This is a genomic window from Moraxella sp. CTOTU47579, from assembly GCF_032004885.1.
GTDB lineage: Bacteria > Pseudomonadota > Gammaproteobacteria > Pseudomonadales > Moraxellaceae > Faucicola > Faucicola tetraodonis.
In genome coordinates this window covers 1-57,671 of the sequence record NZ_DALZOJ010000009.1, presented here as the reverse complement: position 1 = coordinate 57,671, position 57,671 = coordinate 1, and the positions used below count along the sequence as shown (strand labels likewise).

At 43.9% G+C, this 57,671-nt stretch carries 44 protein-coding genes and 1 pseudogene (1 of these 45 running past the window's edge); 18 read left to right on the top strand and 27 right to left on the bottom strand.

Translation table 11 applies throughout. The features are described from left to right. A protein-coding gene (locus RTP55_RS07940; protein ID WP_312385428.1) for an NAD(P)/FAD-dependent oxidoreductase crosses the window boundary here: on the bottom strand, positions 1 to 428 show its start. It extends 616 nt beyond the left edge of the window; the window shows 428 of its 1,044 coding nt (coding positions 1-428); its start codon is at positions 426 to 428; its stop codon lies beyond the left edge, outside the window. A gap of 157 nt (positions 429 to 585) precedes the next feature. Next, positions 586 to 1,101, bottom strand: coding sequence for a fasciclin domain-containing protein (locus RTP55_RS07935; protein WP_083710815.1), 516 nt, complete (start codon positions 1,099 to 1,101; stop codon positions 586 to 588). Positions 1,102 to 1,364: 263 nt separating this feature from the next. On the opposite strand from RTP55_RS07935, the gene RTP55_RS07930 reads away from it, so the two are divergent. Further along, positions 1,365 to 2,810, top strand: coding sequence for an FAD-dependent monooxygenase (locus tag RTP55_RS07930; RefSeq protein WP_312385424.1), 1,446 nt, complete (start codon positions 1,365 to 1,367; stop codon positions 2,808 to 2,810). A gap of 99 nt (positions 2,811 to 2,909) precedes the next feature. On the opposite strand, the gene RTP55_RS07925 is transcribed toward RTP55_RS07930, so the two are convergent. Next, positions 2,910 to 4,574, bottom strand: coding sequence for a fatty acid--CoA ligase (locus RTP55_RS07925; protein WP_095355397.1), 1,665 nt, complete (start codon positions 4,572 to 4,574; stop codon positions 2,910 to 2,912). A 259-nt stretch (positions 4,575 to 4,833) separates the two neighbouring features. Here RTP55_RS07925 and RTP55_RS07920 point away from each other — a divergent pair, with 259 nt between their 5' ends. The 3 genes from RTP55_RS07920 (at position 4,834) to RTP55_RS07910 (ending at position 7,343) form a co-directional block, all read left to right on the top strand. Then, positions 4,834 to 6,021, top strand: a complete 1,188-nt coding sequence (locus RTP55_RS07920; protein WP_312114321.1) for a cupin domain-containing protein — start codon at positions 4,834 to 4,836, stop codon at positions 6,019 to 6,021. A gap of 12 nt (positions 6,022 to 6,033) precedes the next feature. Then, entirely contained in the window at positions 6,034 to 6,705 is a 672-nt protein-coding gene (locus RTP55_RS07915; RefSeq protein ID WP_312114319.1) for a hypothetical protein, read from the top strand. Positions 6,706 to 6,785: 80 nt separating this feature from the next. Continuing rightward, a complete protein-coding gene (locus RTP55_RS07910; protein WP_007115322.1) occupies positions 6,786 to 7,343 on the top strand; it encodes a hypoxanthine-guanine phosphoribosyltransferase in 558 nt (185 codons plus the stop codon). Between the two features lie 102 nt (positions 7,344 to 7,445). On the opposite strand, the gene recD is transcribed toward RTP55_RS07910, so the two are convergent. The 3 genes from recD to RTP55_RS07895 are packed head-to-tail and all read right to left on the bottom strand — an operon-like array spanning position 7,446 to position 18,555. Continuing rightward, complete coding sequence (recD, locus tag RTP55_RS07905) at positions 7,446 to 9,407, bottom strand: exodeoxyribonuclease V subunit alpha (RefSeq protein ID WP_312385420.1); 1,962 nt, start codon at positions 9,405 to 9,407, stop codon at positions 7,446 to 7,448. Between the two features lie 30 nt (positions 9,408 to 9,437). Next, positions 9,438 to 13,949 carry a UvrD-helicase domain-containing protein gene (locus RTP55_RS07900; protein ID WP_312385419.1) on the bottom strand — a complete coding sequence of 1,504 codons (4,512 nt, stop codon included), beginning with the start codon at positions 13,947 to 13,949 and terminating at the stop codon, positions 9,438 to 9,440. A 25-nt stretch (positions 13,950 to 13,974) separates the two neighbouring features. Next, a complete protein-coding gene (locus RTP55_RS07895) occupies positions 13,975 to 18,555 on the bottom strand; it encodes an exodeoxyribonuclease V subunit gamma (RefSeq protein ID WP_312385417.1) in 4,581 nt (1,526 codons plus the stop codon). Between the two features lie 377 nt (positions 18,556 to 18,932). Between RTP55_RS07895 and RTP55_RS07890 the strand changes: the two genes are divergently transcribed. Continuing rightward, positions 18,933 to 19,130, top strand: a complete 198-nt coding sequence (locus RTP55_RS07890; protein ID WP_312385416.1) for a hypothetical protein — start codon at positions 18,933 to 18,935, stop codon at positions 19,128 to 19,130. Positions 19,131 to 19,178: 48 nt separating this feature from the next. Here RTP55_RS07890 and RTP55_RS07885 read toward each other — a convergent pair whose 3' ends face one another. Together RTP55_RS07885 and RTP55_RS07880 are read right to left on the bottom strand one after the other, a co-directional pair. Beyond that, positions 19,179 to 19,832 (bottom strand): YoaK family protein, encoded by a 654-nt coding sequence (locus tag RTP55_RS07885; protein ID WP_312385415.1) that lies wholly within the window; start codon positions 19,830 to 19,832, stop codon positions 19,179 to 19,181. 186 nt (positions 19,833 to 20,018) lie between these two features. After that, entirely contained in the window at positions 20,019 to 20,822 is an 804-nt protein-coding gene (locus RTP55_RS07880; protein WP_312385413.1) for an enoyl-ACP reductase FabI, read from the bottom strand. 189 nt (positions 20,823 to 21,011) lie between these two features. On the opposite strand from RTP55_RS07880, the gene folE reads away from it, so the two are divergent. Together folE and RTP55_RS07870 are read left to right on the top strand one after the other, a co-directional pair. Next, on the top strand, positions 21,012 to 21,590 hold the full coding sequence (gene folE / locus RTP55_RS07875) for a GTP cyclohydrolase I FolE (RefSeq protein ID WP_065263921.1): 579 nt from the start codon (positions 21,012 to 21,014) through the stop codon (positions 21,588 to 21,590). A 258-nt stretch (positions 21,591 to 21,848) separates the two neighbouring features. Beyond that, complete coding sequence (locus tag RTP55_RS07870) at positions 21,849 to 22,907, top strand: NAD(P)H-dependent flavin oxidoreductase (RefSeq protein ID WP_101963775.1); 1,059 nt, start codon at positions 21,849 to 21,851, stop codon at positions 22,905 to 22,907. A gap of 79 nt (positions 22,908 to 22,986) precedes the next feature. On the opposite strand, the gene ggt is transcribed toward RTP55_RS07870, so the two are convergent. The 5 genes from ggt to RTP55_RS07845 form a co-directional block, all read right to left on the bottom strand. Continuing rightward, complete coding sequence (gene ggt, locus RTP55_RS07865; RefSeq protein ID WP_312385409.1) at positions 22,987 to 24,756, bottom strand: gamma-glutamyltransferase; 1,770 nt, start codon at positions 24,754 to 24,756, stop codon at positions 22,987 to 22,989. A 224-nt stretch (positions 24,757 to 24,980) separates the two neighbouring features. After that, the gene (gene cysG / locus RTP55_RS07860) at positions 24,981 to 26,381 is read right to left on the bottom strand and encodes a siroheme synthase CysG (protein ID WP_312385407.1); all 1,401 of its coding nucleotides are present in this window, start codon (positions 26,379 to 26,381) and stop codon (positions 24,981 to 24,983) included. Positions 26,382 to 26,469: 88 nt separating this feature from the next. Further along, positions 26,470 to 27,105 (bottom strand): phosphoadenosine phosphosulfate reductase domain-containing protein, encoded by a 636-nt coding sequence (locus tag RTP55_RS07855; protein WP_312385406.1) that lies wholly within the window; start codon positions 27,103 to 27,105, stop codon positions 26,470 to 26,472. Positions 27,106 to 27,324: 219 nt separating this feature from the next. Continuing rightward, positions 27,325 to 27,900 carry a DUF934 domain-containing protein gene (locus RTP55_RS07850; protein ID WP_099834026.1) on the bottom strand — a complete coding sequence of 192 codons (576 nt, stop codon included), beginning with the start codon at positions 27,898 to 27,900 and terminating at the stop codon, positions 27,325 to 27,327. A 3-nt stretch (positions 27,901 to 27,903) separates the two neighbouring features. Continuing rightward, positions 27,904 to 29,613, bottom strand: a complete 1,710-nt coding sequence (locus RTP55_RS07845; protein ID WP_312385405.1) for a nitrite/sulfite reductase — start codon at positions 29,611 to 29,613, stop codon at positions 27,904 to 27,906. Between the two features lie 267 nt (positions 29,614 to 29,880). Here RTP55_RS07845 and sat point away from each other — a divergent pair, with 267 nt between their 5' ends. After that, positions 29,881 to 31,137, top strand: coding sequence for a sulfate adenylyltransferase (gene sat, locus RTP55_RS07840; protein WP_312385404.1), 1,257 nt, complete (start codon positions 29,881 to 29,883; stop codon positions 31,135 to 31,137). A 204-nt stretch (positions 31,138 to 31,341) separates the two neighbouring features. Here sat and RTP55_RS07835 read toward each other — a convergent pair. From RTP55_RS07835 to RTP55_RS07820, 4 genes and pseudogenes are all read right to left on the bottom strand, one after another. Next, positions 31,342 to 32,052: pseudogene (locus tag RTP55_RS07835) on the bottom strand (sulfate/molybdate ABC transporter ATP-binding protein); the annotation flags it as partial. A gap of 42 nt (positions 32,053 to 32,094) precedes the next feature. Continuing rightward, a complete protein-coding gene (gene cysW / locus RTP55_RS07830; protein WP_050325393.1) occupies positions 32,095 to 32,949 on the bottom strand; it encodes a sulfate ABC transporter permease subunit CysW in 855 nt (284 codons plus the stop codon). After that, positions 32,946 to 33,857, bottom strand: coding sequence for a sulfate ABC transporter permease subunit CysT (gene cysT / locus RTP55_RS07825; RefSeq protein ID WP_198510400.1), 912 nt, complete (start codon positions 33,855 to 33,857; stop codon positions 32,946 to 32,948). Before cysT ends, cysW begins: the two co-directional genes overlap by 4 nt. 219 nt (positions 33,858 to 34,076) lie before the next feature. After that, on the bottom strand, positions 34,077 to 35,225 hold the full coding sequence (locus tag RTP55_RS07820) for a sulfate ABC transporter substrate-binding protein (RefSeq protein ID WP_409418428.1): 1,149 nt from the start codon (positions 35,223 to 35,225) through the stop codon (positions 34,077 to 34,079). 277 nt (positions 35,226 to 35,502) lie between these two features. On the opposite strand from RTP55_RS07820, the gene xseA reads away from it, so the two are divergent. Both xseA and xseB read left to right on the top strand, forming a co-directional pair. Next, positions 35,503 to 37,020 (top strand): exodeoxyribonuclease VII large subunit, encoded by a 1,518-nt coding sequence (gene xseA, locus RTP55_RS07815; protein ID WP_312385402.1) that lies wholly within the window; start codon positions 35,503 to 35,505, stop codon positions 37,018 to 37,020. Between the two features lie 21 nt (positions 37,021 to 37,041). Then, positions 37,042 to 37,236: an exodeoxyribonuclease VII small subunit gene (gene xseB / locus RTP55_RS07810; RefSeq protein ID WP_076776608.1), complete on the top strand. Its 195-nt coding sequence runs from the start codon at positions 37,042 to 37,044 to the stop codon at positions 37,234 to 37,236. A 66-nt stretch (positions 37,237 to 37,302) separates the two neighbouring features. Here xseB and RTP55_RS07805 read toward each other — a convergent pair whose 3' ends face one another. Beyond that, complete coding sequence (locus tag RTP55_RS07805; protein WP_312385400.1) at positions 37,303 to 39,351, bottom strand: potassium transporter Kup; 2,049 nt, start codon at positions 39,349 to 39,351, stop codon at positions 37,303 to 37,305. 541 nt (positions 39,352 to 39,892) lie between these two features. Between RTP55_RS07805 and RTP55_RS07800 the strand changes: the two genes are divergently transcribed. Then, the gene (locus RTP55_RS07800; protein WP_312385399.1) at positions 39,893 to 40,450 is read left to right on the top strand and encodes a TetR/AcrR family transcriptional regulator; all 558 of its coding nucleotides are present in this window, start codon (positions 39,893 to 39,895) and stop codon (positions 40,448 to 40,450) included. A gap of 73 nt (positions 40,451 to 40,523) precedes the next feature. Here the strand turns inward: RTP55_RS07800 and RTP55_RS07795 are convergent, their stop codons facing one another. After that, positions 40,524 to 41,636 carry a metallophosphoesterase gene (locus tag RTP55_RS07795; RefSeq protein WP_312385398.1) on the bottom strand — a complete coding sequence of 371 codons (1,113 nt, stop codon included), beginning with the start codon at positions 41,634 to 41,636 and terminating at the stop codon, positions 40,524 to 40,526. A gap of 274 nt (positions 41,637 to 41,910) precedes the next feature. Here RTP55_RS07795 and mnmA point away from each other — a divergent pair, with 274 nt between their 5' ends. Beyond that, positions 41,911 to 43,086 carry a tRNA 2-thiouridine(34) synthase MnmA gene (mnmA, locus tag RTP55_RS07790; RefSeq protein WP_312385397.1) on the top strand — a complete coding sequence of 392 codons (1,176 nt, stop codon included), beginning with the start codon at positions 41,911 to 41,913 and terminating at the stop codon, positions 43,084 to 43,086. Positions 43,087 to 43,162: 76 nt separating this feature from the next. Here mnmA and RTP55_RS07785 read toward each other — a convergent pair whose 3' ends face one another. The 3 genes from RTP55_RS07785 to RTP55_RS07775 form a co-directional block, all read right to left on the bottom strand. After that, the gene (locus tag RTP55_RS07785; RefSeq protein WP_007115351.1) at positions 43,163 to 44,041 is read right to left on the bottom strand and encodes a metal ABC transporter permease; all 879 of its coding nucleotides are present in this window, start codon (positions 44,039 to 44,041) and stop codon (positions 43,163 to 43,165) included. A gap of 63 nt (positions 44,042 to 44,104) precedes the next feature. Continuing rightward, on the bottom strand, positions 44,105 to 44,899 hold the full coding sequence (locus RTP55_RS07780) for a metal ABC transporter ATP-binding protein (RefSeq protein ID WP_312385396.1): 795 nt from the start codon (positions 44,897 to 44,899) through the stop codon (positions 44,105 to 44,107). Positions 44,900 to 45,101: 202 nt separating this feature from the next. Continuing rightward, positions 45,102 to 46,265, bottom strand: coding sequence for a metal ABC transporter solute-binding protein, Zn/Mn family (locus tag RTP55_RS07775; protein WP_312385394.1), 1,164 nt, complete (start codon positions 46,263 to 46,265; stop codon positions 45,102 to 45,104). A 261-nt stretch (positions 46,266 to 46,526) separates the two neighbouring features. Here RTP55_RS07775 and RTP55_RS07770 point away from each other — a divergent pair, with 261 nt between their 5' ends. Then, positions 46,527 to 47,297, top strand: a complete 771-nt coding sequence (locus tag RTP55_RS07770) for a MipA/OmpV family protein (RefSeq protein WP_312385393.1) — start codon at positions 46,527 to 46,529, stop codon at positions 47,295 to 47,297. Between the two features lie 79 nt (positions 47,298 to 47,376). Here the strand turns inward: RTP55_RS07770 and RTP55_RS07765 are convergent, their stop codons facing one another. Both RTP55_RS07765 and RTP55_RS07760 read right to left on the bottom strand, forming a co-directional pair. After that, positions 47,377 to 47,646, bottom strand: coding sequence for a hypothetical protein (locus RTP55_RS07765; protein ID WP_096488973.1), 270 nt, complete (start codon positions 47,644 to 47,646; stop codon positions 47,377 to 47,379). A gap of 60 nt (positions 47,647 to 47,706) precedes the next feature. Continuing rightward, on the bottom strand, positions 47,707 to 48,582 hold the full coding sequence (locus RTP55_RS07760) for a DNA/RNA non-specific endonuclease (RefSeq protein ID WP_312385390.1): 876 nt from the start codon (positions 48,580 to 48,582) through the stop codon (positions 47,707 to 47,709). Positions 48,583 to 48,883: 301 nt separating this feature from the next. On the opposite strand from RTP55_RS07760, the gene queC reads away from it, so the two are divergent. The 5 genes from queC (at position 48,884) to rlmKL (ending at position 54,192) form a co-directional block, all read left to right on the top strand. Beyond that, positions 48,884 to 49,594 carry a 7-cyano-7-deazaguanine synthase QueC gene (gene queC / locus RTP55_RS07755; RefSeq protein WP_312385388.1) on the top strand — a complete coding sequence of 237 codons (711 nt, stop codon included), beginning with the start codon at positions 48,884 to 48,886 and terminating at the stop codon, positions 49,592 to 49,594. A gap of 107 nt (positions 49,595 to 49,701) precedes the next feature. Further along, a complete protein-coding gene (locus RTP55_RS07750) occupies positions 49,702 to 50,016 on the top strand; it encodes a hypothetical protein (protein WP_309593694.1) in 315 nt (104 codons plus the stop codon). Positions 50,017 to 50,161: 145 nt separating this feature from the next. Further along, positions 50,162 to 50,662 carry a peroxiredoxin gene (locus RTP55_RS07745; RefSeq protein WP_312385385.1) on the top strand — a complete coding sequence of 167 codons (501 nt, stop codon included), beginning with the start codon at positions 50,162 to 50,164 and terminating at the stop codon, positions 50,660 to 50,662. A 70-nt stretch (positions 50,663 to 50,732) separates the two neighbouring features. Further along, positions 50,733 to 51,863, top strand: coding sequence for a mechanosensitive ion channel family protein (locus RTP55_RS07740; RefSeq protein WP_312385382.1), 1,131 nt, complete (start codon positions 50,733 to 50,735; stop codon positions 51,861 to 51,863). Between the two features lie 82 nt (positions 51,864 to 51,945). Further along, positions 51,946 to 54,192, top strand: a complete 2,247-nt coding sequence (rlmKL, locus tag RTP55_RS07735) for a bifunctional 23S rRNA (guanine(2069)-N(7))-methyltransferase RlmK/23S rRNA (guanine(2445)-N(2))-methyltransferase RlmL (RefSeq protein WP_312385381.1) — start codon at positions 51,946 to 51,948, stop codon at positions 54,190 to 54,192. Between the two features lie 66 nt (positions 54,193 to 54,258). On the opposite strand, the gene RTP55_RS07730 is transcribed toward rlmKL, so the two are convergent. The 3 genes from RTP55_RS07730 to dusB all read right to left on the bottom strand — a co-directional run bounded on the left by RTP55_RS07730 (position 54,259) and on the right by dusB (position 57,100). Further along, complete coding sequence (locus RTP55_RS07730; protein WP_312385379.1) at positions 54,259 to 55,092, bottom strand: META domain-containing protein; 834 nt, start codon at positions 55,090 to 55,092, stop codon at positions 54,259 to 54,261. A gap of 181 nt (positions 55,093 to 55,273) precedes the next feature. Beyond that, a complete protein-coding gene (locus RTP55_RS07725) occupies positions 55,274 to 55,912 on the bottom strand; it encodes a peroxiredoxin (protein ID WP_050325417.1) in 639 nt (212 codons plus the stop codon). Between the two features lie 189 nt (positions 55,913 to 56,101). Then, complete coding sequence (gene dusB, locus RTP55_RS07720) at positions 56,102 to 57,100, bottom strand: tRNA dihydrouridine synthase DusB (RefSeq protein ID WP_312385377.1); 999 nt, start codon at positions 57,098 to 57,100, stop codon at positions 56,102 to 56,104. Positions 57,101 to 57,671: the final 571 nt, after the last annotated feature.

Genomic DNA, 57,671 nt, shown 5'->3' with positions numbered 1-57,671 from the left:
TCAATGATCGAGGCTACTCTGGTATTGCGCTGCACAGTTAAGCCACTGGCGAGATGTTTACCAATGGCATTCATGGCGGGTATACCCACATAGTAGTCAGAATAACAGTCAGAGACTTTGGGCACGGAGTGTGATTTGGTAGATACAGTAGATACAAAGGAATTATCGGGGGTAGCTTGGTCAACTGCCCATACTGCAATCACCCCTTCAGCGAGTAATTGATTGACAAAACTTTGAAAATCGTCGTCACTGGCAGTAAACGCGGCAACACCATGATCAAAATAAAATGGTTCGGCACGGCGCGTTGCCAGTCGCCCACCGATGCCACGGGATTTTTCAAAAATCACTACGTCGTGCCCTGCTTGTTGTAACGCTTTACCACAAGTTAACCCTGCCAATCCTGCACCGATAATGGCAATCCGTTTCATAGTTTTACCCGCTCTATACGATTTTTGAAAGTTAAAAAAATAGCGATGACTCGTATCACCGCTATGCCATCAGACCAATAAATTGTTGGCTACTATAACTAAAGATAACTATGGATCAAGACAACAATTTATGGCCGATAACTTTATCTATGATAACTTATCTTTTTGGCAATATGACACGGTCAATCACATGTACCACACCATTGCTCGCTTTGATATCTGTGGTGACAATGTTGGCAACACGTCCATTGGCGTCTTGTAATTTACCATTTGAAGTCACCATGACGTTTTGACCTTGTAAGGTTTTAACCATACCTGGCTTGACATCTTTTGCCATCACTGTGGCTGGCAGCACATGATAAGTTAACACAGATTGCAGTAACGGTTTGTTTGCAAACAATTGCGCTTTGGTCATACCGAGCTCAGCAAGTAGATTGGCAAACGCAGCATTGGTCGGCGCAAATACGGTGATGTTTTTAGTGGTCGCGACGGTGTCGGCTAAACCTGCGGCTACCACCGCTTCAACTAATATTGAAAAATCTGGATTTGATTTTGCTACATCAACAATGTTAGCTGCGTGCATCGGTGCATGAGCGGTATGGGTTGGCGTCGTGGCACAACCGGCTAATAACGTGGTAGAAATCGCCGCTGCTAGGAAGGCTTGTTTTAACATACTTATTTTCCTTATTTAATTATGATTGTTGGATAAAATACAGGTCAGCTTTTTAAGCTACCTTAACTTTAACTGATAATATTGGAATTTTCAATATATTTTTATACTAAAAAGTATAAAAAATACTACTTATTTTAATATATACTATTAGGTAAAATTTATTAACAACAAAAGCGACAATTGCTGCATAAATGTCACAGTAACTAGATTATTTTCCGCTACAATTTATTTCTTAACTTTGGGCAACGCATAAGGGCAAAATTATGTACGTTAATTCAAGTACGCAATCACCGACTGTAGCAGTGATTGGTGGTGGTTCAGCAGGTTCTACGATTGCTATACGGCTGGCGATGGCGGGCATCCATGTGCATTTGATTGAAAAAAATGCCAGCCTTATCAACGCCCCGCCCATGTGTCATCTGCATGCAGGTGGCAATTTGTACCGCGAAATCAGTGATGAAGATTGCCGCATGTTGATGCGCCAATGTATTGACATTGCCAAGTTGTATCCAGAGAGTATTGATGTGCGCCCCACCCTCATCACGGTGCCAAAACGCGATAAAAACACCGCCACTGACTTACTGCCACGTCTTGATATGTTAACGGCTTACTATCAATCATTGGTTGATGCTGACCCTAGCAACCACGTGTTGGGCAATGTCGAAGATTATTACCGAGTGTATGACAAACAGCAAATTCAACAGCTAATTCAATTAGAAGCTAAAGACATTCCGAGCACCACAGATGAGTGGGTTGTGGCGGCTCTTAAAGTAATGGATTTGGAAAAACTGCAATACCCCATCATTGCAGTGCAAGAATTTGGCTGGAATATTTTTAGACTCTCTGCCAGTGCTTTTTTACAATTGCAGCGCCTACAGCGCGCTCAAGTACATCTAAATGCCCAAGTTGATGATTTAAAACGTCATATGGATGGCTGGCAAGTGTCATTTACCGATGAAAATGGCGAGGTGCAGCGTATCTATGCCGATTTTGTGGTCAATGCTTGCGGTTTTAGAACCGGTATTATTGATGACAAAGCAGGCGTGCATATCAAACGCATGGTAGAATTTAAAGCTTCTTATATCAGTGAATGGCGTGATTATAAGGGGCGTTTGCCTGAGATTATTTTTCATGGTGAGCGTGGCACGCCCAATGGCATGGCGCAGTTTACCCCTTATCCTGACGGGTTTTTTCAGCTACATGGCATGACCGAAAACATCACTTTATTTAATGATGGTTTGACCAAAGCCACCCAAGAAAGCAGCCAACCGCCTATTAATCCACAATATCTAAATTATATTGAAAACGGCTGGGAGCCAAACGCCCTAAAACAACGCACCCAAAACGCCATAGATTATGTCAGTGAATTTGTGCCAAGTTTTCGAACTGCACAAGCGGGAGATAATGCGCTATATGGTGGGCAGCAAGTACCGAGTGATGATATTACCGTGCGCGTCGCAGATTTACAGGTGTTTGCCAAGCTGCGTTATGCGGTGGCAGAAAATGTGAAAGCCAATTCTACCCTAGATGTGGCGGATAAAGTCATGGATGCGCTAGTTGACGCTAATTTGATAGAGAAATCTGCTTGCAAACGTCCTAACTGGCACAAAATTGATGTCAATGAGGTCAATATAGTGGCAAACGATATTGCCAAAGCCCGACATTACCCGTTATCAATGGCAAAGGTCAATCAACGGTTAATGGTTTGATGGATTGCTTGATTATTTGATTGGTTGGGTAATAAAAAAGGTAGAAAAAATTCTACCTTTTTTACTTTCTTTTTTACTTTGTCATGATTAAGTAACAGTCTAAGCAAATAACCCTTGGGCATATTGATCGCGGATGACTTTTTTGTCAATTTTACCCACGCTGGTTTTTGGCAATTCCGTGATGAATTTCACATCCTGCGGAATACCGTATTTTGGCAAATGACCGCGCTCATACGCTTGTTGCGCAATCGCGATGATGTCTTCAGCTTTGGTGTCTTGATAATCGGGTTTGAGCACAATCAACGCCATCGGACGCTCACCCCAGCGCGCATCAGGAATCGCAATCACAGCAATGTCGGCAACGCTTGGGTGTAATGACATGATGGTTTCTACTTCAAGCGAAGATATCCATTCGCCCCCCGATTTGATGACATCTTTTAGTCGGTCGGTGATTTTGACATTGCCTTTTGCGTCCATCCAACCGATGTCTTGGGTGTGCAGATAACCGCCCTCCCACAGCTCGTTGCCTGCGTCCTGATTTTTGTAGTAACTTTGCGTCAACCAAGGTGAACGTACCACGATTTCGCCTGTGGATGTGCCATCGTTTGGCATACGTTTGCCATTGTGCCAGATTTGCAAATCGACCAATGGCACCGGCGAGCCAGACAAGCAGCGATGCTCAATTTGTTGTTCTTCGCTCATGTCTTGGAATGTTTCATCAAAGTTGACAATGCTGATAATAGGACAAGTCTCTGACATGCCATAGCCGGTACAAACTTCGATGCCGCTGGCTACAGCCATTTTGGCAAGCCCTTGATTGAGTTTAGAGCCGCCGATGACCATTTTTAAGCCGTTGAATTTTTCTTGGCGGCTGTTGATTTCACCCAGTAGCATTTGCAAAATCGTTGGTACGCCATGCGTGGTGGTGACATTGTGTTTTTTTACCAAGTCAACCATAGTAGAAGGCACATAGCGACCCGGATAGATTTGCTCCAGTCCTAGCATGGTTGCGACAAAAGGGAAACCCCAAGCATGGACATGGAACATAGGCGTCATTGGCATATAGACATCTGAGTAGCGCAGCCCTTGACCTTCGATATTAAGTGCATTGGCAACGGCAACGACGAGCGTATGCATGACGATTTGACGATGGCTAAAAAATACGCCTTTGGGGTTGCCTGTTGTGCCGCTGGTATAGAAGGTTGTGGCAATGGTGTTTTCATCAAAATCTTCAAACTCGTACTCATCGCTGGCTTGCGCTAGCATGGTTTCGTATTCGCCTTGGGCGTATGGGGCCATTGGCGTGTTGTTATCATCCAACCAAATCACATGCTCGACCGATGGCGCATCTTGGGTATGGCTTTTGATCATCGGTGAAAATTCTGAATTTAGCAGTAGTGCTTTTGGTTTGGCATGATTGATGGTATATAGCACTTTGTCTTCTGACAAACGCACATTGACGGTTTGCAAGATATAGCCACACATCGGAATGGCAAAATAACATTCCAAATAACGGTGTGTATCCCAATCCATGACTGCAACCACATCGCCTTTTTGTAGGTTTAAGCCTTTTAAGACATTGGCTAAGCGATTGACACGTTTGAAAAACTCATGATAGGTGTAGCTGGTTTTGTCGGCATAATGGATTTTTTTGTCGCCAGAGACCACTTTGGCGCGAGACAATAAATTTTTGATAAGCAAGGGAAAACCATAAGCTTGGTCTGCTTGTAGGTAGTTTTCGTGTTGATTTAAAATAGCTGTCATAGAACATTCCTTTGTTGTGGTATAACCAACGAGTCAATCAAATATTGCTCGTCTAACTTTCCTGTGAGTACTTCCTTGTGAGTATTGACTATATACGAGCGCTATAACCAATACAACAAAAAATATGAAACTTTCCAGTTCAATATGTTTCATATTTTTACGCTTTTTTTACACTTTGGTGAAAAAAATTTTATTATGGGGTTTTGATAGACTGCCTTTGCTATAATGCGCGTTACATATTCCCACTGAATGAAAAAATATGACCCAGCACTTTTGTTTGCCTAGTGATATCAGCCCCGAACAATTTTTGAGCGAGTATTGGCAAAAAAAACCACTCCTAATCAAGCAGGGCTTGCCGCAATTGGTTGGTATGTTTGAGCCAGACGATATCATCGGACTTGCCCAAGATGAAGACGCCACTGCCCGACTCATCAGCGAAAATAACCAGCAATGGTCACTTAAAACCAGCCCTCTTACCGCTAAAGACTTTCAAAAGCTGCCAAAACATTGGACGGTGCTAGTGCAAAATATGGAACAATGGTCGCCAGCGCTTGGCAACCTATGGCATGCGTTTGATTTTATTCCACAGTGGCAACGTGATGACATCATGGTGTCGTATGCGCCATCAGGTGGCAGCGTTGGCAAGCATTACGACAATTACGATGTCTTTTTGGCGCAAGGGTACGGCAAACGTCATTGGCAATTGGGCAAGTATTGCGACCAAACAACCCAATTTGAAGCAGGGCAACCGATTCGTTTGATGAATGAGATGGGCGAGCTGATATTTGATGAGGTGCTTGAGCCAGGCGATGTGCTGTATGTACCGACCAATCTCTCCCATTACGGGGTGGCCGTTGAGGATTGTTTGACTTTTTCGTTTGGATTTAGGCGCCCTACCCCATTACAACTGCTCGATAGTTTGGCGGATGTGGCTACCCATTTTGATGATTTAGCCATTCCCCTCAAAATCAACCAACCTTCTGCAGTTGCAGGCGAGCTGTCGATAGCCAGCGTTCACGATATCAAAGCGCAGCTGATTGCGCTGCTAAACTCTGAACTTGGCGATGAAATAATGACTCAAGCGATTAGCGAAACGGTAAGCAAACGTCAATATGAGCTGATGCTGCCTGACACGTATGCCGATATTGATGAAATACAAAGCGCCTTGGCAGCGGGTGCTGTCATCATGCAAGACATGTCTAGCCGTATTGTATTTACCCAAACTGAAGCCGACTCAAAAACTCAAGCAAAAATTTATGTCAATGGCTGTGCCATTGACGCGGACGATATACCCGCTAACGCGCAATCACTCCTCATTCGGCTCGCCAATGGCAAATCCGTCGATGAGCAAATTTTGCAAGCAGCCGATGTCGAAACTGATATAATTTGTGATTGGATAGAAAATGGCTGGGTAGTGATTGATTACCCTGAAGAAATCATTGGATAACGAAAAAATATTATGAGCTATTATTTTGGGTTTACCCCTTCCGCAGAATTGAGCGCTACCATTGATAAGGCATATGAGCTGATTGCTAGCAAAAGCAGCGAACGTTATGACGTTTATCGCGATAAAATCACCCAGTTGACCAGTAAAGAGCTGATGGATGCGCTACTGATTAAATTAATCGAATCGCTACCGGATGATTCAGAACGAAAAGCGCATTTGATTAAAACCGCAGAAACCATTGAAGCGACTAGCGACAAACTGATTAACACACTGCTAAGCCCTACAAAAAATGAAGATGTGTTACCTAGCTTTGATTTTTTTGACCAAAAAGTGTTAAAAAACACCCAACTGGGTGAACGTCGTATCTCAGTGCCACTCACTGACGAGCTAGCAAAGAGTTTACTGGCTACCATAGAAAATGTCCAAGCAGGTAAAGGGCTTGAAGAGCAGCAAAATTTGATTCGGTTATTTAGCGAACTAACCAGAGCCTGTTTGCAGCATTTTTTGGTCGATTTTACCAAAACGCTCAATTTAAATATGCTTAAACGTGCGGCAATTCCAGTGACTGACGGCATCATCGTCAAAGTAATTGACATTGCCCTACACCGTTTAATCCCACAAATGCCGCAAGAATCGCTGGAGCGTTTTACCAAACATTACCAAGCGTTAATATTTAACAATTAGGTATTGCTAACCGTTATTATTCAATTAGATAAAACTGCGTTACAATAGCCCACTTATTTTTTTAAATTAATAGGTCCACCATGAATCAACTTAGCAATCAGCAAATCGAAGAAGCGCTACGCAATTCTGAATGTCTTATCAGTAGTTTTGAAGTGAGTAGTGCTTACGAGCGTTTGGCAGCCAGTGTCAACCTGCACTATGCAGGTCAAAACCCCATTGTGATGGTGGTGATGAATGGCGGGTTGATTCCAGCAGGTCAATTGCTTACCCAGTTTACTTTTTATCATCGTATGTACTATATCCATGCGACTCGCTATCGCAACAACCAAGGCACCAATGAACTTGAATGGAAATTCAAACCTGAAATTGATTTGGCGGGTGAAGATATTTTATTGATTGATGATATCTTTGATGAAGGCATTACCCTAAAAGCGGTGGTGGACGAGCTGGCAAAAGAAAATCCAAAATCTATCCGCACTTGTGTGCTACTCAATAAACTCCATGACCGAAAAGTACAAGAGTTTAAAGTTGATTTTGTGGGTCTCGATGTGGCGGATCGCTATGTGTATGGCTGCGGTATGGACTATCACGGGTATCTACGCCATATGCCAGGGATTTATGCGTTAAAAAATGTGTAAAACTGCTTGTCATAAATAAAAAGGTATCGCATGATACCTTTTTTTATAGCGTATTTTTTTAGAAGATATCTTTTTATGATGTCGGTTTTTATGACCTATCTTTTATGGCGTGTTGTTAAGATGATCAAATTGTAGTTGCAACCCAGTTTGTCGCACCGCTTTTTGCGTCACCGCTAACTCAAAATTCTCTTTAGCGCTATATATGGATAAGGCGGATTTACTGCGCGTCACCGCTGTATAAATCAGCGCTTGGCTTAGTAGCCTTGTATGCGCTTTATCAATACAAATGGCGACCGTGTGAAATTCTGAGCCTTGTGACTTATGAATGGTCATCGCATACGCATAGTCGCAACTTTCACGGCTTAATCGCTGAATGGGTATCACTTTTTCTGCAAAACACGCGTATAACTGCCCTTGGTACAACAGACAAATCGCAATATCGCCATTGAATAACCCCAACTGATAATCATTGTTTTGGATGATAATCGGTAAACCGTGATAAAAGTAAGCTTTGGTTCGAGTGATTTTAGAAAACTCGGTAAAAGCCAGGCTCATCTGTTGGTTGATTGATTGGGTGCCCAATTGTCCTTGATGACCTGCACACAGAATGCGATACCTATCAAATACCTCAAACAGCCCTTTTCGATTATTCGCTTCAAAAATATTGACAGGCTTGCTGTACCATTGCTGCATAAGCGCAAAAAATGGATGATAAGGTTTCGCTAATTGGTTGAAAACAGCAGGCAGACTCGAAGACGCATCAATTGGGTAAAAAGGAATATTGGCTGTTTGCTGTTTTTTACCAGCCAAGTCTGGTGGATTCTCACTTTGAGATGACTTAATTGATTGTAAATCAACGGTTTGCAATAATTGATGAATTAACTTTAATTTTTTAGGTGCAGGCAAATTTTGCTGAATAGCGAGAGCAAACTGACCGACAACTGAATTTGAATCAAAGCGTTTTGACTCGGTCAATTCCGTGATATAAGGCTGCAAACGCGTCACCGCGCACAAATCTGATAGAACCGACCCCGCATCTACCGCAGCCAGCTGGTTTGCATCACCCAACAAAATCAGCCGACCCGTGGGTTTGATAGCATCAACCAACTGACTGGCAAGCTCAAGCCCTAACATGGACGCTTCATCTACAATAATCAAATCATCGGGTAATGGGTTTTTGGCGTGATAGCGTGGTATGCCATCACTACCAATACCTAACAGCCGATGTAATGTTTTTGCATTGTCCAAAGTGATTTCTTCATCTTGCAAGCTTTTTTGCAAGCTTATACGTAATGATTCTTGCATACGCTGCGCCGCTTTCCCTGTTGGTGCAGTCAAGGTGATAGATAAAGGTGGTAAATTAGGGTCCTGTTTTCTTTTATGCTCGTGCTCCTTTTGCAGCGTGGTTACCAGCTTAGCCACGGTAAAAGTTTTACCAGTACCAGGCCCACCGATAATAATACTCAGCGCGTGTTGGCTTGATTTTTCGATGGCGAGCTGCTGCATCGCATTGGGCGCTAAACCATTATCGATGTCTTGTGATGCAGATATACCATTGAACCCCGCCACTTTTCTATGGGCAATTTTCATCAACTGCTTGGCTAACGATTGTTCTGCATACCATTGCCGATGCAGCCAAATAATATAGTTAACTTGCGTTTCACCAATTCCATTAACTGTTTGGACGAGTTTTTGAAGAATGATAGGTGTATTGGTGTTATGGTTGTATAACTCATCATCTTTCGCCTCTATTACGCTTGCCCAGTTATCGTCCGTCAACGCTGCAATGAGTGATTTTTCATCTTCATTGTTGACCGTCATCTTATACACGGTATGACCTTCTGACAGTTGTTCATTGATTTGGTCAAAAATTTGTAAGATTTTCGGTTTTTCTTTAGCTTTTGTACTTTTATTTTGATTTTCTTTGCTTAGGCTATTTTTATTGGACTTTGTATTAGTTAGCTGTGATTTTTGCTGCTTGCGGTATTGAATAAAATTGGCTAATTGGGTTAATTTGGCAGTTTCTTCAATTGTAGCGGTTGGCTCAGTCGTGTTTGTTTTCATAATAAATTCTTTATGCGTAATCGTTAAATTTTAATTGCCGTTGGGATAGCCGAACATATCATCGAGTGCCAAGATAAAGGCACTATCAAACTGTTTTACTAGCTTGCCACGGGTAGCATGCTTGGGTGACATACCGCGTAAAAAGGCATATTCGACCGCACCCAAATGGGTATTGATATCATAATTGGGTAGTCGCAGCTTGAGATAGCGATGCAGCGCTACTTGGTAGATGCTTGCTTGCAACCAATAACTATGCGTGGTCATCGCGTCATATAATGCCGCTGGGTTATAACTGTCGAAATCACTGCCAAGATAATTGCTTTTATAATCGACGATAAAAAACTGTGTGCCGTGCTGATACACCAAGTCAATCTCCCCTTTGAGATACTGCCAAACCATGGTGTTGACTTCTTGGCTCTGCAATTGCAGTGGGATATCAAATTGATGAAACAACGCGTTTAAGTCGCTAAATGACAAATGCTGGTTTAAGCGTAAATTAAACCCTAATTCAGCAACTTTTTGGTTGTATTTGATATTGACCAGCGGCACTGTTGAAGCGGCTAACGGCGTATGAATGATGTCATCTAGCCAATCCACCAACGCGATATAATCAGGCTGCAAAGCATCAATGTTGATATCATGCCAGTTGCCATACTGCCCTGCACTACTCTCTTTTGTAGAAAAATAATTGCTCGGCATTTGATAGCGTCTTAATGTGCGATCCACCATGACTGACCAGCGTTTTAACTTGTCTGCTCTGGCATCTTGCTGTGGTACAGCCAACTCAGGGGTTTCATTGTAGTTATTGGCAATATCTTCTAAGATACTATGTAAAAAAGTCCCCGGGTTTGTGCCTTTTTCAAAGTTAAATCTAATTGAGTTGACCTCGTTACTTGGCTCCCCCGATAGCCTGTTATTGGCGATAGGCAATAAACGGGTTTGCGCCGCTGACAAAATATCATCATCTTGCCTGTCTTCGGCATTGACCACTGTGTCAACGCTGGCATGGTCAATATAACGAGACAATGCGGTAAAACTGGTATTCGCCCATCCCTTAAAGGTATCGATGGTGATGACTTTGATGATTTCATCGTAATCAATCTTAGCGACCGTAGCGTTTTGCTCATTTTGCCTATTTGTTTTGGGTGTGAATTTTAGCTTTGAGTCAAAATATTTGCTTAGGCTATTTGAATCTATGATATGGGTTGTTTCAGTCAATGTTTCTTTGATAGCAAATTTTGCCAAATCGTCCATAAAAGGCGCCAAAGCAGAATTTTTCACTGCAGATTTTTTGGCGACAGTCACAAGATACACTTGTTCTTTTGCACGGGTAAGGGCAACGTACAATAATCGCAATCGTTCCTCGTAGGCAGATTGGTCTTCAATGGCGACATAATTGATTGAATCAATTGAGTTATTATCGGCTATTTGGGTGGGTAACGCGGTCAATCGCCGGCTTAACAGCGGGTTATTATTGTTTTGAGTCAATTTTTGAGTGAATTGGGGGGTTGCTTGATGGGTGGTTTGTATACCATACAGATATAACGGCGCACCACGAAACTTGGCTTTACTCTCCCCGGTAAATCCAACCACAAACACTATCGGAAACTCCAAGCCTTTAGACGCGTGAACGGTCATCAGTTGCACCCCTTCATCAGATGGCAAACGCTGCTGCGTTGACCAATCTTCTTTTGGCTGCTGTTGCACTTGGGCGCAGAACCACTCAAACAGTTGATGCTCGCCTACCTGTCCATTGAACTGGTCGCTGATAATATCTAACAACTGGCGCAAATCGATGAGCAATCGCTCGCCATTTGGATGTTTGGCGAGGCGCTGCCAAAAATTGAGTGTGGTTTGGCTGGGTAAAGTAAGGGGTTGATTGAGCAGCCACTGTATAGCGACCAAAAAACTGTGTTTTTGCCACAATTCGCTGGCGGTCAATACCAACTGCTGAATCTCAGCCAAACTGGTGTTTGTTGACGCTTGATGAGCTTGATGAGGCTGAGCTTGTCCTTGCGCCGCTTGGGCGTTAGTTTGATTAAGCGCATCATACAACTGGTTGATTTGTTCAAGGGTCAGCTGAAAAAAACTAGACAACATTAAGGATTTTAACTTTGATTCGCTAAATGGCGTTAACAGCACGCTTTGCAAGGTCATCAAATCAACACTCATGCTATCGCCAAAGACACTTTGACTACCACCTCTGACCGTCGCAATCCCATGATGATGTAAGCGTTTCTCGATGGTATGAAGTTCACTGTTTTTGACTGCCAACACACAAATATCGCTCAGCGTCAAGCCACGAGTTTGGTAGCTTAATGGCTTGCCATCATCAAATAAGTCAAAAATTTGCGCGGCAATGGCATCGGCATAATCCACCGTTTTTTCATCACTTGGTGAGATGGTTTCATTTGAGGAGTTAGTATCATTTGATGTGCTGTCATTCTCGGCTACTGCCACCACTTGCTGACTATAGGGCGCTTTATATTCGATAGCAATATGATTAAACGCAGGTAAGCTGGCAGCTTCATTGTCTACCGCATTACCGATAACCAGCTCTGCGGTTTGGCGCGTGGCAGAGATTTTACGATAATAAATTTCACGCCCCATAAAATATGGCTGTTGATTGACATTGGGCAGCTGATTGGCTACATTTGGGTCAATATCCTGCTCGCCAACGCCATACCAGTGATTGAGGCTATCAATCAGCGCGGCTGATGAACGATGGTTTTGGCTCAGTGACTTGGGTTGTTCCGGAAATAATTTTTTTAGCGTGGTGTAGTTTTGTACGTCCCCGCCGCGAAATCCATAAATTGCCTGTTTGGGATCCCCTACCAACAGCAAAAACTGTGAAGGTGCGTGATATTTTCCCCCATTTGATTTTTCTGCTTTGTCTGCTGTATCGGGCTCAAAGTCTTGTAAATAAACCCTTTGAATGAGTAACGCTTGTTCGGTGTTGATATCCTGCGATTCATCAATTAAGGCGATGGGATACTGATGGCGAATATAACGCGCTAACGATTGACCTTTTTTGCCGGATAACGCATCGTTTAACCGCGCCAATTGTAACGCAAAGGTAGTTAGCCGCTGTGATTCTAGTCGTTTTGGTAAGCGGGTACGCACATAACGGCTGATAAACTGGGTAAAGTAAAAATTTACTTGTTTAAAGTAGTCTTGCAAGGCTTGCGTTTGTTGGATGAGCTGCCAAATGTTGTCCACGATATCAAAGGATTTAAATGCGGCGCTTTGCTGTTCTTTTTTGCTATTAAAGCCTTTATCGTTGGCGTATAAATCTTCAATGCCTTCTAGCACCTTGACTATATTGCCAACTTTATACATAGCAAAGACATTGGTAATGTCACCCGTGCTGAGTAAATTTTGCAGATTTTTAATTTCATTAAAGTGTTTATGAAGTTTATTGCCAGCACTAAACCCTTGCGCTTTACGAAAGTCACTATCAAAATAAGCCTCAAACTCACTATCATTATCATCTGCAATCGACTGCATCAGTGCCTTGATAGTAGTGGTATCAAACGCTGTCAATGGTACAGTATCGATGTCAGCGGTATAAAAATTTAGCGCGCGATTGACCGCCTCGTAGTAATCATCAACCGGTAAAAACACGTTATTGTCAAACATCATCGGGTACAATTCAGGCATATTGGCATTGACCTGCGCCATAAATGCCCTAATTTGGTCGTGAATCATACCCTTGATGATGCCGCTGACATCATTACTGATTTGCACCTCTGCAGAAAACCCCGTTTCGCTACTGTATTCTCTTAGCCACTTCTGACATAAACTATCGAGTGTACTAACAAATAGGCGATCAAGCTGGTTGAGCGCCAATGTGGTGCGCTGCAGTGCGATACGAAAATTGACAGTGTTTTTGGCAGGTTTATGGGTGCTGTTTTCACTATCATCGGCGGTTGGCTTTAGGGTGTTTAAGCTTGCTCTCGGGCTTACTTTTGGGCTTGCTGCAGCGGTTACATCTACCGGCAAACCAAAGATTTGTTTGGCGACCCACTCGATTAAGTGTTGATTGATAGGATCTTGGTACTTACCCAGTAAATTTTTTTGTGTCGCAAGCGCTTGCACCTGCGCAATAAAATGTGCATATTTTTGCACAGCGATAGCTTTGCTGCTATCCAAATCGCTGTCGTTTAACGGTGTAAATGTAGAATGATTAATCATTTGCAGCAATTGATAAAAATCTTGCAAACGCTCACGAATCCGCTGGCGCATTTCGGCGGCGGCACTTCGCGTAAAGGTCGTGGCGATAATTTTTTCACACGGCTGCCCCGCTTGCACGATTAATCGCAACATCACGCCAGTCAGCGTCCATGTTTTGCCTGTGCCTGCTGAGGCTTCAATCAAATGGCGCCCTGTCAATGGCAACGTGACAGCAGGAGGTAGTAAAGGTTCAGCGTCTTCTTTAATGCGTGCTTTGTCGATGTTTATTTGAGTGTTTGTTTCGATGTTTGCCTCGATATTTGTTTCACTACTTACTTTTATGCTTGGGGTATGAATATCGTGTTTCATAAGATTTCTTCGATAAAAATGCGTGTCATGCTTCAATGAGTTGGTGCAATTCTTTGACCATAGATAACATAGGTTCATAAATCAGCGCGCCCAACGTCTGGGCAAACCCAATAACCACCGATGGTTTATAATCACCGATTAAATGCTGCCAAATCGGGTAGTCAAACTGGTTGACATCGACAAAATTAAAATTACTGTCTTTTAGCCAATCACCTAGATGCTGGCTGGCTGGTGCCTCTGGCTGCTTTTGTTGTTTTTGTAAAAATGACAGGCAAAAAGCAGGCGGTACAATGGTTACGACGCTATCGATGAGTTGATACACCATCACAATATCCTGCAAATAACCACAGGCTTGCTCACAAGGGATGGCAGGTAAATACACGGTTTTTTTATTGCTAAACTGCCACAGCGAAAAGCCATCATTCAGCTGTGCTTGTTGAGCCGTGGTGCGGCGCAGTACTTGCCAACATAAATGATGCAACCAAAATTGTAACAGGTATTTTTCTTTGCCAGAGGTTGGCAAATAATTTAACCAATAGCTGGGATTGGCAGCTGCGGCAACCTTATTTTCAATTGATTGATACGGTTTATATAATGGCAAGTTGGCAGTGATGACCCAGCTTTCTTTACTGTCCATCAGTCCTGCTTGTTTATCCAGCGCCAAGGCACTGATGGCGATTCGCTGCTCTTCACAGGGGGTTAACGCGGTTGCCACCCATTGGATGACCTCGTCCGTATTTTGTACATCTAATGCCCCAAATTTATCTGAATAAAAATTCCCTAACAACTTTGCCTCAGTAGCCTCGAGCTGTTGGCTGATGGTTTTTAAGTGATGAACAAATTCCTGCAAATCTTTTTTGAGTTGTTGCTGATTTTGCTGCAACGATTGGTAGCGGTTCACCCCGGCTGGTAATAACTCATTGATAGCGATGTTGATTGACTCTTGAACCATTGGCTTTTGTGCGTTTGCTGCCAGTTTCATCTCGTTTTGATGGCTATTATGGGTATTATCGCCCTTATCGGACAAGGCTTGTGCAAAAAAAGCGTCTAACAAAGATTTACGCAACAACCAGCCATCTAACGCATCCAAGGTTAACGATTCAAACTCGTTATCATTGTCATTTCTATCATTGCCAACGCTATCATTGTCACCTTGGGCAGGGATAGCAATATTTTGTGCCTTTACAAAGGCTTTGGCAGGATCGGCTAGGTTGCCAACGATTTTGCTCAAGTTGACATAATGCTGCTGCGACTGTTCAGGCAGGTCGGACAAACGCTGTTTTAGTTGTTGCCACTGCGATAGCCAGTCGGTTAGTTGCTTTGTATCCCAAACTTGCACGATTGGCTGAGTGGACGTAGCGTCTTTATCTTGCAGCGCTGTATAAAGATTATGCCAGATTTTGGCAGGTGGGTACAGGGCAGTTTTTGATAGCTTGATTTGCTGGTTTAGAGTAGCTGTGGTTTGTTGTAAATCAGCGGATACCCCCTCGTCATTAATTTGCTCGGGACTTTGAATACCTTTATCTTTATGCTCGCTCTTTTGCTCGTTTTTTTGCTCAGTTTGCGGCAATTCAAAATAACTTTTATCAAATGGCAAGGCGGCATGATGGGTGACCAAATAGGCTTTTACCCATTGTTCAAAGTTGGCTGATTGGGGATTTGGAGAATTATTGCTTAGGCTATTTTGGTCGTTATTGGGGTCAATGATTACGTCATCACTCGCCATTCGGTTTTGCAAAAAGTCGAGTAATTCCTGTACGGGACTGGCAGGTAAATGCTCGTGGGTATCTGTGGTACTTTTACCATTATAAAATATCCAGCACGCTTGCTTGGCGCACAATAGCGCATCCAAAAACGCGCCTAAATCGTCATCTTCTCGAAATCTGTCACCGCGAATGGGCAATCCTGCCTGCATCAGATTATAACGGTTTTGCTGCTCTTGCTTTGGAAACTCAGACAAATTTAAATTCAGCATCACCACCAATTTATACGGCAGGCTACGCACTGAACCGATACGGGCAAAGGTAATCACGCCTGACGGCTCGGCACTCACTTGCTGATTGATAATTGATTGGGCGATGTTTTCGAGTACAAAAGTGAGTTTAAGGGGCAAATTCTCGGTGTCAATTTGCTGCAATGGCTCGGTAGGCGGGTTGCGATTTCTTGCGGTTTTGCTTGTTACCGTAGCGAGGTATTTGCTATTGGCTTCGATATTTTCTTTTAGGTCATTTTGTGCGGCAAAAATCGCGCGCCACGCATTGGTTTGATTAAATAAGCTAAATTTTTGTTGAATGAGCTTTTCTATTTGACTTAGCCAGTCAGGCAAGGTTTTGACGTCATTGCCTAGGTGACGATTGTCATCCAACGTTTGATAAATATCACACAGCACAGCGACGATGTCGGCATCTGCCATGGTCAAGTTTGTCAGTGGTACAAATTTCTCTACCATGCCAAAGCTATTGGTATACTCGCCAAAACTGACCACCGTGGCTTTGGGCATCATCACGCCAGCGACCAAGCGCTCAAGCGCATACGCAAAGGTGTAGCGATAGTCATCATCGGCAGCACTTAAGGTTTGCTGCAAATGCAGCTCGTCAAACCCGCGAATAAATCCCGCCTGAGTCAACAAGTCACAAGCACGGGTCATCTGCTCCAAATTAAGCCCAAAGCTTTCATATAGCGGCGCTAGCATCAACCAATCAAATACTTCGCTACGCTGAAACCGAGCGCCCGCACGATTGAGCAGCGTGTAGTACCCTGTAATCGCTTGCCAAAGCAGGTTGATATCTTTTGCCACCACGCCTGTCACTTTGGCGGGCAACTGATAGCCATCACCGCCCACATGTTTGGGGAACGTGGCTTCGATGATGTTTTGGTGCGTTTCGATATCGGGCAATAATACCAAAATATCTGATAACGCCCGTCTATCCCAAGGATCGGTGGGAATCTGCGCTGGCGTGGCTTGCATGTCGCTATAATTTAGCCACCCGATAATCATACTGCGTAGCACTTCAAGCTGGCGCACCATGCTATGACAGACATGAATGGCAATACTGGTATCAAGTGGTTTGGGTCGCCATTTTTCTACGTTTTCAAGTTGCTTGTTGGATTCTTGCTTGAGTTTGTCTTTGATGGCTTTGTATAAACCAAGCGTGGATTCGATATCTTTAAGCCCATTACTTTGAATATTGGCAAGCTGCTGCTGTAAAAGCTGGGTTTGCTGCGCGAGGTTTTGGCGGCTATCTTCACTCGCTGCTTTTGCGGCTTTTGTTTCATCGCCTTTCACCAGTTTAAGCATGTCATTGATTTTGGCGGTGGTTGCGACTTCTTCTAGCATTAAGATGTCATGTTGGATAAATTCCAGTAACGTATTGGGCGGCGTGTTATCAAAGTCATCTTGCCATAGCACATGTTCATATTCATTACCCGATAAGCTTGCCAGCATGGCAAACACTTCACGCGATTGTTTGCCAAACCGTGACAACAAAGTATGACCATAATCCTTTAGATACCAAGCGTCATGCTTGCTGGCATCGTCTTCCATTTGCATCTGCATAAGCCAGTTTTTATCGACGATATCTGCCCAAAATTGCTCTGACGGGTTAAAGTGTAAAATCGTGACATCGGTTAGCATCCCTAAGCGTTGTAAGTCCAGTAACTCTGTCGGCGGCAACTGCTGCAAAGTAAATAAAAAGATGTGCTTTGGTAATTTGCTACGGCTGATGTTGCGGATACGGCTCTCTGAATGGTTTAATGCCTGCCAAAACTGCTGATGCAACTGCTCGCGAAACCGGTAATCATCATCAAACAGCTGCCGCCATAAAAATCGCTGCGCGGCTTCTAGCTGTTCGTAGTGCTCAACGAGCCAGTCAGGCGTCTCGATGACATTGGACGCATCCCGCCCGTTTAAGCGGTTATGCAGCGCATCTTTTTTGGCAATCATGTCACTCACCGCCACAGGCTTGTCTTGCCCCCAATTACTGAGCCATTGCGGACGATAGGTCATATAGCGATTGAGCATATTTGCCATATCGCTGGCTAGCTGCCAGATGCGCTGATCTTGGGTTTGCAACTCAGCAGATTGGCTAATCACGTCATTAGACAGTAGCGATTGGTTATTTGCCCAACTTAAACTGTCAACGGTGGCGGGTGTATCAGGTGCAAAACCAGTCGTATTTGGGCTATCCGCTTCTTTGTCCTCAACCAGCGGCGATAAAAATGGATAAAGCGGATGCTGCGGCTGCTCCACAATGGCTTGTCGGTACTGGGTTAAATAGCCAAATATTTGCCACTGCATGACGTTTTTGGATAGCATTGCCACTTCTGGCACGTCTAATATATCGTCGTCTTCCGAGATGCGCGCATAGGTTCTTAAAACCCGCTGCATCAGTCCCAAAAAATAGCGACCCCAAAATTCAGTAGTCACTAAGGTGCTGATGCCTGCCTTATCTGCGACTTGTTTTTTTAACCACTCCCCCATGACTTTAGATGGCACAATCACCTGAAAAGGCTCAAAAATTGAGCTTTGATAATTGGGATTTTTGTAGGCGTTTAACAGATGGTCAAATAGCTTATCGACTTTATTGCTTTGTACAATCGTTAGCATGCAGTAAATACTCAAGAATTTTTATAGATAGTAAGTGAGTCGCTCAAAAAATTATACAGCAAAAAAAACACCTCACCATCACCGCTCAATGAAAAAATCACCCGAATTGCCACAGTCGCGACAGCCAGTGTCGCCAGCAGTCTGTAAATCTCCCTAACTCACTTACCTGTCATGCATTACAAAGTATGCAATCCAACGCAAGTAATATACAGCTAGCAAAGTGATAAACTTATTCTTACGTCACTCATGAGTATATTTTTGGTTACGTTTCACTCTTAAGTGTTGTAAGCCATTTGGTTTACTCATAATATTAAGCTTATTAGGTCTAACGTATAACAGAAAACAACCGTATAAAAGAAAAAAACAAGGAGACAACCATGACAGATAACAACATTAAACCTATCGACAAATCTCAATTAGACAACGCCCAATCTGATGTTGCCAATGAAGCGATGGAAGGCATCAATCGTACCGACATCAACCAAGATAATGCGAGCACTCCTACCTCTAAGGGCTCTGATGAATCGCTACTTGATATGTTACATGAGGCGAAAAAATTCAAAGATGAAGAATAAGAATAAGATAAAATCAAACGGTTAAGGTATTTACTTAGCCGTTTTTTTTCAGGTTAATAAATACGTTTGATAAGCCAGCGCTGACGATAACACAATCACAATAGGTAGCATCAATGTCATGTATTTGTAGTGGATATAGCCCAAAGCACCTACTACCCCGCCCCCGCAAAAGCTATACCATATCATCGCTTGAAACACGAACATCTTTTTATTAATTGGTCTGCCCGCCAGCCAATTACCCAAGGCTGAGCCCATATCTGAGGTCAATCCTGTCAAATGGGTGGTACGAATCACGGCACCGCTATAGGTCGCGACCATTGAATTTTGCAAGCCGCAAGCCATCGCGGCAAACACCTGCCCCCAAAACGACTGGTAGCTAAATAAAATCAAACTGATAATTAATAAACTTGCTTCAATTAACAAAGCGTTGCCATAGCGCTTACCTTCTTTTAATGCCGTACTACCCACCACAAAGCCACTGATAACTGCCCCAGATAAAAACGATAACAGCACGATACAAACCATCGCCATCTGCTGGTAGTGCTGTTCCGCCAATGCTGTGGCAAATAGCGTCACATTGCCCGTTACATGCGAAGCAGATAAATGCGTGAAGCCGACTAACGCGGTGCTATTGATACACCCTGCATTAAACGCCAGCACGCAGCCACCCCATAAAATCCACTTAGGTAATTTATTAATCATTAGCTACCGCCATTTATCAGTCTTTAGCTGACTTGCCAAACATATTAAGCCTGACAAAAAATGGTAAGCTTAACCACACGGCTTTGCAATCCCTATCCAAACATCAATCAAAAAAAGTAAGCAAAAAACAGCAAGCAAAAAAAAGAGCAACCATGGTCGCTCTTTTATCCACTACTCGCCTAAAAATTAGTCTTCTACCTGCATCATCACTTGTTCAGAGAGTGCCACGGTATTAAACCCAGCATCGACAAATAAAATCTCGCCGGTGATACCAGACGCCCAAGGCGATAACAAAAACATCGCGGCATTGCCCACTTCTTCAATATTGACATTGCGCTGTAGCGGTGACATTTTGGCGTTGGTGTCGAGCATTTTACGAAATGATTTGATACCGCTTGCCGCCAAAGTACGAATCGGACCTGCAGAAATCCCATTGACACGGATACCATCGCTACCCAGAGAGCTGGCAAGGTAGCGAATGCTCGCTTCCAGACTGGCTTTGGCTAGACCCATGACATTGTAGTTTGGCAACACATGGATACTGCCTTCATTCGTCAAGGTTAACAGCGAGCCTTGGCGTTTTGCCAGCAACTCACGGCTGGCTTTAGCAAGCGCCACAAAGCTGTAGCTACTAATATCATGGGCAATGGCAAAACCTTCACGGGTGGTCACTTGGGTAAAATCACCATCTAGCTGATCGGCAGGGGCAAAACCAATGGCATGCACGACCCCATCAATGCCATCTGGCCAGTGTGCAGCAACTTGGGCAAAACACGCTTCGATTTCGCTATCTGACGCCACATCACACGCCAATACCTTCTCTGCACCAAAAGTTTCGGCTGCCATATCCACGCGTTTTTTCATTTTTTCATTCGGATAGGTCAAAATTAAACTCGCGCCTTCACGATGTAACGCTTCTGCGATACCCCAAGCAATCGATAATTTACTGGCGATACCGGTAACAACGAAACGCTTCCCTGTTAATAGCATGGTTTTTCCTTATTTTTCAGTGAACGAATATGCACTATAATAGCTCAAAATTAGGGGTTAATTCTAGCAAAAAAACCTAAACAAAGCAAATTTAGTGATTTTCATGGCGTTTGTGACAAAAATCGCTTTACAAATAGTGGTAAAGCGTTAAGCTATGCCTATTTTTTAAACTTAAATGTTATCATGACTATGCCTGCAAATTTTGACGAGATTATCCAACAAAACAGTGATGCCTACCGCACTCTAATTGCATCAACAGGGGAAGAGTTAACACGTGAAGGACTACTTAATACCCCAGAACGCGCCGCTAAAGCCTTTAGTTTTTTGACCCAAGGCTATCATCAAGATTTGGTCGAAATTACCAACAACGCGATTTTTCCAACTGACAATAATGAATTGGTCATGGTAAAAAATATCGAGTTTTATTCGATGTGCGAGCATCATATGTTGCCTTTTTATGGCGTTGCTCATGTGGCGTATCTGCCCGATGGCAAAGTGATTGGACTGTCAAAAATGGCACGTATCGTGGATATGTACGCCCGACGTTTGCAAATTCAAGAAAACCTAACCCGCCAAATCGCCCAAGCGGTGATGGATATGACAGGGGCAAAAGGCGCGGCGGTGGTGATGGATGCCGCGCATATGTGCATGATGATGCGCGGTGTGATGAAACAAAAATCCGATACCCGCAGTATGTCACTGCTGGGCGAATTCAAACACAATACCGAGGCAAGACAAGCGCTGTTAATGGCTATACCAAGCGCCTAGTGTCTAAACTTGGTACCTAAGCTCAGTACCTAAACTTAGCGCCCAAACAGTCAACCTAAGTTAACTAGTCAAAAAAGCCCCAGTGATGTTACTGGGGCTTATTTATATTCAGCCGATTTATAACGGGCATATAGTGCTTTTCCATATAGTGCTTTTCAATGTCATCTTTAGGCGATACACTAAAATAGTTTTCGATTTTTGCCCTGTAAGTCCATAACACTAAGACAAACATATTAAAACAATAACAAGGAACATAAAATGATCCATCATACCAAGGCGATTAATAGCTTTCTTGACTACGTTAAAGTTCAATTGCCCATCATCCAAGCGCCGATGGCAGGTGTCCAAGACAGCAAACTTGCTATCGCAGTGAGCCAAGCAGGCGGACTTGGCTCACTACCTGGCGCCCTGCTCAGCCTACAAAAAATCGAAAGCGAAATTGTGAGTATCCGCCAAGCGACCGATGCCCCCTTTAATGTCAATTTTTTTGCGCATCAACAACCTGACTATACCCAAGCGATGCAAGAAAAATGGTTGAATGCCCTACAACCTTATTATCAAGAATTGGGTTTGACGCAAGACGAGATAGCCACGACGGGTGGACGTCAGCCATTTACCCATGAACAAGCAGCGCTAGTGGCGGATTTAAAAGTCCCTGTGGTGAGTTTTCATTTTGGGCTACCGGACAAAGCTTTGTTAAATATCGTCAAAAAATCCGGGGCGATTGTGATATCCTCTGCCACCACGCCTGCGGAAGCACGCTGGCTGCAAGCCAATGGGGCGGATATGATTATCGCGCAAGGATTGGAAGCAGGTGGGCATCGGGGTATGTTTTTAAGCCAAGATGTGACGCTGCAAGCGGGCACTTTTAGCCTATTGCCCAATATCATCCGCTCTGTCAGTTTGCCGGTGATTGCGGCAGGTGGTATCAGCGACAACGCTACCGCACAAGCAGCGTTTGCCATGGGCGCCAGTGCAGTACAGGTGGGTACGGCTTTTTTGCTGGCAGATGAGTGTGATACCAAAGACTTTCACCGCAAGGCGCTACAAAGTGAGCGAGCCGAACACACCGCTTTAACCAATGTATTTAGTGGCGGCTTAGCACGCGGGATTGTCAATCGCTTTATGCAAGAAACGGGGTATATTAGCGAGTCTGCACCGCCATTTCCCCATGCATCGTTCGTCAGTAACCCCATTAAAGCCAAAGCCGAAAGCATGGGAAGTGATGAATTTAGCTCACTGTGGGCAGGGCAAAATGCGAGATTGGCGAAAAGTGGTACAGCAGATAAAATTATTCAAGATTTACTGGGCTATTAATTGCAAAAAATAATCTTGATATATTTTGTTAGTGAAAAAAACGTGAGTCGCAGCACTCACGTTTTTTTTAATCAACAGTTTAGAAACCTAATGTTTTGCCATCAGGATTTCTTGGGTCAGAATAGCCATAAAACCCAGAATCATCCGCTTGAATAATTTGAATACGTCCCATTGGTGCTTTAGTAACAACTTTATGACCTTTGTCTTGCAACAATTTTATTGTATCAGGACTAATGCCTTCTTCAACTCTAAGCTCATCGGGTAACCATTGGTGATGAACGCGTGGTGTAATTATCGCTTCTGCGGGATTCATTTCATGGTCAATCGTATTAACCACACTTTGCAATACAGTCGTGATGATACGAGCCCCACCTGGACTACCTGTAACAAGCCAAGGTTTATTATTCTTCATGACAATTGTTGGTGTCATTGAAGAAAGTGGACGTTTTTTTGCTTCAATCGCATTGGCAGTGCCACCTACTAGACCAAACGCATTTGGCACACCGGGTTTCACTGAGAAGTCATCCATTTCATTATTGAGTAAAATCCCTGTGCCTGCTGCAACAATGCCACTACCAAAGTTAAGATTTAATGTATAGGTGACAGCAACGGCATTACCCGCTTTATCCATGACGGAAAAATGCGTAGTCTGGTCACTTTCATAAGGTTGTGGTTTACCAGGTTTAATGGTTGATGAAGGCCTTGCTTTATTATCATCAATCGTTTTGACCCGTTCATTCGCATATGCTTTGGATGTTAAACCTGTGACAGGGATTTTGACAAAATCCGGGTCGCCCAAATATTCTGAGCGGTCAGCATAGGCTAATTTCATACTCTCTGCCATGTGGTGAATATTTTTGGCACTATTTACCCCATCTTCTTTGATAGGGTAATGTTCAAGCATATTTAATATCTCAATCAAGTGTACACCACCCGAACTTGGGGGTGGCATGGTAACAACTTTATAGCCTCGATAATCACCAATAATTGGCTGACGCTCAACAACTTTATAGGCTTTTAAATCTTCAAGTGTCATTGTGCCGCCATGTGATTGCATTTCTTTCGCAATTTTTGTGGCGATTTCACCTTGATAAAATGCTTTCGCCCCTTGTTTGGCAATCAAACGCAATGATTTCGCCAAGTCTTTTTGTACCAACAAATCACCAGATTTCAGCGGTTCACCGTTTTTGAAAAAAATCGCTTTGCTAGCTGCCCATTTACCCAGTGTTGATTTTTCTTCTTTTAACGTCTGTGCCAATACATCACTGACAATAAACCCTTTGTCTGCAAGCTTAATTGCAGGCTCAAGCACTTTAGATAATGGCATTGTACCCCATTTTTTTAGCGCGTATTCCATCCCAGCTACTGTACCAGGCACACCTGAAGCGTCATGCGTGAACAATGATTTTCCATCAATAACATTACCTTGACTATCAAGGTACATATCACGGCTGGCTTTGGCTGGCGCAATTTCGCGAAAATCAATCGCAACATCTTTGCCAGTTTTATCATCATGCAACACCATAAAACCACCACCACCAATGTTGCCAGCATTTGGCAAGACGACTGCTAAGGCAAATCCAACCGCGACCGCCGCATCGATAGCATTGCCGCCTTGTTTTAATATATCCAAACCAACTTGCGTCGCTAACCCTTGCTCGGAAGCCACCATACCATTTTTACCATAGACAGGATGAAAGATAGCATTACTGCTATCGTAGCGATTTGCCGCTAACTGGCTAGCATTGGTGGCTGGTTGTGGTAATAGTTTGCTTTGGGCAATGGGTGATATCACCAACATTAAAGCCAATGACAGATTGGTTAAAATCAGTTTCGGTTTTAGTCGCATGTCCCTATCCTTCTAAATTACTAGTTGATGTTGTAGCAGATACAAATAATATGTATTGCTACAATATACATAAATCCTTTCATAAAAACGTCATATTAAATTGTGACAAAAATATTTCTGTTATCGAACCAATTCGTTAATTTTTCTAACGGATATCTAAGTTATAAGTATTTACCCCAATCTGCAAGCTTTTTTAACTGCCATACCCCATGAGTTAAAAATTGCTATCGTTTATGAAGTCTGTGATGTAGCTTAACCACATTGCCCATAATTAAAATCGCTGGGGCGGGCAAGTTTGCCTCACGTTGTTTTGCCACGATGGTCTCAAGCGTGCCTGTCAATACTTGCTGATGCGGCAAGCTGGCATTGGACACAATCGCAATCGGCGTCGTGGGATTTTTTCCTGCGTTAATCAAGCCACTCGTCAATTTATCAAGCTGTTTTAATCCCATATAAAAAACCACGGTTTGGTTATCATCAAGCCAGCTGGCAAAGTCTTCATTGATGGTATCCGTCTTAAGAGAGGCGGTGACAAACTTGACAGAGTGCGCATACGCACGGTGAGTCAATGGAATACCGGCACAGCTTGCCGCCGCGGTGGCTGCGGTAATCCCCGGCACGACTTCAAACTCAATCCCAGCTGCAACCAATTGCTCGGCTTCTTCGCCGCCACGCCCAAATACATACGGGTCGCCGCCTTTGAGACGTAACACCCGTTTTCCTTGCTGCGCCTGTTCCACGAGTAGCTCATTGATTTTTTCTTGCCTTACCGCATGATCACTGGCTTTTTTGCCGACGTAGATTTTGCTGGCATCACGCCTGCATAGATCAAGAATCTGCGCTGAAACCAAATTATCATAAAACACCACATCCGCTTGTTGCATCAATCGTAGCGCTTTAAAAGTTAGCAAATCAGGATCGCCTGCCCCTGCACCCACAATATACACTTTGCCAAGCTGTGCTTTATCCGTGGGTTGGTTGTTGGCGTGCTGTTGTAGCAAAGTTTCAAGTTGGCTTTCAGCTTTGCTTAGGCTATTTGTATTGCCTTCAAATACCGATTCTGCGACTTGTCCTTCAAAGGCTTGCTCCCAAAACTTACGTCTAGCCGTCACATTGGGCAATGCAGCTTTTACTTTATCGCGAAATCTACCTGCCAACCCTGCCAATTCACCATATTGCGGTGGCACCACTGTTTCGATTTTGGCTCGCAGCAGTCTTGCCAGCACAGGGGCTTTGCCTGCACTGGATACCGCAATGGTAATCGGATTGCGGTCAACGATGGCAGGAAAGATAAAGGTACATAGCGGTGGATTATCGACGACATTGACTGGGATAAAACGGGCTTCACAATCATGAAAAATCTGTGCATTCACCGTTTCATCATCGGTACAAGCAATGACGATGGTTTGTTTATCCAAATATTTTTGCTGATAAACATCGTTAATCAATTGATGACGAGAATCGCTAAATTGCGCGATGAGTCTCGCCTCATAGCTGGGTGCGACAAAGGTGATAGTAGCACCCGCTTTGTCAAGCAAATCCGCTTTACGCAGTGCCACTTCCCCACCGCCAACTACGAGTACGGGGCGATTTTCTAATTTAAAAAATAGCGGTAAGGTATTCATAGACATTCTCAACATTAGATAGTGACAAGAACAATTAAGCCGAACCGAAGTTCAGCTTAACATTTTCATACATACTGCCGATCAAAAATTATAATTGTGTGTGTAGACCACATTCACGGTTTTCTTCGACTTTGGTAGGGTCAAAGTAGTCATGTTCATTTGGCAAATCATGCTCTTTTAAGTAAGCTTCTAGGTCATCTTCTGACCAATGGAACAATGGCGCTACTTTTAACACGCCGTCTTTACTTTCTGACAACACGTCAAGCGATTGGCGAAATTCCGTTTGGTCTTTACGAATCGCATTAATCCACACGTCAGGGGCAATTTCTTTTAACGCACGTCCAAATGGCTCAAGTTTCACTTGCTCAGTGAATTTTGCGTGCGCTGGGTTGTTGACACTAGGTATACCATTGAACTCAACATCACGCCAAGCTGCGGTTTGTTGTGGCAAGTAGGTAATCACGTTTAAGTTTAGACGTTTAATCAAATCTTGGGCATGGCGGTAAGTGGCTTCAGTGTTGTAGCCAGAATCCACGAACAATACTTTGATATCAGGACGTTGTTTGGTAACCATGTCTAATAATACCACTTCGTAAGGGCGAAAGTTAGTAGTGATGATAGGATTACTACCTTGTGCCAGTGCCCAAGCAATGATTTCCTCTGCGGTTTTGCCGTTCAATTCTGCGTTGGCTTTGTCTAGGTCGATATTTAGTTTATTGCTCATTGGATTTCCTAATGTTTTATGGTGAAAAATTGGGATACGCTATGCTAATCAATTATGCGATGTTTAAAAAATGATTTTTAATGATATTATTATGAAAATTTAGAATTAACAAATTGACTGGAAATGCAGAAACCAGAAGTTAGAAACGACACGGTGGCAACGGGCTAACATTAAAAAAGCGAACCCTTAGATTCGCTCAATCTTAGCATCATTCAACAATTAATTGGCAAAAATCGGTAATTGCGTCACGCTGCGACCTGTATAGCGGTGTTTGATATCGACAAAATAATCAAACCAACTGGGGTTAAAATCGCTGTCATCAATATCAAACTCACTAAACCCTACTTCGGTGAGCAGCTGCAACGTATCTGGCAAGATATCACCGCTGGCGCGCAACACAATAGCGGGGGTATAACTGGGGTGTTGCTGGATTTTTTGCGCTAAACTATAACCGCGTCCATCACGAAAACCATGAAAATCAATCACAATCACCGACAGTAGCGGCATCACTTTGACAAAGTCCTGGTGCAAAAACTGATAATCACTAGCACCCGATAAAATAATACCCAGTTTTTTATCGCCCAACCGATGGGAAAGCGCTACCAAATCATCCGCTTCTAACTGCGGTTTTGGCGGATTTTTCTCGCTAAATTCGACAGGGCGATAGTCTACCAAAATTTCAGTGATATCTGAGGCATACTGGGATGGGTCGATATGCTCGATTTTTTGCTCATGAATACTCACGCTGACTGACTTTACATTATCAATCACTTGGCTTTGGTTAATAAGTGCCATGGCTTATCCCTCCACCGGCTGTTCTGATTTGTCACGATATACATACTCTTTAAATGGCTCAATACCGATACGATCAACAACTTCGGCAAATGTTTCGCTACCAAAGTCGGTATCCGCCGCTTGGCGATATTTAAGGTAGACTTGCAGGATATCATCCACCGTCGCCGCAACCGCATCGACAGGCACGGATTTGCCCAAAATATCGCCTAATTTGGCGTTTTGACCCGATCTACCACCGAGCGAAATTTGGTACCAATGCTCGCCTTTTTTGTCCACACCCAAAATACCGATATCTGCGACATGGTGATGCGCACAGGCATTCATACAGCCTGACATGTTTAGGCGAATTTCACCAATATCATGGACAAAGTCTGCGTCTTGGAAATATTGGTTGACTTGGTTGACGATATTTAAGGTGCTGGCATTGGCCAATGAACAATAGTCAAAGCCTGGGCATGAGATAATATCCGTCAATAAGCCAATATTTGGGCGGGCAAGGTGGTATTGTTTGAGCACCTGATAGACGTCATATACATCTTCAAGTTTGACGTCCGTGAGCACCAAGTTTTGATGATGGGTGCCGCGCACTTCACCAAAGCTGTATTTATCCGCCAAATCAGCCACCACGCGCATTTGGGTAGCGGTGATATCGCCGGTATCTTGCATAAAATGTTTGAGTGAGATAATCACCACGTGATAGCCTTTGACTTTATGCTCGCGGGTATTTTGGTTAAACCAACGCACAAACTCGCTATCTTCAAACTGGGTAGCCAGTTTGTCTTGGCTAGCTTGTAATTGTTGTTGGCTGAATGTTTGGTACGCCGGCTGTGGAAAGAAGGTTTTGGCGTGTTCAATTTGTTCAGCTGTCAGTGTTAATGCACCGTCTTTATTGTGTTTTTCCCAATCTTCTTCCACGATTCGTGAAAACGCTTCGGCGCCCATACTTTCAACTAAAATCTTGATACGCGCTTTGTATTTATTGTCACGGCGACCGTATTGGTTGTAGACACGTAAGATGGCATCTAAATAAGAGAGTAAATGGCGTTCAGGTAAAAACGGACGAATCACTTTGCCAATCACAGGCGTGCGCCCTAGACCACCGCCCACAATCACTTCAAAGCCAATGTCACCTGCGTCATTTTTGACCACATGCAGGCCAATGTCATGCAGCTGTGTCGCTGCACGGTCTGAGCAAGTACCGATGACTGCAATTTTAAATTTACGCGGTAAATAGGTAAATTCTGGGTGAAACGTTGACCATTGACGAATGATTTCACAATACGGGCGCGGATCGGCGATTTCATCAGCCGTCACACCGGCAAACTGGTCAGTGGTGGTATTGCGGATACAGTTGCCCGAGGTTTGAATCGCATGCATTTGTACCGATGCCAATTCTGCCAAAATATCGGGTACTTCTTCTAATTTTGGCCAGTTAAATTGCATATTGGTACGGGTGGTGATATGACCATAGCCACGGTCGTATTTTTCGCTGATGTCGGCAAGTTTACGCAGTTGATACGTCGCAAGCAGACCATAAGGAATCGCCACGCGAAGCATCGGCGCATGACGCTGAATATATAGACCGTTCATCAGGCGTAATGGCAAGTACGCTTCTTCACTGAGCTCGCCAGCCAAAAAACGTCGGGTTTGGTCGCGAAACTGCTCGACCCGATCGTCTACCAATTGTTGGTCAATTGCGTTGTATTTATACATGCGGATTCCTATGTCACTAATACAAATTCTAATTACAAATTAAATTTAAAACTTTTAGCTTTTGCAGCCATTTCAACTGGGTGAAATTTTAACCTGCCTATCATAAATGCCCAAGGGGTTTTTAGTAAATTCCATTTTTACATAAATATATCGAGTTACTGCATTTATTATTGCGAACCGTAATATTCTATTATACGCTACCTTAATTTTTTTGAACCGTCTGTTTTTTTGACACGTTAATTTTGACCCGCTAATATAGGAAATCCGATGAGCCAAAGCGCCACTTCAACTCTCCATTCTCTAAGCCAACTAGTACCACCGCACGGTAGTGACACATTAAAAGAAAAATTACTTAAAGGCGATGCGCTAACCGCTGCCCAGCAAAAAGCCAAAAATCTCCCAAAAATCCAAATCAGCTCCCGTGAAGCCGGTGATTTGATTATGCTCGGTATTGGCGGCTTTACCCCGCTAGATGGTTTTATGAACCAAGCAGACTGGCAAAGCGTATGTGACAATATGCATTTAACCACTGGCGACAATGCGGGCGTATTTTGGCCCATTCCTATTACCCTATCGACCGATACTGCCACTGCCGATACGCTAAACCCAGGTGATGACATTGCGCTGGAATACCAAGGTGAAATCATGGGGATTTTGACCTTAAGCGAAAAATACCGCATTGATAAAGCGCACGAATGCCAAACCGTCTTTGGCACCACAGAGCTTGAGCATCCCGGCGTTGCCATGGTAATGGCACAAGGTGATGTCAATCTAGCTGGCGATGTGGTGGTGTTAAGCGAAGGCGAATTCCCGAGCAAATATGGTGATATCTACCTCACTCCGGCACAAACCCGTGACATCTTTACTCAAAATGGCTGGAAAACCGTCGCTGCTTTCCAAACCCGTAACCCGATGCACCGCTCACATGAATACCTTGCCAAAATCGCCATTGAAATCTGTGATGGCGTACTCATTCATTCATTGCTTGGCGCATTAAAACCTGGGGATATTCCTGCAGACGTACGCCAAGAAGCCATTGGTACATTAATCGACCATTACTTCCGTAAAGACACGGTCATCCAAGCAGGCTATCCACTGGATATGCGCTATGCCGGTCCACGTGAAGCATTATTACATGCCTTATTTCGTCAAAACTATGGTTGTAGCCATTTGATTGTCGGGCGTGACCATGCAGGCGTGGGTGATTACTATGGCGCGTTTGATGCGCAGCATATTTTTGATACGCTCAAACCGAATGATTTAATCACCCAACCGTTAAAAATTGACTGGACATTCTGGTGTAATGCTTGTGACTCGATGGCATCGACCAAAACTTGCCCACACGATGCCAGCCATCATGTCAAAGTCTCAGGTACCAAATTGCGTAAAGCCTTATCGGAAGGGGAAGACGTGCCTGATAACTTCAGCCGTCCAGAAGTGTTAGCGGTACTTCGTAACTACTATGAAGGCTTAGAAGAGCATCAAAAACATAAAGTTGAGCTGACAGGTCACTCTGCAAAATAATTATTGCGAGGTTTAACGCTTATCAATCGATTAAAAGGGTATGTGATAATACCCTTTTTTTTATCTAACCTTTAGCAAAAAAATTAGCAATAAAAAAGAAGCACGGGGCTTCTCTTTTTATTGCTTAACATTGCTTAACTGAGCTAAATTTAATTAAGGCTAAATTTAACTAAGCTAAATCACATATTCGACGTGCGAATCTTGCAGAAAATTGGCAACAAAATGATTCGAGGGATGATTGACCAGCGTCTCATAATCCCCAATTTGCACGATTTGACCTTGGTTCATCACCACAATTTCATCGGATAATTCTGCCGCTTCTTCTTGGTCATGGGTCACTAAAATACTGGTGACACCGAGCTCATGATGAATCGAGCGCAGCCAAGCGCGTAATTCTTTACGCACCTTGGCATCGAGTGCGCCAAATGGCTCATCGAGTAACAACAGCTTTGGCTCTACCGCTAGCGCACGCGCCAATGCGATACGCTGACGCTGACCGCCTGAGAGTTGATGCGGGTATTTTTTTGCGGTTTGGGATAGTTGCACCAGCTCCAGCAGATGATTGACCTTTTTGCTGATTTCCGCGTTGCTTAGGCGTTTGTTTTTTGGCATGACGGTCAAGCCAAACGCCACGTTATCAAACACGGTCATATGGCGAAATAACGCGTAATGCTGGAACATAAAGCCGATATGACGCTGCTGGACAGGCACATCGGTCACATCTTCACCATCAAACAAAATACGCCCCGTATCGGCAAGCTCAAGCCCTGCAATGATGCGCAGTAAGGTTGTCTTACCGCAGCCTGAAGGTCCCAAGAGCGAGGTTAATTTGCCCGTCGGTACGGTTAAATTAATCGGTTGTAGTGCAGTAAAGCGACCAAACTGTTTGGTGATATCACGGATTTCGATACTCATGGTATTCTCTTAACTTTTTTTACTTTTTAAATTGCATCAATGTTATTCATCATTGGCAGACTGACGTTTAGTCAACGCCTGCTGCACGATTAAGGTAACGAGTGCCAACAACGCCAACAAACTCGACAACGCAAACGCCGCCGTCATGTTGTATTCATTGTAGGCAATCTCAACCAATAGCGGCATGGTATTGGTTTCACCGCGAATATGACCTGAGACCACACTCACCGCGCCAAACTCACCCATCGCCCGGGCATTGGTCAAAATAATACCGTATAGCAATGCCCATTTGATATTGGGCAGCGTCACCCGCCAAAACATTTGCCAGCCTGAGGCACCGAGTGTTAATGCCGCTTGCTCTTCACTGCTGCCCTGCGACTGCATCAGCGGAATCACTTCACGCGCCACGAATGGAAAAGTCACAAACATGGTGGCAAGCACGATACCGGGAATGGCAAAAATCACTTGAAAACCAAAGTATTCTAGCCAGCCGCCAAGCCAAGTATTGGCGCCCAGTAGCGCGACAAACATCAAACCTGCAACCACCGGAGATACCGAAAATGGCAAATCTAGCAGCGTGGTGAGAAATTGCTTACCTTTAAAATCAAATCGGGTCAATAGCCAGGCTAAGGCAATCCCAATCACCGTATTAATCGGTACCACAATCAGCGCCGTAATCAAGGTAAGCTTGATGGCCGATAATGCCTCATGATCGGTCAAGGCAGCCACATACAACTGCCAGCCAGATTTTAAGGCCTCATAAAACACCGATATCAGCGGAATCACTAGCATCAGCGTCATAAACGCCACCGCAATACCAATTAAGGTATAACGTAGCCATGTCGGCTCACGGGTTGCGGCTTGGGTTTGGTAAGGATATTGGCTGCTGTCTATCATACACTTGCCCCGCCCATACGTTTGGTCAATAGCCACTGCAAGGCATTAATGGCAAATAAAATCACAAACGAAATCATCAACATAAATAAAGCAACCGCGGCAGCCCCCTGTACATCAAAACTTTCAAGCTTACCAATAATGATTAACGGTAAAATCTCAGATTTCATCGGTAAATTACCCGCAATAAAAATCACCGAGCCATACTCCCCCGTCGCCCGCGCAAACATCATGCCCGAGCCCATCAGCAACGCAGGATACAACTCCGGCAAGATGACCCGTCTAAAAGTTGTCAATCTCCCAGCGCCTAGCACCGATGCCGCCTCTTCATATTCTGGCGACAGCTCCGCAAGCACAGGTTGTACCGCACGCACAATAAACGGCAAACTCACCACAATTAGCGCCAACCAAATACCAATGGGGGTAAAAGCAATTTTAATGCCGAATGGCGCAAAAAACTGCCCGATTAAACCATTGGGTGCATATAAGGTTGCTAACGAAATACCCATTACCGCCGTTGGCAAGGCAAAGGGCAAATCCACGAGCGCATTTAAAATCGACTTTCCCCAAAACTCATAGCGCACCAACACCCATGCAATCAGCGTACCAAACACCAAATTGGTCAATGTCGCTAGCAATGACATTTTTAGCGACAGTTCAATCGCTGCCTTGACGCGCGGCTCGGCAATGGTTTTGATAAAGCCTGCCACGCCAATATCGGCGGCTGTCATTACCATCGCCACAAATGGCAACAGCACGATAATCGACAATGCCAATACACTGATGCCCAAACTCAAATTAAAAAACGGCATGATATGGCGCTTTTTATTGCGTTTCAAGGGTGAATTGGGTGTTTTAGGCTGATTGTTTGATGTTAAATCGGCTTGATGGTTAGCATTGATGCTTGCCATGCAGGGCTTCCTTTACTAATAATCGGTAGGCAACGTGAGAATTTAAAATAATAAACATATAAAAATAAAGATACAAAAAGCTCTGTATCCAAAATTTTAAGCACGGCTATAGTACCATCTCACTTTGATTTTCCAAACTATATTTATGCGCTTTAAATATTCTTAGCTAGAATAAAAAACCAGAGCCGAACTCTGGTTTTATTAGGTAAAAACAGCGAACTATTTTGCCGCAGGTGCCGATGCTATGGTGCTCGTTGGGCTGGCTAGCTGATCAAAAACACCACCATCTTTGAAGTATTTGGTCATGATATCCGTCCAGCTACCAAATTCGGCATTGGGGCTAAAGGTAGTAAGCGCGGGTAATTTATCTTGATTTTTAGCCAGTACCGCCGCGTCGCTTGGGCGCAGGTATAAATCTGCCGCCAATTGCTGGGCAGGCTCGCTCCATAAATAATCAAGATACGCTTTCGCTGCGTCGTTCGTGCCTTTTTTATCGGTCACTGATTTGACAATCGCCACGGGGTTTTCTGCTGATATGGTATAGCTTGGATAAACAATTTGCACATCGCCTTTCCCAAACTGTTTAACAGCTAGGTTGGCTTCATTTTCAAAGGTGACTAACACATCGCCAATTTGACGTTGTAAGAACGTGGTAGTCGCCGCACGCCCACCATTTTCATACACCGGTACGTTTTTGAGCAACGCTTTGACAAAGTTTTTGGTTTTACTTTCATCTTTATTAAAACTATGTAAGCCGTAGCCATACGCGCCTAAAAAGGCATAACGCCCATTACCCGTGGTTTTTGGGTTGGCAAGTACGATTTGTACGCCTGGTTTTGCCAAATCAGACCAGTCTTTGATTTGTTTTGGGTTGTCTTTACGCACCAAAAACACGATGGCACTGGTATAGGGTACTGCTTTGTTTGGGAATTGGCTTTGCCAATCTTGCGCTACCAAGCCTTTTTTCACCAACAGCTCTACATCTGAGCCTTGGTTCATACTGACCACGTCTGCTTGCAGACCATTGGCAACTGCGAGCGCTTGTTTGCTAGAACCGCCATGCGATTGCTGGATATCAACGGTTTTGCCGCTATTTTTGGCTTCGTAGTCTTTGATAAACAGGGGATTGTAGCTTTTATAAAAGTCACGAGCGACGTCATAGGAAACATTGAGCAGTTTAATAGTGCCTTTATCGCTCGCGCCTGCATTTGATTGCGTCGCGGCTTGACCTGAAGCGGCTTGTTGGTCTTGCTGGGTGGGCGCACGTGAACAACCCGCTAGGCTCACGCCTAATAACGCTAGACTTGATAGCACAGCTACGGTTTTGTGTTGAACCTTAGTTTTTTTTTGAAAATTAACAGTCATCATGGTCACCCCTCATCTCAATGTATAAAAATCAATATATAATGTTAAATGTTAAATTTATTCATACTATTTTACAAAAAAAGCGTCGTCAAGCAAAAACAATATTATTCTGTATCCATATTCCACTTCTGAATATTACATCATAAAATATAATGTAATATTTAAAATTAACAGCTTAACAGGCTGTATCAAGCCTGAATCACACCTCAATCACAAATGTCACGTTGTCAGCTTTATCATTTTCGCCTACAATTTTATTTTTAATTATCAAGAATCCTCCATGGCAAAAGCTTCCAAAACTGTTATCAAATCAATTGAAGAGCAGCTCGCACGACTGGATTTGCAAACCACCTCATTAAATCAGGCTGATGACGTATTTTTGGCGCTGCTTGACGATGGTGAGGATGACAATAAAGCAACTGCAAAGCGTGGCAGTATTGATAACTTAAGCGTTGATAACTTAAACGATTATGACTTTAGCGAACAATTAGCCATTCAAGATCGCGATAGCCAACTGCAACAGGCGTTAAGCGACACTGTATTGTCACTGAGCGATTATCTATCCGCTGTTCAGTTGGTGATTAGTGAAACGTTTGCCCATACTGTTTGGGTGAAAGCTGAAATTCGTAGTCTGTCAGCCAAAGGCGGTCACTACTATTTTGAATTGGCGGATAAAGATATGGATGGCAAAGTCACCGCCAGCTGCCGCGGCACGCTATGGCGTGGTCAAGCAGCCAAAATACTGGCAAAGTTCGAAAAAAACACTGGCATGAGCCTTGAGCGAGGCTTGAATGTATTGCTCAAAGTCTCAGCCACGTTCCATGCCCAATATGGCTTTTCGCTAAACATCGTCGATATCGACCCCACTTACACACTGGGCGATTTGGCAAAGCAATACCAAATGATTTTAACCAGGCTGCATGAAGAAGGGCTGCTCGATCTCAATCAATCGCTCCCGATGCCGTTTGATATTGAGCATGTGCTCGTCATCGCCCCTGAAAAAGCTGCAGGGCTAGGCGATTTTCGCGCGGATGCCGATAGGCTCGCCAGCACAGGAGCGTGTATTTTTCATTATGAGCACGCCACCTTTCAAGGCAATCACGCCCCTGAAGATATCCGCCAAGCCCTCATTAAAGGCATGAAAAATCTGAGCAAGCAGCATATTACCACAGATTTGATAGTGATTATCCGGGGTGGTGGCGCGGTGGGCGATTTGGCCTATCTCAATGATTACGAACTTGCCGCGCTGGTGGCGGAGCAGCCGATACCGGTATGGGTCGGCATTGGTCATGAGCGCGACCGCGTCATGCTAGATGAAGTGGCACATCAAAGTTTTGATACCCCATCCAAGGTTATCGCAGGCATTCGCAATCATCTGCTCACTATTACCCAAGCTGCCAAACAACATTTTTTGACTATCGAGCAAATTGCTAAATCTAGCATCTTGCAGGCACGCCGTGATAGCGAACAACAACTTACCAAGATACAATCGGCAGCGCAGCGACAATTATCTGCCGCTAAACTTGCCATGGACAACCAATTTGTACAGATTCGCCAGCTTGCCTATCAACAAATCACCACGGCTCGTCAATCGACCGATCGACTGCGTGAGATGACATTGTTACAGCATCCGTCAACTGTATTAACCCGTGGCTATGCGATTATCAGAACCTCGCATCCTGCATCAAATACGGTGATGACTTCGATTGCCCAAGTTGAACCCAATTCAACCATAACCATTGAACTACAAGATGGCTATCTACAAGCCACTGTCAATGCCAAACACCCAAAAAACTGACCTATCCATCAAGGAATAACCATGACCGAGCCAACTGATTTTAAAAGCGCCTATGAGGTGTTAAAAACAAATGCACAGCGCTTGCAAAATAGCCAAGAACCCAACATCGACGCACTGATGACCATTGTAGCGGAGTCCATTGACGCCTATAAAGTATGCCAAGCGCGAATTGATGCCGTCGAAGCCTCGCTGAATCAAGCATTTGAAACAGACTAAGTCACAATCAAGCAGAAAAGCAGAAAAAAAAGCCACTATCGAAGGAATGGCTTTTTAGTTGGGCATTTAAATTTCTACTTTGGCACCCATTTCTACCACATTGTTGCTAGGAAGTTTTAGAAACTCAGCCGCGGTGCCGGCATTACGGTGCATATGGGCAAACAATTTTTCACGCCATAACGCCATACCTTTGATGCTCTCAGATGCCACCACCGCCTCATGGGATAAGAAATAACTCACCTTGGCAGGATCGAAATCAAAGTTAAATTGCTGAATGTGTTTGAGTGAGTCTGGCACATCAGGGTCATTTTTAAAGCCAAAATTGAGCACTACCTTCCAGCAATTGTGTCCCAAATAGGTCACTTCACTGCGCTTGCTAAGACCCACCCAAGGGGTTTCTAAAGTATTAACGGTGACAAAGATATTGTACTCATGCAAGCATTTATTGTGCTTTAAGTTTTGTTTCAACGCCACGGGTACGATATCGACTTCAGAGACCATAAATACAGCAATGCCTTTGATTTTTTTGATATTTTCAAACAGCACTTGGCAGCGCTGGTTGATTAAGATTTTCTCCTGCAGTACCGCTTGCTGATTTTGCAGCTCTTGGATATTCTCAAGTGGCGCGTTTTCAATATCTTGGGTCAGCTTTTCTAATTTGCCTTGCGTCGACTCCAAAGCTATTTGTAAGCGTTTATTGGTAAAACTACCAAACAAGTCATCCAAGAAATTTTTTAAGTTAATTTGCCTTGTGGTATGGGCAATTCTCACCAAGTTACGCCCATCTCGCCAAGTCATCATGAGCACAAACATGACGCCCCCTAACAACAATGGGAACCAGCCGCCCTTGAGTAGTTTGAGCAGATTTGACGCCCAAAACAAGAAATCCACCACAAAGAACAATGAGGTCGCGGCGATACACAGTAGCAATGGGTATTTCCACGCATAGCGAATCACAAAGAAGGTCAATATCGTGGTAATCAGCATATCCGTACAAACCGCAATACCATAAGCGGCCGCTAACGCACCGGACGATTTAAACATCACCACAGCAAACGCAATGGCGATAAATAAGCCCCAGTTAATCGCTGGAATATACACCTGACCCACTTCTTTGACATTGGTATACACAATACGCATACGCGGTAAAAAGCCCAGTTGCACCGCTTGTTTGGTGATACTAAACGCCCCAGAAATCAGCGCTTGTGACGCAATCACTGTCGCTAATGTTGCCATTACCACCATCGGAATACGCATGGCATCTGGAATCATCAAAAAGAAGGGATTGGATTTGCCATCAGGGTTGGCGAGTAAAAATGCGCCTTGCCCGAAATAATTGAGCAACAAGGCGGGCATGACAATGGAAAACCAAGCGATACGAATCGGTTTTTTGCCAAAATGCCCCATATCGGCATACAAAGCTTCACCGCCTGTCACACACAGGACAACTGCCCCCAAGATGATAAAGGCGAGTGTCGGATTGGTCACCACAAACTGATAAGCATAGATGGGATTGATGGCTTGCAAGATTTCGACATTGTGCTGAATATGATAAACCCCAATACCCGCAATCAACAAAAACCATAGCACCATCACAGGTCCAAACAGCTTACCAATACCTTTGGTACCAAATTTTTGCACAAAAAATAACAGGAACAAAATGGTCAGCGTGGCAGGAATTACCACACTATGCAGCCGTGGCGATACCACCGTCAAACCCTCTACTGCCGATAGCACTGAGATGGATGGGGTAATCACCCCATCGCCATAAAACAAGCAAGTACCAAATATCCCCATGGTCATGATGATTGCGTGCAATTTTGGGCGATGTTTCACCGCGCTTGATGCCAAGGCGAGCATCGCAATCAGACCGCCTTCCCCTTTATTGTCGGCGCGTAGCACCAACGAGATGTACTTGAGACTGACGATGATGGTGATAGTCCATACAAATAACGACAGCACCCCATAGATATTGGCAACGTTAAAGGCGACATGACCAGAATTAAAAACTTCTTTTACTGAATACAGTACACTGGTACCGATATCGCCATAAACGACCCCGATTGCCCCTAATGTCAGTGCAGGAACCGAGGTTTTAGCATGTGCTTTACTCATAAATTAACGACGCAATTTGATAAGATGGATTATTATAAGTCGAATTATAAAATTGCGGTTAAATTATATTTTGTAACCAAAGTTATCTATGTACTTAACGATAGTAACATTTTAGCAGGTTGAATTTAAACTGCGTTTAGTTTGCCTAGATATTAACTCTATTAGCAGAATATTTTTAACGACTGTCAGCGTGGCTTCAGCCATTTTTTGTGCTTATCGCAAACCTTGATTGGCAAAATCTAAAAAATCCGACGGCTGGCAGACGGATTTATCCTAGACAATATGCTGGATGATGTCATTTGATACGTTTGATGGGTGGTAATATAAAACTATCCTAAACACCAATCAAGCATCAAGCATCAAGCATCAAGCATCAAGCATCAAGCATCAAGCATCAAATAAAACATAAATGTTGCATAAGAATACAGTTAGGTAGATAATGTTGTTTATTGTAAAAATTTTGTGCAATTCCTGCGATTGCTAAAATTTAAAGGCTAAGACATAAAGCGTAAGATGAAGAGCGTAAGGATACCAAAAAGCGATGAACGAAAATGATTTACGGGTCATTAAGACTGAACAACATATCGAGCAAGCTTTTCTCGCATTACTGCAGCAGAAACCTTACCGCGCCATCACGGTCCAAGATATTTTAGATACGGCAGCGATCAACCGCTCAACCTTTTATCGTCATTACGCCAGTAAAGAGGCGCTGGCAGAGAAAATGGTGAGTAATTTTCGCCAAGTGTATGAGAAGTTTTTAACCGAACGCTTTAGTGTCGCCAGTCAAGAAAATTTACTGATGTGTTTGGAACAATTTTGGGCGTTTATTCACTCGCAAAAACAACGCATACTGGCTTTTTGGCAAATCAAAACCCCCAATATTCATTTATATGATGACATGTATGCGTTAATCAAACAAAATTATATTGAGCATGCCAAGCGCCATGGACGCCCAGGCGACTTGGATTTTCAAGGGCATACGTATGCAGGGATTATATTAAACAATTTAAGTTACTGCCTGCAGCAAGACCACCAAATGTCACTCGATGATATTCGTAGCAATATACAACTGATGATGCAGACAGTGTCTATACAGTAATCTCTCATCATCATAATCTGCAGTAGCCTCGATGTCCTCATTAAACATTAGTTAAACCGCACTTAAGCCAGATTTAGGATTTTTTACCGACTAAATCAATCACCCAAAGCTCCGCTTGCGAGCCTAGCCGAAACGGCACACCCCAAAAACCATACCCCGAGCTTACAATCACATCGGTATTGTTGATACGTTCATAGCCGTAACCCAAACGATTTAAGAATTTGACAATGAAATTGGCAGGAAATATTTGCCCATTATGGGTATGTCCAGACACTTGTAAATCAATCGGTAATTGTACGTTTTGTTCAATCTCATTGGGCTCATGGTCAAGTAAAATTATCGGCTTATCCGTGTTTGACGGCATTAAATCCTTGGTCGCTTTACGATAAGTGGCATGATTATCCAGTCGTCCTACCAACCAAAGCTGGTTATCAACCAACACGTTATCATCTGCCAATAAGGTGATATCGGCTTTTTGGATCGCATCGCGAATCTCGCCTTCATGCCCATACATATCATGATTACCTAGCGTGGCATACGCGCCCATTGGCACTGCACTTGCTAGTTGCTGCAGCGCGGGCTGCATATTTTGCGAGGTATAATAGTCAACATTATCATCCATGATATCGCCAGGCATCAACAGCAGTTGCACGTTCTGTGCTTTTACCATATCGGTTAATCGGTTAATTTGCCGCTCACCGACCATTAGACCCAAATGCAAGTCTGAAACCATCCCAATCCGAATAGGTTTAGCAAGTGGCTGATTAGCAGTCAAGCTGATATGACGAATAGTGGGTGTATAAGCATTATAAATACCCATCAATACCATGCCAAAAAACATGAGCGGCAACAAAATGCGTTCCCCGTAAGTTTGATAACTCACGGAATTAAAAAATTGCGGGGCAACTTTCATCAACACCAGATTAATAATACCCACCACCACCATCGACATGATGACAAACCACAAAATAGTCAGCCAAGTCATAGACAGCTTAAGCCCAAAGCTCGTCAATCGTGCGATGCCAAATACCAATAGCGCATTACTCATCACAAATAGACTAATCATCAAATAGCGAGAAGACCGATCGGATAGCCAAGACCCTGCCCACCACTGCAGCCCCCGCCCCGCCCCATAAGTAAACAATTCAAACAACAATACAATGACGGTCAGAAATATCCAACGCATACTAGCCCCAAATTTTTTATCATAAGTAAAGGTTATATAAAGAATGTTTGTGAATTTACAATGTCGCTTTATCTATTAAAGCCAATCAGTGAATTTGAAAAAATCAATTCATAGTTTTGTAAGTTGGTAATTTAGGCATTAAAAAACCCAACTTACGAGAATAAGTTGGGTTTTTTCGATATCGGCTCATCCGATAGCGGTATTGTGGCAGGTTTATTGATTTTTAACAAGCAATAAATTTGCTATAATAACCCTTTTGGCACTTTTAAAAATTATGACTTATTCAACTGCTGTTAATTTATCTGATATTACCAAGCCTGCCAAAACCCGCGTCATTGTGGGGATGTCAGGAGGCGTTGATTCTTCTGTCACCGCCGTTTTGCTCAAACAAGCGGGCTTTGATGTTGAAGGCTTGTTTATGAAAAACTGGGAAGAAGATGACGGTACCGAATATTGTACCGCCATGACTGACCTTGCTGATGCGCAAGCGGTGGCGGATAAAATCGGCATTAAACTGCATACCGCCAACTTTGCCATGGAATATTGGGATCGCGTATTTGAGCATTTTTTGGCGGAATATAGCGCCGGTCGCACCCCAAATCCTGATATTTTATGCAACAAAGAAGTCAAGTTTAAAGCCTTTTTGGATTATGCGCTAACTTTGGGGGCGGATTATATTGCCACCGGTCACTATGCGCGCCGCGGTTTTAGTGATGAAAATGGCAAAGCGCCACTACTGCGCGGACTTGATAACAATAAAGACCAAAGCTATTTTCTGCACGCGGTGGCAGGCGATAAAATCGCCAAAACCTTGTTCCCTGTGGGTGAGTTAGAAAAATCTGAAGTACGCCGTATTGCTGAGCAGTATGATTTAGCGACTGCGAAGAAAAAAGACTCTACGGGTATTTGCTTTATCGGCGAGCGACGCTTTAAAGACTTTTTACAGCAGTATTTGCCCGCTCAAAAAGGCGATATCTATACCGATGATGGCAAAAAAATCGGCACCCACGATGGCTTAATGTATTACACACTCGGTCAACGTGGGGGTATTGGTATTGGTGGGGTCAAAGATAGAGATGAGGCGCCTTGGTTTGTGTTGCACAAAGACTTGGATAATAATCGCCTGATTGTCGGTCAAGGGCATGACCATCCGATGCTACAATCCACCGAATTGACTGCTTATAAGCTTGACTGGGTGGTTGATGCGCCCGCCCAACTGTTTACTGCCCAAGGTTATCGCTGTACCGCCAAAACGCGCTATCGTCAGCCCGATCAAGCCTGTACAGTTTTTGCCCTTGATGAAACGGGCGACACTATAAAAGTGGTGTTTGACGAGCCACAGCGCGCGGTGACGCCCGGTCAGTCTTGTGTGTTTTATGATGGTGATATTTGTCTAGGCGGTGGCGTGATTCAAACCATCGATGCCCCCACTAGCCTAGCTGAAGTTTAAAGTTTAAAGTTTAATACACATCAAGATACAAACAGCGCAAATTGATACCATTTGCGCTTTTTTTATACCCTATTGATTAAGAAAAGTTTGCGGCTAAGCGTTTGTTCCACCCTGCTTTTTTTCGTAGGTAGCCAATTCCCCAGCAGCTTAAATAAATCACAAATGAAATGGTCGTGATATAAGGTGAAATCGGCAGTCCAGGTCCTAACGATAGTAATATCCCGCCGACCCCAGCGATGATGGCAAACAGCATGGACAATAAATAGACATAGATAGGTCTAGCCGTCACTTGACTCGCCGCTGCGGCAGGCGTGATGAGTAACGATAATAGCAGCAAGGCACCGACAAACTGCACACTTACCGCCACCACAAGGCTCAGTGCAAACATAAATAGCAAAGATAAAAATGTTAAATTCAAATGCTGCGCTTGGGCAACTTGCGGATCAACTGCGGCAAATAACATGCGCTGACCAAATATGGCAATGATTGACAGTACAATCACCGCGACCACTAACATCGACTGCAATTCAGCGGGCGTGATTGCAACAATTTGCCCGGTTAATAAGCCAAATTTATTGGAGGAGCGCCCCTGATACAAGGATAAAAACAACACCCCCAGCCCAAGCCCGAATGGCAACAAAATACCCACCACTGAGTTGCGGTTTTTGCCATCAATCCCCATGACCCCCAGCACCATGCCAGCCGTCACCGCCCCAATGACGGCGCCTAGCGTCACTGAAGACCCTAACCATAAGGCACACGCCGCCCCTGCAAACGACAGCTCTGCTGTCCCATGCACGGCAAACGCCATGTCCCGTGCCTGTACCATCGGTCCAATAAATCCCGCCATCACACCCAACAATACCGCGGCCACGATGGACGTTGATACCAAGGGCAACAGCTCAGCAAAGTTATCAAAATTGATGATGGTATGTAGCCAAGTCGTGAGCAGCATGTGAATTCCAAAAGTTAAAAAACCATCGAACGTGATGGCTTGTTTTTGATTGAAGCAAATAAATTAGCGAAATCGATTGATTAAGTCGACACCACCGAGGTTGGCAGTCGCATTTTCAAGGCGCAGCACTTTATCTACCAAGGGTATAATCGGTTCGAGTTCATGGCTAATCATCAAAATCGCGGTATGATGCGCCTGTTTGCGATGGGCTAAAATATCACTGACCACATACTGGCTTGCCACATCAAGACTCAGTAGCGGCTCATCCATCAACAAAACATCAGGCTCAGCGACCAAGGCTTGGGCGATACGCATGCGCTGCTGCTCACCACCTGAGAGCATGGTAAGCGGCGCATCACAAAATGACTCACCGCCGACTTCCGCGATGGCTTTATCCACCAAGTATTTTTTTTGTTTTGCTGTCTGCCAAAAACTGCCCAAAGTTTTTTTCGGGCTAAACAAACCAAACAAATAATTTTCCCCATCTAGCCCTAGCCGCACCAAGTCCCTACCGCGAATCGGTAGTTTTGGCGCAAAGTCTTTGAGCTGTGGCACATAGCCCACTCGAATATCTTTGCCAAGCGTGATTGAACCACTGGATAGTGGCACAAGTTTGAGTAAACTTCGCAGCAATGTCGTCTTGCCTGTACCATTGGCGCCGAGCAGTACCACAAATTCACCCGATAGAATCGAAAAATTGACATCCTGCCAGAGCAGACGTTGTCCAAAGTGCATACTGCCATCTTTGACTTGCAAAACGACTTGCTGTGATTGGGGCAGTTTGACAAACGATTGGCAATGAATGGCCTGCGCAAACTGCCGCTCGCTATTGGCTATTTTGGTGGTTGACATGGGCATGGTGGCTACTTCTTCATCCTAACAGCAAGATTAACGACAAGATCTTAAAGGCAAGGATGGTTGATTGGCAATATCAAATTGCAAAAAATCTGGGCTAAAATTTAAGCATTATAAAGGATAACCAGCCAATACTATACCAATTAACGCAAATTTTTCCCCAAATGCGTTAATGGGTAATCTAAAATTTTTAGGCTAGTTAAAATTAGCGCGTCGCTGCCGCAAAATCATCCAGGGTTTTTTCAATAAATTGCGTATAGCTTGTCACGCCATCGGGAAAGGTTTCATAGACCGCCACAACTGGGACTGCTGATGCCTTAGCCAATGTGATTAGTTGCTTTGAGGTGGCATCTTCGGTCTGGGCATTGACCACCAACAAACCGACTTGTTTATTGCTCAGCAAGCTTTTGCTGTCATTGAGCACTTTGACCGACACCCCTGCATCCGTCTCTGATTGCACGACATAAGCTTTTGGCGTTACATCCTTGATGCCCATATCGGCTAGCAAATACCCAATGACAGGCTCAGTAGCAAAGGCAGTGATGGCTTTTTGCTGTCCGATTTGTTTGGCTTTGACTTTAAGCGCATCAATTTGCTGGATAAATTGTTGGGTATTTTTTGCATAAATTGCTTGATTGGCAGGTGATGTTGCCGCCAATTGCTTGTTGACCGCTTCAGCCACTTTTTTTGCTGTATCAAGGGAGAAAAACACGTGCTCATTGAAGTCACCGTGCGAGTGAGTATGTACTTCGCTATGCCCTGCACTGGGCACGTGAGGATGATCATATGGTTGCGGATCAGCGGTCTTTATTTCGTGTTGGTGTTGTTCACCGGTAGACTCATCTGCCGCATTGTCCGTGTTAGGCGACAGTCCTGAAAGTGCCACCGCATTAATCACCACAGGTTTGTGACTCACCGACTCAGCTAAGCTCATACCCCAATCATCATACCCGCCACCGTTGACCAGCATGATAGCGGACTTAGTGATATTAAGCTTGTCGGTCGCTGTGGCTTGATAATCATGCGGATCTTGTGATAAATCATCGACCCCCACAATCACATTGACTTTATCCCCCCCGACCGCTTTAGCCACCGAACCCCACACATTGGTAGTGGCATAAACGGTGGGTAATTGGGTATTAATAACGGTGTTTGATGAGACTGTTGTAGCTGAGCTATTTGATGCGGATTGCTTTGAGGCTGATTGATTTGAGGTGGATTGATTGTCAGTTTGTTTTTGGCAGCCTGTTAATCCTCCCAATAGGCTCATCGTCAATGTTACCCCTGCAATCGTGGGGGTTTTTAGTAGCATTAGTAGCAAAAAAGGTCGGCTAAAAAAAGCATATTTGTTAATCAATGCGTTTATCATGCTGGGTCGCCCAATCAAGTATTGAGAAGATTAAAAATGTTATATTATAACATTTTAATGGTGTTCTCAAGGTAGCTCAGTGATTTATGCTGGCTTGGATTTCATCTATCGCACCTTTAAATTCAACTATTTGCGCTGACCTTTTTATGCCATAATAAATTCATCACATTGCTGTATGGTTCACAGGCAAATCGGTTGTTATTTTCTACGCTTTACGCCTGTCAGCACTTTTTGTATGACCCACTCTCACAGGATGTTTTTATGAAACTATTTTTCGCGCCTTGTCTGGTACTTGCCAGTATATTGGGCACAACATTTGCCTACGCAGCCTCCATGCCATTGGATACCAATGCCCGCTTTAAACTAGGGTTAAACGCGTCAATCAACAATTACGCGTACGACAAGGACAATGATGTTACGATAATGCCACAGGCATTTTATGACAACAATCGACTCTACATTGAAGGCAGTGAAGTAGGTTATTATCCCTACAAAGACGCACAAAACGAATGGCGATTAACCGCAAGCTACGATAGCCGTTCATTTGATCCAGACGATGCGAGCACAGCGGCGTTAAAAGGACTCGATGAACGTAAATGGTCTGCTATGGTGGGCACTAGCTATATGCGCATCACCCCGTATGGTGGCTTTAAAGCGCAAGTGGAAACTGATGCATTAGGTCGCAGTGATGGTACTAGCGCAAAAGTGGCGCACTTGAGCAGATTTAAAGCAATGGACGATAAAATCACCATTTACCCTGAGTTAGGACTGCAGTGGTACAATGACAAGTACAATAATTATTACTTTGGTGTTTCTGAGCAAGAATCGCTACGAACAGGGATAAAAGCTTATAACGCTGATAGTAGCGTTACCCCCTATGTGAATGTCAGTGCCAGTTACGCCATTTCACCACGCTGGAGTGCATTTATCAGTCAGTATTTAGAGTATTTGAGCGATGAGCAAAAAGACAGCCCACTGGTTGATAACCGTGTCGATAGCAAAACTAAAATTGGCTTTAACTATCAGTTTTAATGCCTAGTTTGATGCCTAGCCTGCCCATAAATAGCTTGCCCATAAAAAGCGCAAATTGTTTGATTTGCGCTTTTTTTCTTTATAAGAAAGGGTTATTCACTTCGTCCACGTGCGATGCTTGCTGCTGTTGCGTGGCAGATTTTTCCACCGTTTGCGCTTGATGGGCTTCTAAATATTCAATGATTTGGTTCAATACATCTTGCAATTGTTTTGCCGTGGCTAAACTTTGTTTATCCAACGTAAACGTCGCACTGCCGTAGAGATTGACTTGCTCTCCTTGATTCTCAAGGGTAAATTCGCCCAAGCCCACGCTTTGGCTATCATTTTGAAATGGTTTAAAAGCACTCATCTTTTTCCCCTGTTTAGTTGCTGATTTGCTAGTTTTTGACTTGCTAATTACTGCTTGTGGTTATGGTGCAATAGTCGCTACATTACTCGGCAAACTGGGAAACGCATTGACCCCGGTGCGTTTTTTAAGTGTGCTTAGGCTAATTTTTTCAACAGTTCCGCTATCATCATTTGGGCTAAAAAATGCCATCGCTTGATGCTGTGATGGCAAATATACCGCTTTAAAAAAATGCGATGGCACCAGCACACGATTTTTTAGCCGTTTGACTTCCGGTGTTAAGAACGCCACCCCTGTCACCACATAAGCTGAGCCGTATTGGTTGGTCAGGTTGCGAGTTTGTGTTTCAATTTTTACCCAAGTTTTACGGTTGTTGTCAGGTGTTTGTGGGGCAATATTCGCCAAACTAAAACTATCAAATTGTGAGTCCGTGGTTGCCATATCAGCATTGGGCGCTAAATGCCCTCTGTCAAATCCGGTACGGGTATAATCGCTCAATAAGCTTCGCACCTCAGTTGGCAGGCGAGTTTCTTCATGAAAGTTATCCTCTCTGACCAAGGTTTTGGCAGCCGTTATTCGTTGTCGCGTCAAATGCTCAGCGACCCAAATAGGGGTTTTGGTGACCCCCGAATACATCACCGCAAAGCCATTAAAGCATAGCGGATAGGTTTTTTGCGATAGCTTAGCAGTAATTGTCGGCTGGGTTTTCTCCAAAAACTCGCTGGCGCATTTTTGTAGCGCCTTGTCTAGCGAACGCGTGGTGAGTGCTTGGGTATCTGGGTTCGCTTGGGTGTTAGGAATAGTGGCAGGGGTATTAATAGTATTGCTATCGGGCTTGGGGGTTGAGGGAGCAACACTACAACCTGCCAGATACAGCAAGCCAACACTCACGGCTGATAAGATGGCAGTATGGCTAATAAAATGGGTTTGAACTATCATGAGTGACCTTAAAAAAAGAAAAAAAAAGAAAAAAATGAAGAAAATGAAAAATAGTACAATGACGACAATGGTATGGTTCGGGCTAAAGTGTCGGATAACGTAGTTTAAATCCCGGTTTAAAACTTCTTGGTTATTTTATAAGGTTTTTTAGTGGAATACGCAAATATTTACTGGCAGTGATAGCAGTTTTTTGAAATGTTTTTTGGCTAATATTGCGTTGACTATTTTTATCCCAATATTTTCCCATCAACAATTGCTTAAGTTCTGATAAAATACGCTTTTTGTCGTTAGTAAATTCTCTATGAGTACATCAACCACATCACAAAACGCCGTCGTCTTACTCTCTGGCGGGCTAGATTCCGTGACTTGCCTTTACTGGGCAAAAGCCAATTATGCCAATGTCACAGCGGTAAGCTTTAACTACGGTCAGCGCCACAATAGCGAACTTAATGCCGCCAAAAAAATTGCTGCGACTGCCCAAGTCAACCATCGTATTATTGATATTGATTTGGCACAGCTAGGTGGCTCAGCGTTGACCGATGCTTCGCTGGTGGTACCCGATGCCAAACAAACAGATTTTAGCGATAATCAGCATAATGACAGCATTCCAATTACTTATGTACCCGCGCGTAATACCATCTTTTTGTCGTATGCGCTGGCATTGGCAGAGGTGACACAGTCCAATGCCATTGTGATTGGCGTCAATGCAGTCGATTACTCAGGCTATCCTGATTGTCGTCCTGAGTATATTGCAGCCTTTGAAAACATGGCAAATCTCGCTACCAAAGCCGGTGTGATGGGCAATCATCTCCACATTGCAACGCCATTGTTGCATTTAAGTAAAGCAGAAATCATTAAGCTTGGGGTATCGCTGGGGGTGGATTATGCTTTGACCGTGTCATGCTACCGCGCAGATAGCGAAGGACGCGCCTGCGGACACTGCGATAGCTGTTATCTACGTCAGCAAGGTTTTTTACAAGCTGAAATAGATGACCCGACTATTTATCAGTAATCTATCATCATCAAATCCTGCCAGCTTTATTGCGTCAACGGTAAAGCTAGCCATTGTACGATTGAACACCTGCTGTTCTATACTGCTGTCTCTTATGAGGATAAACTATGAAACATTCAGCCATCGTGACCCTATTTGCTAGCATGGTTTTGCCGTTTGCTGCACATGCCGCCAACCCACAGTATGTCAATGCTTGCATAACCCAAATGACCGAAAAACACATCACTGATGCCGCTTCTGCAAAAAAAGTATGTACTTGTGTGGTAGATGAACAAGCAAAAATCACCCAAGCGCAAAAAAATGAGCTTGATGCCTGGGTAAAAAGTGGCAAAGACGTTCGCCAAAACAAAACTTTTCAAACCATCAGTGCGCGTATGAAAGCGTGTGGCAACGGCGTTAAATTTAATAAAGCCCGTCCCTAATTGGTTACAATCAATACCATAATCGATAGAGCCGCACCACCAGACCAGTTGTTTACTGGTCTTTTTTTGTTTTGTCGCATGAAGAAGTTTGTACTCAATCTGGCTTTCTGATATTGTTAGTTCAATTTTTGCTTGGGAAACGCCCATGACTCAACTACCCAATTTTTTGGTCACCACGGTTGAAGCGGATACCAGCCGTCATGCCACAGCGCAGCCGCAATTTATCCAGCGTCAAATCAATCTGCTAGCTTATGCCAAGCAGTCAGAGAAAGGCTTGATTCTGTATTTTTATCCAAAAGACAACACCTCAGGCTGTAGTGTACAAGCGCAAGATTTTAGCCAGCATTTGACCCAATTGCAGCAGCTTGGCTACCAAGTCATTGGCGTATCAAGAGATAGTGTTAAAAGCCATGAAAAATTTATCAGCAACCAACAGATTAATTTTGCGCTGGTGAGTGATACCGATGAACAACTTTGCCAATATTTTGGCATCATTGCCGAGAAAAAACTATACGGCAAAGTCAGCCTTGGCGTGGTACGTTCAACGTTAATTTTCGACAACGCAGGCAAGCTGGTTCATGAGATGCGCAATGTCCGCGCCAAGGGGCATATTGATAAATTACTTGCGATATTGCCCACCCTTTAACCCAAACTAACCTAAATTAACCCAAACGCCTTATTTTATTTTGATTTTTTGACTCGAGATCACTCATTGTATGTCCGTGAACCAATTTTTTAAAAATATCTATCACGACTTGTATTATGACGTCTATAAAGCAGTCGGTGGTTCGCTCGAAGACGAAGCGGTTAATTGGCCGCTGTATCTCTCCAAACTTGCCAGCACAGGCATCAAAATTATGGTGCTGTTGGCAATTTTGGGCGTGGTCTATCGGTTAAGTTTATGGCTCATCAATTCTGCCCGTTTTATCGCCAAAGACAGTAAATACAGCCAATCGCTAAGGCTCATCGCACGGTTGATGTGGTTGTTTTCAAGTTTGCTTGCGGTGATGAGTCAGCTTAATTTTGAACCTGAAACAGTCAAAGCCACTGCCAAAGCCGGTATTTGGTCAGTGATTTTTTATATGGCGTGGTACAACCTTGGTTATTTGATGCAAAAAATGCTCAAAAATTATGGGCTAAATGCGTCGATTGAACAATTACTGCATAATTTGTTGTCCATGCTCATCATCGTATTGTGGATTGCCTCGGTGATGTCGCAGTTTGGTTTTGATATTGTGTCTGTGGTCGCAGGTCTTGGGATTGCGGGTATCGCAGTGGGTTTTGCGGCGCAAGCCACACTTGCCAACTTTATTGCTGGTATCACCATTTTGATTGAGCAGTCGTTTCAAGTCGGTGATTGGGTCAGCATTAATGATAAAGAAGGCAAAGTGGTGCAAATCGCCTTGCGCACTACCCAAATTTTGACCCGTGACAATATCACCGTGATTTTCCCCAATTCAACCGTTGCTTCAGCGGAAGTCATTAATTTAACTGCCAAAAATCTGATTCGTTTTGATATTGAAGTGCGTATCGCGTTGGAAGCGGATATTGAAAGCGCTCGCGCTATCATTCTTGATATTTTAGCCAACACCAAAGAGGTATTAGAGCGTCCTGCGCCCACGGCGACAGTGGATAAAATTGGCGATTTTGGGGTATTTTTTATCGTGCGGTTTTGGGTCAATCCGCCTCACGTGTCTCGAATGCCATTTATCAAAGAAAATCTACGCGAACAAATCAAAGTAGCACTCGATGATGCCGGCATTGCCATACCTTACCCGCATATGCAGATTTTAATGCCAAGCGCAATGTCAAGCGAAGCCGCCCCATCGGTAAAAACTTCCCCATAATTTCAGACATTCTGTCATTTGTCCTTTGCTAATCATGCTAAAATACGCCATTAATCAACTTTGACTTTTTTTGGCAGTATTTATGACAGACAGCAATACAACGCCCGTTGGGCAAACTTTTCACATTGTAATCACTTGTGCGGATGGGCTAGAGATTCCCTTGCAAACTGAGCTGGCAAGCTTTGGTATAGATACACAAATTGAGCGCACGGGTCGGCTGATGGCGACATTGACGTTAGCGCAGATTTATCAAGTTTGTCTATGGTCTCGTGTGGCATCACGGGTATTGTTACCACTGGGCAAAAAGAACATCAATCCGGAGTACGATATTGCAGAGCAGCTCTATACCTTTGCCAAAACTGTCAAATGGACCCAGTTATTTGATTTGGAGCAGACCTTTGCGATTCGTTTGACCCTAGATAAGCGCGTACAAGCCAACCAACAATTCACCATGCTGCGCGTCAAAGATGCGATTGCCGACCAATTTAACGAGCAGTTCGGTCGTCGCCCCAATGTCGATAAAACCCCCGATTTTGGCATTGTCGCTACGGTGGGTGACAAACAAGCTGAATTGTATTTAGATTTATCAGGTACCAGTTTGCACCGCCGTGGTTATCGTGCTGCGATGACCGAAGCGCCACTCAAAGAAAACTTGGCGGCTGCCCTGCTCTATAGCGTGAATTTTCACACCACCCAATTTGACAGTATCGTTGACCCCATGTGTGGCTCAGGCACGCTGATTATTGAAGCCTTACTGATGAGCGCAGATTATGCCGTAGGACTGGATAAAGCCGATAGCCAATTTGGGTTTTATGCATGGCAACATCATGATACTGCCCTTTGGGAGGCCATGGTGCAAGACGCGCAAACCCGTTTTCATCATCGCCTAAATGCCATGGCAAATGGCGAGATGCCCGCGGTATTTGCTTTTGATATGGACTCAGGCGCGGTTCGAGCCACGCACAAAAATTTAATCGCCGCAGGTTTGACGCCTATCATCAACCGTATTACTTTGCAGCAGCGGTCACTGGCGACCCTTAATTTGGCACTAGAAAAACAAGTCAATGGTTGGGTCAATCCCCTGTTTATCACCAACCCACCGTATGGTGAGCGTCTGGGTGAAGAAGAATTGATTAAACCCTTGTATCAAGGTTTGGGTAAAAAATTACAAGCGCTGTTTGCAGATAGCCCTGCCAAAGTGACTTTGGGTGTCCTCGCTGCCAAAGTTGAACAAGCCGACGTACTACCCCTTGCCGAGCCAAAAACCCTGCGCTGTCATAATGGCGCTATCACCGTTTATTTTCGTTATGGTGAGCTGTTAAAGAGTAAAGACACACCGTTGATTACGCGCTTTGAAAAACGTGAAATCGCCGTAGATGAAGGTCAAGATTTTGTCAATCGACTACAAAAAAATCTTGCCAATCTGCGTAAGCTGGCTCACAAACAAGCCGTGACCAATCTGCGGGTGTATGATGCCGACTTACCTGATTTTAAAGTGGCGGTCGATGTGTATGGTGAGTTTGTGCATGTGCAAGAATATGCCGCTCCCAAATCAATCCCGTTAGAGACCGCCAAAAAACGCTTTAATCTAGCGCTGCATGGCGTGCGTGAAGCCTTGCAAGTGAACCGTGAGCAAGTGTTTATCAAAACCCGCGCCCGCCAATCCGGCAATGAGCAGTATGAGAAAAAAGCCAATTCGGGTAAATTCCATGTGGTCAGCGAGCCAACCGCCAACAACCAACGGGCGTATTTTTTGGTGAACTTTAGCGATTATTTGGATACAGGGTTATTCCTTGACCATCGCAGCCTCCGAAAAATTATTGCAGAAAACGCACGCGGTAAAACGGTGCTTAATCTGTTTGCTTATACTTGTACTGCCAGTGTACATGCGGCATTGGGCGGGGCAAAAGCGGTGACATCGGTGGATTTATCACAAAACTATCTGGATTGGGGACGCAAAAATTTTGCCCTAAACGGCTTGCCAGATTTGCCAAACTACCAGTTTATTGCCCAAGATATTTTTGAATGGATTAAAAGCAATACTGAGCAGTACGATGTGATTTTTATCGATCCGCCGACTTTTTCTAACTCCAAGAAGTTTCAAGGTACTTTTGATGTGCAGCGCGACCACGTACCACTCATCAACCGTGCCATGAATCGCTTATCCGCTGAAGGCGTGTTGTATTTTTCCAATAACTTTACCAAATTTGTGCTAGACGACGAAATTAACAACCGTTATCACGTTGAAGCCTTGACTGGGCAAACGATTGGTTTCGATTATGACCTGAAAAAACCCATTCATCAATCTTGGGCTATCCGGCATCGATGATTGGTCAATGATATAGTCAAACAGCGAGGGTACATAAGCGGTATCATCGCTGTTTGACGACCCAAATTAGTTGGCAATGAACTGTGTTTCAATCACGCTATCAAGCTTATAAAGGTTGCCGTAACCTTTGGTATCGGTCGGTGCGGTGCGATAGCGAGTCAAGCGCAAAACCCGCTGTGCGCTTTCGTCATGACGATAACCCATGATTGGCGCATCGAGAAAATGCCATTGACCCACCGCTGTTTTTAGTCCCTGCGTGTCATAATTGATGTCACGCACTTCTAGGCACTTTCTATCGGTCACGTTGTCGCAATACTGCCATTTGGGTTTGACCTCCAAAAATACGGTTTCCCCTTTGCCGTATTTTACTTCAGGCTTTAATTTACCTACCCACTGAAGCCAGCTACCATCAGCCGTGGTTTGCGACAATACTGCATCTACTTGAGTTTCCATTATTTGTAGTTCACTTGGGCTTTGCATCTGTTTAGCAAGCCATTGTTCCGGTGCTTGCAATTCACCACAACCCATTAAAGTACTAATACCTGTCCCAATGGGTTGCATGGTATTTTTGCTTAGGCTATATTGATTTGATAGTTGGTTACAGCCTACATTATAGGTTATGTGATTTTGGTTAAAGTTTAGCGTAATTTTGCCATTCTGTGTTTGCAAGTATGAACCATTCCACGTAATCGGATCTGTGCTATTGATATTGTTAAGCTGCCAATCATAACTCTGTAAAGAATTAGTGGTTGGGGTAGAGCCGATAAAGATGGGCAGCTGCACGTATGGCACTCTTTCAATAGGTGCTGATGGGTTAGTATGCACCGTTTGGCAACCAGTCAGGGCAAGCATGAGCAATGCGCTGGTTTTAAAGCCGCCTTTAACTTGATTGTTTATCATTCTTTATATCCATTATTAGACCATTAATCGAAGTTTAGCCAAATATTTATGGTTACTCAGCATCCGTTCTGTAAATTTAGTTTAGTACCTTTAATAATGGAAAAGTTGGCAAATGGAAGAGTTGGCATAAAAAAACCCAGTCAAGCGACTAGGTTTTTGATGTCAAACTTAACATAAACGGTTATTTATTCGGTTGTGGCGTGGTGCGCAGATAAGGCTTAATTTCTTTATGACCTTTTGGGAATTTCGCCGCGATTTCTTCGTTTTTGACGCTTGGCGGGATAATCACATCGTCCCCGTCTTGCCACTCAACTGGCGTTGCAATGCCATAATTATCTGACAATTGCAAGGCATCAATCACCCGTAAAATTTCATTGAAGTTACGACCTACGGCGGCTGGGTAAGTGAAAGTTAGCCGCAGTTTATGCTGTGGATCGATAATAAATACGCTGCGAACCGTGTGCGTGGTTGACGCATTTGGGTGAATCATGTCGTAAGCTTCCGATACTTTTTTATCGGCGTCTGCAATGATAGGGAAATTCACCGCGCAGCCTTGGGTTTCTGAGATATCGCCTGCCCAAGCTTTGTGATCTTCGACGCTATCGACTGATAATGCGATCGGTTTGACATGGCGTTTTTTGAATTCGTCACCCAATGATGCCGTGCGTCCTAACTCCGTGGTGCAAACTGGGGTAAAGTCTGCCGGATGTGAGAATAAAACCACCCAGTTATCACCTTGCCAATCGTAAAAATTGATGTTGCCTTCGGTGGTTTGTGCGTCAAAATTTGGTGCCGTGTCGCCAATTCGTAATTGTGCCATCGCTGACTCCTTATGATTTGATTTGATCTGATTTGATTAATAATATGTGGTTATTGTTTGATATCGGTCTTTTACACAGACTCAGCAAAATTTTAACAGATTCTAAATTCATTAATCATGACTTTTTGCAAATCTTTGTTTCTAAAAAGGCATAAGCACTCTACGATAGGCTGTTTTATAGTAAAGGTTTTAATCAAATTCCGCCGTCTTTAAAAACCGCGCGACCACGTTAAACTGCCCAGCGGTGGTATCTTCTTCATACATCGCTTGGCGAAACGCATTGGAATTGGCAATGCCTGAGGTATACCAAGCAATATGTTTACGAGCGATACGACACCCCGAGTATTCACCATAAAACGCATAAATCTCTTGCAAATGGCTTAATACAATCTCTTTTAGCGCCTCCATCGTTGGACTGGGCAAAATTTCACCAGTCTTTAGGTAATGCGCAATGTCGCGAAAAATCCAAGGCTGTCCTTGCCCTGCTCGCCCAATCATAATGCCATCAGCGCCTGTTTGTTCATATACTTGTTTGGCTTTTTGCGGGCTGTCGATATCGCCATTGACGATAACAGGAATGGTGAGAAGATTTTTGACTTCTTTAATTAACTCATAGCGAGCGCGGCCTAGATATTTATCTTCGCGGGTACGTCCATGTATCACAATCATGGCGATACCTGCCTCTTCTGCCATTTGTGCGACACGTAAAATATTTTCTTCACCATTGGCATAGCCTAGACGGGTTTTTAGCGTGACTGGCACATCCACGGCATTGACCGTGGCATCCAATAGTCGCTTGACCAAGTCTTCATCTTTGAGTAGCGCTGAACCGGCAAGCTTTTTGCAAACTTTTTTTGCTGGGCAACCCATATTGATATCGACAATTTGCGCCCCATTGGCAACTTGATAGCGAGCCGCTTCGGCGATTTTTTCTGGGTCTGAGCCCGCGATTTGCGCAGAAATAGGTGCGATTTCGCCATCAAAATTGGCACGATACAGCGTTTTGTGATGAGCAAATAACGTGGCATCAGACGTCATCATCTCTGACACCGCATGCCCTGCACCAAAGGACTTAGCCAGCATGCGAAAAGGCTTATCAGTAACGCCTGCCATCGGGGCAACGATGATGCGGTTGGCGATGCTCTGGTCGCCGATATTGAGGGGAGTGAGCAATGGATGGTTGGACATAAATAAAAAAGCATGATGCGCTCAAAAATGGGGGAACATTATAACTTTTATTGTCCATGCTTTGGCTAAAAATATTACGCATTTATCATATTCTCCATTTCCCCCTCTTTTAAACAATCGGGTGAGTTTTTATATCAATTTTTTACGATTTTTTATCTATTTGTCATATAGACTTAACCCAATAGAAGTTTAATAGTGTCATACTCATCAATTTATCAGACATAGATATGGGCATAAACATATGTTAAAACAGCTTAAACTTTGGTATCGAGGCGGTAAGCATGTCAATGGCGAAGTGGTTTATCAGCTGCCCCATTGGTCTGCTAGGTTAGTCCGTCGCACGGTTGATTTTGTTTCGCTTGAATGGAAGTGGTTATTGGCATTTTTATGCCTAATCATGATAATTCTTATTATCGCTATTTGATTCGTCGATACTTTACCCATTTAGCCATGCCAATTTGGGCAAAATTTTCAACTTGATAACGAGCAGCTTCGGTTAAAAGTGAGTGTGTCAAAATATAGTAAAAGAAATTAAAAACTACCACAAATCCACATAAAGTAGAAGAATAGC

Bases quoted from the DNA above. Each gene is read 5' to 3' on its own strand.
- RTP55_RS07925 (WP_095355397.1), bottom strand. From the start codon at position 4,574: ATGACAGCTATTTTAAATCAACACGAAAACTACCTACAAGCAGACCAA.
- RTP55_RS07895 (WP_312385417.1), bottom strand. From the start codon at position 18,555: ATGCTAACGATTGTACAAAGCAATAAAGTCGATAAGCTATTTGACCAT.
- cysT (WP_198510400.1), bottom strand. From the start codon at position 33,857: ATGGCAAGCATCAATGCTAACCATCAAGCCGATTTAACATCAAACAAT.
- RTP55_RS07805 (WP_312385400.1), bottom strand. From the start codon at position 39,351: ATGAGTAAAGCACATGCTAAAACCTCGGTTCCTGCACTGACATTAGGG.
- RTP55_RS07800 (WP_312385399.1), top strand. From the start codon at position 39,893: ATGAACGAAAATGATTTACGGGTCATTAAGACTGAACAACATATCGAG.
- RTP55_RS07920 (WP_312114321.1), top strand. From the start codon at position 4,834: ATGACCCAGCACTTTTGTTTGCCTAGTGATATCAGCCCCGAACAATTT.
- RTP55_RS07890 (WP_312385416.1), top strand. From the start codon at position 18,933: ATGACAGATAACAACATTAAACCTATCGACAAATCTCAATTAGACAAC.
- xseA (WP_312385402.1), top strand. From the start codon at position 35,503: ATGGCAAAAGCTTCCAAAACTGTTATCAAATCAATTGAAGAGCAGCTC.
- RTP55_RS07880 (WP_312385413.1), bottom strand. From the start codon at position 20,822: ATGCTATTAACAGGGAAGCGTTTCGTTGTTACCGGTATCGCCAGTAAA.
- xseB (WP_076776608.1), top strand. From the start codon at position 37,042: ATGACCGAGCCAACTGATTTTAAAAGCGCCTATGAGGTGTTAAAAACA.
- RTP55_RS07730 (WP_312385379.1), bottom strand. From the start codon at position 55,092: ATGATAAACAATCAAGTTAAAGGCGGCTTTAAAACCAGCGCATTGCTC.
- queC (WP_312385388.1), top strand. From the start codon at position 48,884: ATGAGTACATCAACCACATCACAAAACGCCGTCGTCTTACTCTCTGGC.
- RTP55_RS07770 (WP_312385393.1), top strand. From the start codon at position 46,527: ATGAAACTATTTTTCGCGCCTTGTCTGGTACTTGCCAGTATATTGGGC.
- RTP55_RS07855 (WP_312385406.1), bottom strand. From the start codon at position 27,105: ATGAGCAATAAACTAAATATCGACCTAGACAAAGCCAACGCAGAATTG.
- RTP55_RS07930 (WP_312385424.1), top strand. From the start codon at position 1,365: ATGTACGTTAATTCAAGTACGCAATCACCGACTGTAGCAGTGATTGGT.
- dusB (WP_312385377.1), bottom strand. From the start codon at position 57,100: ATGTCCAACCATCCATTGCTCACTCCCCTCAATATCGGCGACCAGAGC.
- RTP55_RS07785 (WP_007115351.1), bottom strand. From the start codon at position 44,041: ATGCTGCTCACGACTTGGCTACATACCATCATCAATTTTGATAACTTT.
- RTP55_RS07750 (WP_309593694.1), top strand. From the start codon at position 49,702: ATGAAACATTCAGCCATCGTGACCCTATTTGCTAGCATGGTTTTGCCG.
- RTP55_RS07740 (WP_312385382.1), top strand. From the start codon at position 50,733: ATGTCCGTGAACCAATTTTTTAAAAATATCTATCACGACTTGTATTAT.
- RTP55_RS07845 (WP_312385405.1), bottom strand. From the start codon at position 29,613: ATGTATAAATACAACGCAATTGACCAACAATTGGTAGACGATCGGGTC.
- RTP55_RS07915 (WP_312114319.1), top strand. From the start codon at position 6,034: ATGAGCTATTATTTTGGGTTTACCCCTTCCGCAGAATTGAGCGCTACC.
- RTP55_RS07820 (WP_409418428.1), bottom strand. From the start codon at position 35,225: ATGATGACTGTTAATTTTCAAAAAAAAACTAAGGTTCAACACAAAACC.
- RTP55_RS07935 (WP_083710815.1), bottom strand. From the start codon at position 1,101: ATGTTAAAACAAGCCTTCCTAGCAGCGGCGATTTCTACCACGTTATTA.
- RTP55_RS07775 (WP_312385394.1), bottom strand. From the start codon at position 46,265: ATGATAAACGCATTGATTAACAAATATGCTTTTTTTAGCCGACCTTTT.
- RTP55_RS07910 (WP_007115322.1), top strand. From the start codon at position 6,786: ATGAATCAACTTAGCAATCAGCAAATCGAAGAAGCGCTACGCAATTCT.
- RTP55_RS07760 (WP_312385390.1), bottom strand. From the start codon at position 48,582: ATGATAGTTCAAACCCATTTTATTAGCCATACTGCCATCTTATCAGCC.
- ggt (WP_312385409.1), bottom strand. From the start codon at position 24,756: ATGCGACTAAAACCGAAACTGATTTTAACCAATCTGTCATTGGCTTTA.
- RTP55_RS07745 (WP_312385385.1), top strand. From the start codon at position 50,162: ATGACTCAACTACCCAATTTTTTGGTCACCACGGTTGAAGCGGATACC.
- RTP55_RS07780 (WP_312385396.1), bottom strand. From the start codon at position 44,899: ATGCCCATGTCAACCACCAAAATAGCCAATAGCGAGCGGCAGTTTGCG.
- RTP55_RS07765 (WP_096488973.1), bottom strand. From the start codon at position 47,646: ATGAGTGCTTTTAAACCATTTCAAAATGATAGCCAAAGCGTGGGCTTG.
- mnmA (WP_312385397.1), top strand. From the start codon at position 41,911: ATGACTTATTCAACTGCTGTTAATTTATCTGATATTACCAAGCCTGCC.
- RTP55_RS07885 (WP_312385415.1), bottom strand. From the start codon at position 19,832: ATGATTAATAAATTACCTAAGTGGATTTTATGGGGTGGCTGCGTGCTG.
- rlmKL (WP_312385381.1), top strand. From the start codon at position 51,946: ATGACAGACAGCAATACAACGCCCGTTGGGCAAACTTTTCACATTGTA.
- cysG (WP_312385407.1), bottom strand. From the start codon at position 26,381: ATGAATACCTTACCGCTATTTTTTAAATTAGAAAATCGCCCCGTACTC.
- recD (WP_312385420.1), bottom strand. From the start codon at position 9,407: ATGAAAACAAACACGACTGAGCCAACCGCTACAATTGAAGAAACTGCC.
- cysW (WP_050325393.1), bottom strand. From the start codon at position 32,949: ATGATAGACAGCAGCCAATATCCTTACCAAACCCAAGCCGCAACCCGT.
- RTP55_RS07870 (WP_101963775.1), top strand. From the start codon at position 21,849: ATGATCCATCATACCAAGGCGATTAATAGCTTTCTTGACTACGTTAAA.
- folE (WP_065263921.1), top strand. From the start codon at position 21,012: ATGCCTGCAAATTTTGACGAGATTATCCAACAAAACAGTGATGCCTAC.
- sat (WP_312385404.1), top strand. From the start codon at position 29,881: ATGAGCCAAAGCGCCACTTCAACTCTCCATTCTCTAAGCCAACTAGTA.
- RTP55_RS07725 (WP_050325417.1), bottom strand. From the start codon at position 55,912: ATGGCACAATTACGAATTGGCGACACGGCACCAAATTTTGACGCACAA.
- RTP55_RS07850 (WP_099834026.1), bottom strand. From the start codon at position 27,900: ATGGCACTTATTAACCAAAGCCAAGTGATTGATAATGTAAAGTCAGTC.
- RTP55_RS07900 (WP_312385419.1), bottom strand. From the start codon at position 13,949: ATGAAACACGATATTCATACCCCAAGCATAAAAGTAAGTAGTGAAACA.
- RTP55_RS07795 (WP_312385398.1), bottom strand. From the start codon at position 41,636: ATGCGTTGGATATTTCTGACCGTCATTGTATTGTTGTTTGAATTGTTT.